General features: G+C 63.7%; 56 protein-coding genes and 1 pseudogene (2 of these 57 only partly in view). 46 read left to right on the plus strand and 11 right to left on the minus strand.

The features are described 5' to 3' along the window. Together ACX3M4_RS00850 and ACX3M4_RS00855 are read right to left on the minus strand one after the other, a co-directional pair. On the minus strand, positions 1 to 317 hold the 5' portion of the coding sequence (locus tag ACX3M4_RS00850; RefSeq protein WP_459356719.1) for a 4-(cytidine 5'-diphospho)-2-C-methyl-D-erythritol kinase. Its footprint begins 565 nt before the window's first position; only the first 317 of its 882 coding nucleotides appear in the window; the start codon lies at positions 315 to 317; its stop codon lies off the left edge, out of view. Positions 318 to 329: 12 nt separating this feature from the next. After that, positions 330 to 2114: a tetratricopeptide repeat protein gene (locus ACX3M4_RS00855; protein ID WP_459356720.1), complete on the minus strand. Its 1785-nt coding sequence runs from the start codon at positions 2112 to 2114 to the stop codon at positions 330 to 332. A 390-nt stretch (positions 2115 to 2504) separates the two neighbouring features. On the opposite strand from ACX3M4_RS00855, the gene ppdK reads away from it, so the two are divergent. Together ppdK and ACX3M4_RS00865 are read left to right on the plus strand one after the other, a co-directional pair. Further along, on the plus strand, positions 2505 to 5177 hold the full coding sequence (gene ppdK, locus ACX3M4_RS00860) for a pyruvate, phosphate dikinase (RefSeq protein ID WP_459356721.1): 2673 nt from the start codon (positions 2505 to 2507) through the stop codon (positions 5175 to 5177). Between the two features lie 17 nt (positions 5178 to 5194). Then, on the plus strand, positions 5195 to 6148 hold the full coding sequence (locus ACX3M4_RS00865; RefSeq protein WP_459356722.1) for an ArgK/MeaB family GTPase: 954 nt from the start codon (positions 5195 to 5197) through the stop codon (positions 6146 to 6148). Between the two features lie 383 nt (positions 6149 to 6531). Here ACX3M4_RS00865 and ACX3M4_RS00870 read toward each other — a convergent pair whose 3' ends face one another. The 3 genes and pseudogenes from ACX3M4_RS00870 to ACX3M4_RS00880 all read right to left on the minus strand — a co-directional run bounded on the left by ACX3M4_RS00870 (position 6532) and on the right by ACX3M4_RS00880 (position 9477). Then, entirely contained in the window at positions 6532 to 8751 is a 2220-nt protein-coding gene (locus ACX3M4_RS00870) for a bifunctional diguanylate cyclase/phosphodiesterase (protein ID WP_459356723.1), read from the minus strand. Between the two features lie 226 nt (positions 8752 to 8977). Then, positions 8978 to 9223: pseudogene (locus ACX3M4_RS00875) on the minus strand (JAB domain-containing protein); the annotation flags it as partial. A 23-nt stretch (positions 9224 to 9246) separates the two neighbouring features. Beyond that, positions 9247 to 9477, minus strand: coding sequence for a helix-turn-helix transcriptional regulator (locus ACX3M4_RS00880; RefSeq protein WP_459356724.1), 231 nt, complete (start codon positions 9475 to 9477; stop codon positions 9247 to 9249). 454 nt (positions 9478 to 9931) lie between these two features. Between ACX3M4_RS00880 and ACX3M4_RS00885 the strand changes: the two genes are divergently transcribed. The 37 genes from ACX3M4_RS00885 to ACX3M4_RS01065 all read left to right on the plus strand — a co-directional run bounded on the left by ACX3M4_RS00885 (position 9932) and on the right by ACX3M4_RS01065 (position 44392). Then, positions 9932 to 10894 (plus strand): ArdC family protein, encoded by a 963-nt coding sequence (locus ACX3M4_RS00885; RefSeq protein ID WP_459356725.1) that lies wholly within the window; start codon positions 9932 to 9934, stop codon positions 10892 to 10894. Beyond that, positions 10891 to 11268, plus strand: coding sequence for a DUF2958 domain-containing protein (locus ACX3M4_RS00890; RefSeq protein ID WP_459356726.1), 378 nt, complete (start codon positions 10891 to 10893; stop codon positions 11266 to 11268). Before ACX3M4_RS00885 ends, ACX3M4_RS00890 begins: the two co-directional genes overlap by 4 nt. Before the next feature lie 124 nt (positions 11269 to 11392). After that, complete coding sequence (locus tag ACX3M4_RS00895; protein ID WP_459356727.1) at positions 11393 to 13495, plus strand: ParB/RepB/Spo0J family partition protein; 2103 nt, start codon at positions 11393 to 11395, stop codon at positions 13493 to 13495. A gap of 84 nt (positions 13496 to 13579) precedes the next feature. Further along, a complete protein-coding gene (locus tag ACX3M4_RS00900) occupies positions 13580 to 13996 on the plus strand; it encodes a hypothetical protein (protein ID WP_459356728.1) in 417 nt (138 codons plus the stop codon). Further along, the gene (locus ACX3M4_RS00905; protein ID WP_459356729.1) at positions 13989 to 14633 is read left to right on the plus strand and encodes an antitoxin of toxin-antitoxin stability system; all 645 of its coding nucleotides are present in this window, start codon (positions 13989 to 13991) and stop codon (positions 14631 to 14633) included. Before ACX3M4_RS00900 ends, ACX3M4_RS00905 begins: the two co-directional genes overlap by 8 nt. Before the next feature lie 118 nt (positions 14634 to 14751). Beyond that, the gene (locus tag ACX3M4_RS00910; RefSeq protein ID WP_459356730.1) at positions 14752 to 19092 is read left to right on the plus strand and encodes a strawberry notch-like NTP hydrolase domain-containing protein; all 4341 of its coding nucleotides are present in this window, start codon (positions 14752 to 14754) and stop codon (positions 19090 to 19092) included. Next, the gene (locus ACX3M4_RS00915; protein WP_459356731.1) at positions 19092 to 20147 is read left to right on the plus strand and encodes a DUF7146 domain-containing protein; all 1056 of its coding nucleotides are present in this window, start codon (positions 19092 to 19094) and stop codon (positions 20145 to 20147) included. The genes ACX3M4_RS00910 and ACX3M4_RS00915 overlap by 1 nt, the downstream gene beginning before the upstream one ends. A gap of 319 nt (positions 20148 to 20466) precedes the next feature. Continuing rightward, on the plus strand, positions 20467 to 21402 hold the full coding sequence (locus ACX3M4_RS00920; protein ID WP_459356732.1) for a DUF2493 domain-containing protein: 936 nt from the start codon (positions 20467 to 20469) through the stop codon (positions 21400 to 21402). Between the two features lie 168 nt (positions 21403 to 21570). Continuing rightward, positions 21571 to 21987, plus strand: coding sequence for a hypothetical protein (locus tag ACX3M4_RS00925; protein WP_459356733.1), 417 nt, complete (start codon positions 21571 to 21573; stop codon positions 21985 to 21987). 689 nt (positions 21988 to 22676) lie between these two features. Continuing rightward, complete coding sequence (locus ACX3M4_RS00930; protein WP_459356734.1) at positions 22677 to 23078, plus strand: single-stranded DNA-binding protein; 402 nt, start codon at positions 22677 to 22679, stop codon at positions 23076 to 23078. A 516-nt stretch (positions 23079 to 23594) separates the two neighbouring features. Continuing rightward, positions 23595 to 23759: a hypothetical protein gene (locus tag ACX3M4_RS00935; RefSeq protein WP_198670758.1), complete on the plus strand. Its 165-nt coding sequence runs from the start codon at positions 23595 to 23597 to the stop codon at positions 23757 to 23759. Positions 23760 to 23923: 164 nt separating this feature from the next. Then, the gene (locus ACX3M4_RS00940; RefSeq protein WP_459356735.1) at positions 23924 to 24172 is read left to right on the plus strand and encodes a helix-turn-helix domain-containing protein; all 249 of its coding nucleotides are present in this window, start codon (positions 23924 to 23926) and stop codon (positions 24170 to 24172) included. A 126-nt stretch (positions 24173 to 24298) separates the two neighbouring features. Next, on the plus strand, positions 24299 to 24559 hold the full coding sequence (locus ACX3M4_RS00945) for a DNA -binding domain-containing protein (protein WP_459356736.1): 261 nt from the start codon (positions 24299 to 24301) through the stop codon (positions 24557 to 24559). A gap of 140 nt (positions 24560 to 24699) precedes the next feature. Further along, positions 24700 to 25044, plus strand: a complete 345-nt coding sequence (locus tag ACX3M4_RS00950; protein ID WP_459356737.1) for a transcriptional regulator domain-containing protein — start codon at positions 24700 to 24702, stop codon at positions 25042 to 25044. Further along, the gene (locus ACX3M4_RS00955; protein WP_459356738.1) at positions 24932 to 25462 is read left to right on the plus strand and encodes a DUF2285 domain-containing protein; all 531 of its coding nucleotides are present in this window, start codon (positions 24932 to 24934) and stop codon (positions 25460 to 25462) included. Before ACX3M4_RS00950 ends, ACX3M4_RS00955 begins: the two co-directional genes overlap by 113 nt. 137 nt (positions 25463 to 25599) lie before the next feature. Continuing rightward, on the plus strand, positions 25600 to 25881 hold the full coding sequence (locus ACX3M4_RS00960; RefSeq protein WP_459356739.1) for a helix-turn-helix transcriptional regulator: 282 nt from the start codon (positions 25600 to 25602) through the stop codon (positions 25879 to 25881). 17 nt (positions 25882 to 25898) lie between these two features. Then, positions 25899 to 27035, plus strand: coding sequence for a replication initiator protein A (locus ACX3M4_RS00965; RefSeq protein WP_459356740.1), 1137 nt, complete (start codon positions 25899 to 25901; stop codon positions 27033 to 27035). Beyond that, entirely contained in the window at positions 27032 to 27685 is a 654-nt protein-coding gene (parA, locus tag ACX3M4_RS00970) for a ParA family partition ATPase (protein ID WP_459356741.1), read from the plus strand. The genes ACX3M4_RS00965 and parA overlap by 4 nt, the downstream gene beginning before the upstream one ends. Beyond that, on the plus strand, positions 27682 to 27933 hold the full coding sequence (locus ACX3M4_RS00975) for a ribbon-helix-helix protein (protein ID WP_459356742.1): 252 nt from the start codon (positions 27682 to 27684) through the stop codon (positions 27931 to 27933). Before parA ends, ACX3M4_RS00975 begins: the two co-directional genes overlap by 4 nt. Beyond that, positions 27930 to 28451, plus strand: coding sequence for a DUF2840 domain-containing protein (locus tag ACX3M4_RS00980; protein ID WP_459356743.1), 522 nt, complete (start codon positions 27930 to 27932; stop codon positions 28449 to 28451). The genes ACX3M4_RS00975 and ACX3M4_RS00980 overlap by 4 nt, the downstream gene beginning before the upstream one ends. Further along, complete coding sequence (locus tag ACX3M4_RS00985) at positions 28448 to 28993, plus strand: S26 family signal peptidase (protein ID WP_459356744.1); 546 nt, start codon at positions 28448 to 28450, stop codon at positions 28991 to 28993. Before ACX3M4_RS00980 ends, ACX3M4_RS00985 begins: the two co-directional genes overlap by 4 nt. Positions 28994 to 29041: 48 nt before the next feature. Further along, on the plus strand, positions 29042 to 29377 hold the full coding sequence (locus tag ACX3M4_RS00990) for a DUF736 domain-containing protein (protein ID WP_459356745.1): 336 nt from the start codon (positions 29042 to 29044) through the stop codon (positions 29375 to 29377). Between the two features lie 3 nt (positions 29378 to 29380). Next, positions 29381 to 30148 carry a lytic transglycosylase domain-containing protein gene (locus ACX3M4_RS00995; protein ID WP_459356746.1) on the plus strand — a complete coding sequence of 256 codons (768 nt, stop codon included), beginning with the start codon at positions 29381 to 29383 and terminating at the stop codon, positions 30146 to 30148. Positions 30149 to 30391: 243 nt separating this feature from the next. Further along, the gene (locus tag ACX3M4_RS01000; protein WP_459356747.1) at positions 30392 to 32131 is read left to right on the plus strand and encodes a relaxase/mobilization nuclease domain-containing protein; all 1740 of its coding nucleotides are present in this window, start codon (positions 30392 to 30394) and stop codon (positions 32129 to 32131) included. Positions 32132 to 32158: 27 nt separating this feature from the next. Beyond that, a complete protein-coding gene (locus ACX3M4_RS01005; RefSeq protein ID WP_459356748.1) occupies positions 32159 to 34153 on the plus strand; it encodes a conjugal transfer protein TraG in 1995 nt (664 codons plus the stop codon). Positions 34154 to 34158: 5 nt separating this feature from the next. Continuing rightward, positions 34159 to 34602 (plus strand): CopG family transcriptional regulator, encoded by a 444-nt coding sequence (locus ACX3M4_RS01010; RefSeq protein ID WP_150061450.1) that lies wholly within the window; start codon positions 34159 to 34161, stop codon positions 34600 to 34602. A gap of 191 nt (positions 34603 to 34793) precedes the next feature. Then, positions 34794 to 35819, plus strand: a complete 1026-nt coding sequence (gene trbB, locus ACX3M4_RS01015) for a P-type conjugative transfer ATPase TrbB (RefSeq protein WP_459356749.1) — start codon at positions 34794 to 34796, stop codon at positions 35817 to 35819. Beyond that, positions 35800 to 36132: a TrbC/VirB2 family type IV secretion system protein gene (locus tag ACX3M4_RS01020; RefSeq protein WP_459356750.1), complete on the plus strand. Its 333-nt coding sequence runs from the start codon at positions 35800 to 35802 to the stop codon at positions 36130 to 36132. Before trbB ends, ACX3M4_RS01020 begins: the two co-directional genes overlap by 20 nt. Beyond that, entirely contained in the window at positions 36132 to 36413 is a 282-nt protein-coding gene (locus ACX3M4_RS01025) for a VirB3 family type IV secretion system protein (RefSeq protein ID WP_459356751.1), read from the plus strand. The genes ACX3M4_RS01020 and ACX3M4_RS01025 overlap by 1 nt, the downstream gene beginning before the upstream one ends. 15 nt (positions 36414 to 36428) lie before the next feature. Continuing rightward, complete coding sequence (gene trbE / locus ACX3M4_RS01030; RefSeq protein ID WP_459356752.1) at positions 36429 to 38894, plus strand: conjugal transfer protein TrbE; 2466 nt, start codon at positions 36429 to 36431, stop codon at positions 38892 to 38894. After that, positions 38881 to 39651, plus strand: coding sequence for a P-type conjugative transfer protein TrbJ (gene trbJ / locus ACX3M4_RS01035; protein ID WP_459356753.1), 771 nt, complete (start codon positions 38881 to 38883; stop codon positions 39649 to 39651). The genes trbE and trbJ overlap by 14 nt, the downstream gene beginning before the upstream one ends. A 28-nt stretch (positions 39652 to 39679) precedes the next feature. Beyond that, positions 39680 to 39961, plus strand: coding sequence for a putative entry exclusion protein TrbK-alt (gene trbK-alt, locus ACX3M4_RS01040; RefSeq protein ID WP_459359346.1), 282 nt, complete (start codon positions 39680 to 39682; stop codon positions 39959 to 39961). A gap of 6 nt (positions 39962 to 39967) precedes the next feature. Further along, positions 39968 to 41320 (plus strand): P-type conjugative transfer protein TrbL, encoded by a 1353-nt coding sequence (gene trbL, locus ACX3M4_RS01045; RefSeq protein ID WP_459356754.1) that lies wholly within the window; start codon positions 39968 to 39970, stop codon positions 41318 to 41320. After that, positions 41317 to 42006, plus strand: a complete 690-nt coding sequence (gene trbF / locus ACX3M4_RS01050) for a conjugal transfer protein TrbF (RefSeq protein ID WP_459356755.1) — start codon at positions 41317 to 41319, stop codon at positions 42004 to 42006. The genes trbL and trbF overlap by 4 nt, the downstream gene beginning before the upstream one ends. Next, complete coding sequence (trbG, locus tag ACX3M4_RS01055) at positions 42003 to 42980, plus strand: P-type conjugative transfer protein TrbG (protein ID WP_459356756.1); 978 nt, start codon at positions 42003 to 42005, stop codon at positions 42978 to 42980. Before trbF ends, trbG begins: the two co-directional genes overlap by 4 nt. Continuing rightward, positions 42977 to 44146, plus strand: a complete 1170-nt coding sequence (locus ACX3M4_RS01060) for a TraB/TrbI/VirB10 family type IV secretion system protein (RefSeq protein WP_459356757.1) — start codon at positions 42977 to 42979, stop codon at positions 44144 to 44146. The genes trbG and ACX3M4_RS01060 overlap by 4 nt, the downstream gene beginning before the upstream one ends. A 3-nt stretch (positions 44147 to 44149) precedes the next feature. Beyond that, positions 44150 to 44392: a DUF2274 domain-containing protein gene (locus tag ACX3M4_RS01065; RefSeq protein ID WP_459356758.1), complete on the plus strand. Its 243-nt coding sequence runs from the start codon at positions 44150 to 44152 to the stop codon at positions 44390 to 44392. Here ACX3M4_RS01065 and ACX3M4_RS01070 read toward each other — a convergent pair. The 3 genes from ACX3M4_RS01070 to ACX3M4_RS01080 all read right to left on the minus strand — a co-directional run bounded on the left by ACX3M4_RS01070 (position 44325) and on the right by ACX3M4_RS01080 (position 47515). Beyond that, positions 44325 to 45350 (minus strand): LysR family transcriptional regulator, encoded by a 1026-nt coding sequence (locus ACX3M4_RS01070; protein ID WP_459359347.1) that lies wholly within the window; start codon positions 45348 to 45350, stop codon positions 44325 to 44327. The genes ACX3M4_RS01065 and ACX3M4_RS01070 overlap by 68 nt on opposite strands. Beyond that, positions 45347 to 46315: an oxidoreductase gene (locus ACX3M4_RS01075; protein WP_459356759.1), complete on the minus strand. Its 969-nt coding sequence runs from the start codon at positions 46313 to 46315 to the stop codon at positions 45347 to 45349. Before ACX3M4_RS01075 ends, ACX3M4_RS01070 begins: the two co-directional genes overlap by 4 nt. A 273-nt stretch (positions 46316 to 46588) precedes the next feature. Further along, the gene (locus ACX3M4_RS01080) at positions 46589 to 47515 is read right to left on the minus strand and encodes an AraC family transcriptional regulator (RefSeq protein WP_459356760.1); all 927 of its coding nucleotides are present in this window, start codon (positions 47513 to 47515) and stop codon (positions 46589 to 46591) included. Positions 47516 to 47697: 182 nt separating this feature from the next. Between ACX3M4_RS01080 and ACX3M4_RS01085 the strand changes: the two genes are divergently transcribed. The 5 genes from ACX3M4_RS01085 (at position 47698) to ACX3M4_RS01105 (ending at position 52503) form a co-directional block, all read left to right on the plus strand. Continuing rightward, positions 47698 to 48693, plus strand: a complete 996-nt coding sequence (locus ACX3M4_RS01085) for an aldo/keto reductase (RefSeq protein ID WP_459359348.1) — start codon at positions 47698 to 47700, stop codon at positions 48691 to 48693. Between the two features lie 32 nt (positions 48694 to 48725). Further along, complete coding sequence (locus ACX3M4_RS01090; protein WP_459356761.1) at positions 48726 to 49340, plus strand: nuclear transport factor 2 family protein; 615 nt, start codon at positions 48726 to 48728, stop codon at positions 49338 to 49340. Positions 49341 to 49405: 65 nt separating this feature from the next. Continuing rightward, entirely contained in the window at positions 49406 to 49867 is a 462-nt protein-coding gene (locus ACX3M4_RS01095) for a (2Fe-2S)-binding protein (protein WP_459356762.1), read from the plus strand. Between the two features lie 9 nt (positions 49868 to 49876). Beyond that, on the plus strand, positions 49877 to 52060 hold the full coding sequence (locus tag ACX3M4_RS01100; RefSeq protein WP_459359349.1) for a xanthine dehydrogenase family protein molybdopterin-binding subunit: 2184 nt from the start codon (positions 49877 to 49879) through the stop codon (positions 52058 to 52060). Between the two features lie 110 nt (positions 52061 to 52170). Continuing rightward, a complete protein-coding gene (locus tag ACX3M4_RS01105) occupies positions 52171 to 52503 on the plus strand; it encodes a c-type cytochrome (RefSeq protein ID WP_459359350.1) in 333 nt (110 codons plus the stop codon). Positions 52504 to 52581: 78 nt separating this feature from the next. Here the strand turns inward: ACX3M4_RS01105 and ACX3M4_RS01110 are convergent, their stop codons facing one another. Continuing rightward, positions 52582 to 52962, minus strand: coding sequence for a MerR family transcriptional regulator (locus ACX3M4_RS01110; RefSeq protein ID WP_459356763.1), 381 nt, complete (start codon positions 52960 to 52962; stop codon positions 52582 to 52584). A 97-nt stretch (positions 52963 to 53059) separates the two neighbouring features. Between ACX3M4_RS01110 and ACX3M4_RS01115 the strand changes: the two genes are divergently transcribed. Both ACX3M4_RS01115 and ACX3M4_RS01120 read left to right on the plus strand, forming a co-directional pair. Then, entirely contained in the window at positions 53060 to 53884 is an 825-nt protein-coding gene (locus tag ACX3M4_RS01115; protein WP_459356764.1) for an oxidoreductase, read from the plus strand. 91 nt (positions 53885 to 53975) lie between these two features. Beyond that, positions 53976 to 54320 (plus strand): EthD domain-containing protein, encoded by a 345-nt coding sequence (locus tag ACX3M4_RS01120; protein WP_459356765.1) that lies wholly within the window; start codon positions 53976 to 53978, stop codon positions 54318 to 54320. Positions 54321 to 54453: 133 nt separating this feature from the next. On the opposite strand, the gene ACX3M4_RS01125 is transcribed toward ACX3M4_RS01120, so the two are convergent. Continuing rightward, a complete protein-coding gene (locus ACX3M4_RS01125) occupies positions 54454 to 55470 on the minus strand; it encodes an SDR family oxidoreductase (protein ID WP_459356766.1) in 1017 nt (338 codons plus the stop codon). Then, positions 55467 to 55772, minus strand: partial view of a TetR/AcrR family transcriptional regulator gene (locus ACX3M4_RS01130; RefSeq protein ID WP_459356767.1) — the 3' portion only. 237 nt of this gene lie beyond the right edge of the window; the window shows 306 of its 543 coding nt (coding positions 238–543); the start codon falls outside the window, past its right edge; the stop codon is at positions 55467 to 55469. The genes ACX3M4_RS01125 and ACX3M4_RS01130 overlap by 4 nt, the downstream gene beginning before the upstream one ends.

Here is a 55772-nt window from a genome sequence, read left to right on the forward strand (position 1 = left end):
GCCACCGGCAGACGCTTGGTCAGTGTCAGCCGCACTTTCGGCAGATCGATGCCGGATTTTTCCGAAAAACCGCGTACGGCCTTCAGTATGAGATTGTTGTCCGCCGGACCGTCGAGATCCCGCGCGAACGGGCCTTCCAGGCGCAGTTCGAGCGTTTCCGCGGCCTCCAGCGCAATACGGTCGCCGATCTGCGGAAAGACGGCGAGCGAGTCGAGAAGATGATAGCCGTCCGGACGCCGGCCGGTGATGTGCAGGGCCAAATTGACTTTTGCCCGGGCCAGTTCAACCCGGGGAGAAGACGCGGAGGCGATGGCCATGTCTGCTCCCGGTCAGCCGCCGTTCTTGCCGGTTTCCGCCTTGGCGGCGTCGGTCCCGGGAACCTCCTTGAGACCGTTGGTGATCTTGTCGAGGATTTTTGGCAGTTCCTTCTCGTCCGGACCGAGGTCGCGGGCGTGGTTCCACTGGAATTGAGCTTCATTCTTCCGGCCGACCATCCAGTAGGCATCGCCCAGGTGGTCGTTGATGACGGGATCTGCCGGACGCAGTTCGATCGCCCGCTCAAGCTCGCTGACAGCTTCCTCATAGCGGCCGAGGCGGAAATAGACCCAGCCGAGACTGTCGACGATATAGCCGTCGGTCGGGCGCAACTCGACGGCCTGCTTGATCATGTCGAGCGCTTCGTCGAGTTTCAGGCCCTGGTCGACCAGCGAATATCCGAGATAGTTCAGCACCAGCGGCTGGTTTTCGTTGAGTTCCAGCGCCTTGCGGAAATCGGCTTCGGCCAGCTCCCACTTGCCCAGTCTTTCCCGGGCTATGCCGCGGAAGTAGAGCAGCAGCCAATGCTGGTTCTGAAGTTCCGCGATCGTGTCGAAGCCCTTGGTATAGACCACGTCGGCGTCTTCGTAGTTCTCGTGGGCGCGCAGGATGTTGCCGAGCGCGATCACGGCTTCCAGATCGGAAGGGTCTTCATCGATCAGGGCTTGCAGATGGGTGCGGGCCTCATCCAGCCGGTCGAGGGAGTTGAAGTTCATGCCGACCTGAATTTCGGCTTCGCGCTTCAGGACGCTGTCCTCGGGCACCATCATCAGCGCCTTGATGGCCCGTTCGGGCTGTTCCATGCGTTCAAAGACACTGCCGAGCGCGATGGCGGCAAATTCGGCGCGCGGGTCCAGGTAAAGCGCGAGCTGCAGGTAGGAGGTCGACAGTTCCTCGCCGCCGTCGCGGCCGATCACCGCGCCAAGGCCGTAGAGGATTTCCGCCATCCCTTCGGAGGGATCGGTTACCATCGGCGGAATGACGGCGCCGCTGGCGATGGTCTCGCGCGTCTGGTCGAGCTTCGGATGGCCGCGGAACTGGATGTCATAGGCGGCGAGAATGTCGAGCGCTTCCTTCTGGCGTCCGTTGGCCGCAAGCACACGGGCGTAGGAGTCGACAACGCGCAGCGCACCCTGATCGATGGTGTAGGCGGCTTCGGCAGCTTCAAGCGCTTCCTTGTTGCGGCCGGCGGCAAAGAGAATATGGGTCTGATGGGTGGACTTGAAAACCTCGAACCAGTCCGGGCCCTGCAGGCTGTCGATCATAACCAGCGCTTCATCGACCTTGCCGGCGCCGTAAAGGGCCCAGGCCCTGGAAATACCGACGGAAAGCTGCGCGAGCGGTCCGTTGCGTCCCTTTTCAAGCACGACGTTTGCCGCGTCGTACTGGCCCTCGACCATCTTCTGGCTGCCCAGGGTCAGCTGGGCGAGGAAGTTTTCCAGCCCGGCGGTTTCCATTTCGCCGGCATAATGGATCGCCTCGTCGACGTCGCCGTTGGCGAGCTTCAAGAGGAACGTCCGCTCCAGCAGCATGGTGTTTGCCGGGTCAGCAGCCAGCGTTTCCTCAAAGAAGGCGGCTGCGTGGGCATAGTCTTTCTGGAAACCGGCGAGCCGGCCGGAAAGATAGCTGCCCGACAAGGTGAAGGGCAGATCAGCCGGAGTGCCGTAAGCCTCCGTGGCCGCGCTGGTTTCAGCTGCGGCAGCTGCGGGAAGGAGGGCGATGACACTCACCAGCGCCAGGAGTTTGCGTCTGAACGGCTTGCTGGTCGCAGTCAAAGCGGCGTCAGTCGTTTTTGTCATCATTTCTCGCACTTCACTCGCAGAATCTGGAGGGTTTGTTGCTTATTGCCTTTGACAATGGCCTCATTAAGGCTGACCGGCAAGGCGGCCGGAATAACTTTCTGCCGGTTTAAATCCATTTGAATTTGCACCGCGCCCGAAATGCTGGGACGAAGCGGCGCAGGAAACCGTTTTGAGCCAAAAAAGGCTTGAAGACAGCCACTTGCCGTAGCAGGAATGTGCAGTGCAAAAAAACCGGAGGCTCGTTCTCCGGCGAAGGAGAGGTTCTCCTCCGGTCAACCGGTCAGGATTGAGCGGAGGTAAGCCGGTTAAGAGCCGATGGAGCGAGCACGCAGCCTGTTGCGGAACGGTTGCTGCTTCGGGATCGCATCAGCGCGAGGAGAAGTATTGATGACCAAGTGGGTCTACGGTTTCGGCAACGGCGCTGCCGACGGGGCAGCGGACATGCGCAATCTCCTGGGGGGGAAGGGCGCCAATCTTGCCGAGATGAGCAGTCTCGGCCTGCCCGTGCCGCCCGGCTTCACCATCACCACCGATGTCTGCACCTGGTATTACGAAAACGGAAAGACCTATCCCGAAACGCTGGCAGCCCAGGTCGCCGAGGCGCTGGACAAGGTCGGCGCAGCCACAAACCGCAAGTTCGGCGACAAGGACCGGCCTTTGCTTGTTTCCGTGCGCTCCGGTGCCAGGGTGTCGATGCCGGGCATGATGGATACGGTGCTGAACCTCGGCCTCAACGACGAAACGGTGGAAGCCATTGCGCGCGAAGCCGGCGACCGGCGTTTTGCCTATGACAGCTACCGCCGCTTCATCCAGATGTATTCCGATGTCGTGCTCGGCCTCGATCATCACGAATTCGAGGAAATTCTCGAGGAATACAAGGAGCGGAACGAGCTGACGCTGGACACCGAGATCGATGCCGATGCCTGGGCCGGCATCATCGAAAAGTTCAAGGCGCTGGTGGAGGAAGAGCTCGAGCGGCCGTTCCCGCAGGATCCGCAGGAGCAGCTCTGGGGTGCCATCGGCGCGGTCTTCAGCTCCTGGATGGTTCCGCGCGCGGTCACCTACCGCCGCCTGCATGACCTGCCGGCCTCCTGGGGCACGGCGGTCAACGTGCAGGCCATGGTCTTCGGCAACATGGGCGAGAGCTCGGCCACCGGCGTTGCCTTCACCCGCAACCCGTCGACGGGCGAAAATGCCCTTTACGGCGAGTTTCTCGTCAATGCCCAGGGCGAGGACGTCGTTGCCGGTATCCGCACTCCGCAGGACATCACCGAAGCTGCACGTATCGCGGCCGGGTCCTCCAGCCCGTCGCTCGAAGCACTGATGCCGGCGGCCTTTGCCGAATTCCAGAGCTACTGCGCCAAACTGGAAGCCCACTACAAGGACATGCAGGACCTGGAGTTCACCATCGAGCAGGGCAAGCTGTGGATGCTTCAGACCCGCGCCGGCAAACGCACCGCCAAGGCGGCGCTGAAAATAGCCGTCGACATGGTCGCCGAGGGTCTTCTGTCCGAGGAAGCGGCGATCGGCCGGGTGGAACCCGCCGCGCTCGACCAGCTGCTGCACCCGACCATCGATCCGAAGGCCAAGCGCGACATCATCACGACCGGCCTGCCGGCATCGCCGGGCGCCGCCTCAGGCACCATCGTCTTTTCCTCCGACGAGGCGGAAAAGGCCAAGGCGGAAGGGCGCAAGGTCATACTGGTGCGCGTCGAAACGAGCCCGGAAGACATTCACGGCATGCACGCAGCCGAGGGCATCCTCACCAGCCGCGGCGGCATGACCAGCCACGCAGCCGTGGTCGCACGCGGCATGGGCAAGCCCTGCGTCGCCGGTGCCGGCATGCTCAGGATCGATTACCGCAACGGTGTCATCAACGCCGCCGGCCGGCAGCTGAAGGAAGGCGACACGATCACCATCGACGGGGCCACGGGCCAGGTGCTGATGGGTGAGGTGGAAATGCTGCAGCCTACGCTCTCGGGCGATTTCGGCGTGCTCATGGGCTGGGCCGACCGCGGCCGCCGCATGAAGGTGCGCACCAATGCCGAAACACCGCAGGATGCCAAAGTCGCGCGGGAATTCGGCGCGGAAGGCATCGGCCTTTGCCGCACCGAGCACATGTTCTTCGAAGGCGAGCGTATCGTGGCTGTGCGCGAGATGATCCTCGCCGACACGGAAGCGGGCCGCCGGGCCGCGTTGGCCAAGCTCCTGCCGATGCAGCGCCAGGACTTCACGGATATCTTCGAGATCATGCACGGTCTGCCGGTGACGATCCGCCTTCTGGATCCACCGCTGCACGAGTTCCTGCCGAAGTCGGACGAGGAGCTCAGCGAAGTGGCGAAAGCCATGGGCGCCGATCCGGAGTTGCTTCGCGACCGCGCGCTGGCGCTGGAGGAATTCAACCCGATGCTTGGCCATCGTGGCTGCCGTCTGCTGGTGTCCTATCCGGAAATCGCGGAAATGCAGGCACGGGCCATCTTCGAGGCGGCGGTTGCCGCTGCCAAGGTGACCGGTGCTCCGGTCGTGCCGGAAATCATGGTTCCCCTGGTCGGTCTCAAGGGCGAACTCGACCTGGTTCGCCAGAGCATCGACGCCATGGCGAAGGCCGTCAGGGAAGAAACCGGTGCCGAGCTGACCTACCAGACCGGCACCATGGTGGAATTGCCCCGGGCCGCGCTGAAGGCAGCGGAGATCGCCCAGTCGGCCGAGTTCTTCTCCTTCGGCACCAACGACCTCACCCAGACCACTTTCGGCATCTCGCGCGATGATGCGGCCTCCTTCCTTGGCACCTACCAGGCCAAGGGATTGATGGAGCAGGATCCTTTCGTCTCGCTCGACCAGGAAGGTGTCGGCGAGCTGATCAAGATCGCAGTGGAGCGGGGACGCTCGACGCGGCCGGACATCAAGCTCGGTATCTGCGGTGAACATGGCGGCGATCCGTCGTCGATTTCCTTCTGCGAAAGCGTTGGCCTCGACTATGTGTCCTGTTCGCCCTTCCGCGTGCCGATTGCCCGCCTGGCGGCGGCGCAGTCTGCGCTGAAGCACAAGTCCGGCGCCTGAATGGCGGGGGCTGTGACATGAGCGACGGCTTTCCGGCGCTTGAGGATCTGCGTACCGGTGGAAAGCGTCTGCTCGCACGTGTCCTCACGCGTCTGGAGACGAATGCGGACGATCCGCAGACAGCGGCGTTTCTCGATCTTGTCGCCGGCGAACCGCTGGCGCAGGTGCTCGGCCTGACCGGCCCGCCCGGCGTCGGCAAGTCCAGTCTGACGGACGCCCTGATCAAGGCCTGCCGGGCAGAAAACAAGAGCGTTGCCGTTCTCGCCATCGATCCGTCCTCAGCCGTCACCGGCGGGGCACTGCTGGGCGACCGGACACGGCTCAAGACCGATCCGGACGACGACGGCATCTTTGTTCGGTCCATGGCCGCACGCGACCGGCTCGGCGGCCTGTCCGACCATGCTGTCGCCGCGATCGCCGTGCTGCGTGCCGTTTGCGACCGGGTCATTGTCGAAACCGTCGGCATCGGCCAGTCGGAAGGCGATCTGAAACAGGCGGTCGATACAGTCGTGCTATGTATCCAGCCGGGATCCGGCGACAGCCTGCAGTTCATGAAGGCAGGCATCATGGAGCTGCCCGACATCGTGGCGGTGACCAAGTCCGACATGGGAATACTTGCGCGCAGGGCAGCCTCAGACGTTGCCGGTGCACTGTCGCTCAGCCGGGGAGGTGGTGACTGGCAGGTGCCGGTTTGCGAGGTTTCGGCACAGACGTCCTCAGGTGTACCGGAGCTGGTCGCCCATTGGGAGCGCCATCATGATTTCCTGCAGGCGACGGGTGGGCTGAAGCGCCAACGCCAGGCGCAGCATGCAGCCTGGTTCCTCGACATGGTGCGGACAGAATTCGGCCATGCGGGCCTGCGTCGCGTGGCGGCAGCACGGCAACAGGATTGGGCGAAGCAGGCCGAAACAGCGCCTTTTGTGTGCTTCAGGGCGTTTGCCTCGGAATTCAGGACCCTCCTTGAAGGGTAACATGGCGGGCTGGGCATTTAGAGCACGTCGCGAAAAAGTGGGTTCCGGTTTTTCATAAAAAGACGTGCGTCAAAATAGATAGAGCGTGTCAGTTGAATTCAAGTGAACACGACACGCATTAGCGCCGTTAAATCGCGCAAGCTCGAACGAACGCCAATCCTCATCCTGAGGAAGCGCGAAGCGCTGTCTCTAAGGATGGGTCACTTGCTTCAGAATATGCAGCCCATCCTTCGAGACGGACCTGTCGGTCCTCCTCAGGATGAGGAGGAACAAGCGGGTTGCCGATGGAAATTCTTGAATTTGCTGGATCAGCGGACGTTTAACCGGGATCGGTTGAACGTCCAAAAGCTGCTCTACATTCTCGGCAAAACGCTGGCGACGCCTCAGCGTTGGGCGCGGGCCTGATAGCTCAGGTCGGTGCCGAAGCTCGGCGGGCCGTCGCGGTGAAAATCGTCCAGGAACTGGGTGAGGGCGGTATCGGTCAGAGGCCTGGAGATGAAGTAGCCCTGCATCCGGTGGCAGTCATGCGCCTGCAGGAAGCGGATCTGCTCGATGGTTTCGATGCCTTCGGCAACGATGGTCATGCCGAGTGCCTTGCCGAGTTGGATGATCGATACAAGGATCGCTTCCGCTTCCGGATTGCCGTTCATGTCGGATACGAAATCCCGGTCGATCTTGAGCGTGTCGAACGGGAAGCGGCGTAGATAGGAGAGGCTGGAATAGCCGGAGCCGAAATCGTCGAGCGCAACCTTCACGCCAAGGTTCTTCAAGCGGCGCAAGGCCTTCAGCACCGAGTCGTTGCGGCCCGCGAAGACGCTTTCCGTCACTTCGATTTCCAGCCGCTGGGGCGGCAGGTTGTTGGCTGCCAGGATTGCCATGACCTTTTCCACGAAGCGCGGATGCTTGAACTGGTTCGGCGAGACGTTGACCGAGACGACGATGCCCGGCCAGTCATGCGCCTTGGCGCAGGCCTTGTTCAGCACCCAGATGCCCAGGTCGTTGATGAGGCCGGTCTCCTCGGCGACCGGGATGAATTGCGACGGCGGGATCACCGTGCCGTCTTCCATGGTCCAGCGGGCGAGGGCTTCCACGCTGACGATCCGCTTGGCACTGGTGTCGGACTGGGGCTGGTAGGCGAGATCCAGTTCGTCGTTCTTGAGAGCCAGGCGCAGTTCGCGCGACAGCCGGTCCTTTGACTGGACATGTTGTTCCATGTTCGGCTCGAAGAAGGAACGGCGGCCGCGGCCGTTGGCCTTGGCGTCGTAAAGCGCGATATCGGCCTTGCGCAGCAAGTCGTCCGGGTCATTGCCGTCGCGCGGGGCGACGGCGGCCCCCATGGAAAGGCTTGCAAACAATTCACGCCGGCCGATCATGATCGGACGGCCGATCTCGTCCTGGACCTGGTCGAGGATGTATTCCAGCCAGACGTCGTCTTCGCAATTCTTGATGACCATGGCGAATTCGTCGCCGCTGATGCGGGCGACGATGCCGGTCTCCGGGATGACGCGCCGCAGGCGCTGTGCGACGGCGACGATGACCTTGTCGCCGGCCGAATGGCCGAGCGTGTCGTTGATGTCCTTGAAATGGTCGAGGTCGATATAGACCACCGCGGTATTGGTTCCCCGGGCGACGCCTTCCTCCAGGATGTCCGTCAGAAGCGCGTGGAACCGGGCACGGTTCGGCAGGCCGGACAGGGCATCGTGGCGGGCGGCGTGCACGGCCTTGGCCTCGCTGTGCCCGAGCCGCCGGGTCATCTGCCGCGTGAAAACCGTCACCGCAAACACCACGGCGGCAATCATGAAGGCCGCAAGGGCCAGGAACGGATTGATGCGGCGTATCATCTGTGTGCCCGGCTGGGTGGTCTGCCAGGCGATGAGGCCGACATCCTTGCCGAGCGGCGATCTCAGCTCGTATCGGCCTACACCTTCGCGGCTTGCCTGCTCGTTTGTGAGTACGAAGCCGTCCAGACGGGACATTTCCGAGATATCATCCAGCTTCTCGCCGCGCAGCGGTATCAGGCTGACCAGGACGGGCGGCGGAAAGCGTGATCTGGTAATCGACTGGATCTGCGGGATTACCGCGGCGGCACTGAAGAGATAAGGCTCACCTGTCAACGAGACGACGCCGGTCTCGGCGATGGACCGGCGGGCGTCGCTGCTCTGTGGCACGAAGCTGTAGAGGCCGGACGGCGTTCGTTTGAAGGAGGTTATGTATCGGGCGCGTACTTTTGCGATCGCCGGCTTCAGCTCGTCAAAAAGCTGAGGTGTCATCCATTTGCTGGTGTGGTTCTGCGCGTAAATCGTCAGAACCTCGAAATCGCGGTTAATCAGGATGGACTTGGTGAAGCCGTGGTTGGCGAACAACCAGTGCATCATGTTGTTGAAGATCCAGCCCTCGTCCGGGTTGAGCTGGTTGACCTGGCGATAGGCCTCGTCCCAAATCACGACTCCGTTCTGCTGCTTGATCATGTAGTTCTGGGTCAGCTGCAGGGCACCGTCGATGAGCTTGTGCTGGGAGTCTTCCGCGGTTTCGTCCGACAGGTTTGCAGACCAGTGCAGCAATCCGAAAATTCCGAAAACGGAAATCATAACAATCACGATCATCGGTATTACGATCGCGTTTGCTATGCGTCCGCCGGAGTTCTTTGACGAATTGTACATACACCTGCCCAGTTGCTTTAGGCAGAGTATTGTCCAATCGGGTTAAGGAATGACCCAAAATCGTAGTAAAATAAGGGTAAATCCGATTGAGGGTCGGGTCCGATTGTCAAAGCGGAAGAAGGGGGTTCAGCTTCTTCCATACGAAAGGACAAGGTGGTGTGGTGGCTGGCTACAGCAACTGAAGGCTGCGGAAGCTTGTGTTGGAACGCCGGCCGACAATGATGTGATCATGCACTGCAATGCCGAGCGGCCCGGCGATATCGACGATCTTCTTCGTCATCTGAATGTCGGCGCGGGACGGGGTCGGATCGCCCGAAGGGTGGTTGTGCACCAGTATAGCCACCTTTATAAGGCGATGAAATATAAGTATTTTTTTCGGAATTTTCTGTCTACTGGTGCCGGAGACTGGGGTATGTCCACAATGCTTGCACGTGACTTTCACGGCTGATCACCGGCATGCTCGTCCGATTGCTTTGAAGCACGGCACTGCACTCTATTCCTTTCATCCCATGTTTCAAGCTCCTCCATCGGATAGAGCACGGCCTTACCTACCTTGATAAACGATGGCCCAATTTTCTGGGTACGCCAGTTTCGAAGTGTCCCCAACGACACGCCGCCGCGATAGCGCTCGGTGACTTCTTCAGGCGTGAGAAATTTAGTCTCTGACATACTGCCTCCTGGGTTCGGCCGCGCTTTTGGGTAGCGTAACCGATATTGGTAGATGGATGAGCGCGAGGTTCTTTCCTTCGAGTGATCGTCACTCTGGGGCACCGCTGAACTTGCCGTTGTCCAGTTGGTCACGCTGATGCACAGAGATCGTTGCAACACCTGAGTCCGTGAAGGAAGGCCTACTTCACAGGAGTAGGGAGTACGGATATCTCGGGATAAATATTGGCGGATGTGCTGGTCACGCAGCGGGTTCGGTTCACGTGCTGTAAGCACGCAAGCAGCTTGCTGAGGTGGGGCTGAACTTCGTCGGTTGCCGGTCGGTCGCAGAGGATACACGGGCGAGTGAGCGAAACACATTTTCACCGATCCCAATAGAGTGAGAGTGCGGACGGGTTTTCCGTGACGGGTTGAGGGCTGGAGGAGAGGCCTCCGGCGCCCGTCGCGGAGAACCGCGATGTCCAGACGGAACCGCAAAACCGGCGCCCAGCGCGACCGGACCAATCTCTATGCCGAAATCACCGACAAGATCATCACCGAGCTGGAGGCCGGCCGGGTGCCATGGGTCCAGCCCTGGGGTACGGCCGCCGCGAAGGCGTCGCTGTCCATGCCCCAGAACGTCTCGACCGGCCGGACCTATTCCGGGATCAACGTCCTGCTGCTCTGGGGTGCCGTGATCGAACGCGGCTTCTCCGGCCAGAGCTGGCTGACCTTCCGCCAGGCGCTGTCGCTCGGAGGCAATGTCCGCAAGGGCGAGCGCGGCACCACCGTCGTCTATGCCGACCACTTCGTGCCGGAGGACGAAAAGCGCCGGGCGCGCGAGACCGGCGAGGACGCCCAGGCAATCCCGTTCCTCAAGCGCTACACCGTCTTCAACACCGATCAGTGCGAGAACCTGCCTGAGGATGTGGCGACCGCCGCGCCGCCGGTGCCGACCGGCCTGATCGAACCGCGCGTCGAGGCGCTGATCGCAGCGACGGGCATCGATTTCCGCATAGGCGGCAACCGGGCCTTCTACGTGCCGGCCCATGACTATGTGCAGGTGCCGCCGCCGCAGGCCTATTTCGAGCCAATCAATTGGCACCGCACCGCACTGCACGAGCTTGGCCACGCCAGCGGCGCTCCCCATCGTCTTAACCGCGATTTCTCTGGCTCGTTCGGGTCGAAGAAATACGCCTTTGAGGAACTCATCGCCGAGATCAATGCCGCCTTCTGCTGCGCCTCGCTCGGCATCGAGCCGACCGTCCGGCATGCCGACTATATCGGCTCCTGGCTGAAGGTTCTGCGCGAGGACAATCGCGCCATCGTCCGCGCAGCCAGCCAGGCGAGCAAGGCCGCCGACTGGCTACTGGCCTTCGCCCCGGACGATGCCGATCAGACGGCCCCGGTCGAGCCTGCTCGCAACAGGAGGGTGGCATGATCCTCTTGACCGACGAGCTGCGCGACCGGCTGCTGGCCAATGGACGGCAACGCGATGTCGACCATGTGCCGGTGGTGAAATTCTTCAATCCCGTCGGCGCGGGCACCTGGCTTATCGCCGAGATGGAGCCGGACGGGGACACGCTGTTCGGACTTGCGGACCTTGGCTTCGGCTGTCCGGAGCTGGGTTCGTGCAGCCTCAGCGAGTTCACGTCGATCTCGCTGCCCTTCGGTCTCGGCATCGAGCGGGACATCCTCTTCGAGGGCCTATTTCCGCTGTCGACCTATGCCGAAGCGGCCCGGTTAGCGGGCAGCATCGTTGAGAGCGAGCGATTGCTCAGGGCCGCCGCGGCGTCGCTGCGAAACAGGCGGTGATTTTCCCACCCCATCGGTGCAGGCTCTCACTCCAGCTCAGGAGAGTGAGAGGGCTGCGCCTTTTTCCGTGACGGGTTTGAGGTCGAGAGAGAGGCTCTCGGCGCCCGTCGCGGAGTAAATCACAATGGCACCTGCCGTTCAGAAAATCACCCTCAGCGCCTCGCGCGACATCCCCTTCAACAAGCTCGTTCTCTCCCAGTCCAACGTCCGGCGCCTGAAGGCCGGCGTCTCGATCGAAGAGCTGGCCGAGGACATCGCCCGCCGCGGTCTCCTGCAGAGCCTCAACGTCCGACCGGTTCTCGATGCCGATGGCACGGAGACCGGCGTGTTCGAGATCCCCGCTGGCGGCCGCCGCTACCGGGCGCTCGAACTTCTCGTGAAGGCCAAGCGCCTCAACAAGACGGCGCCGGTGCCCTGCGTGGTCCGCGAAACCGGGACCGAAATCTCGGCTGAAGAAGACTCGCTCGCCGAGAATGCCCATCGCGCGGCGCTTCACCCCCTTGACCAGTTCCGGGCTTTCAGGACGCTGCGCGATCAGGGTCTCACCGAGGAGGAGATTGCCGCGCGCTTCTTCGTCTCGACCGCCATCGTCAAGCAGCGGCTCAAGCTCGTCACCGTCTCGGAGACTCTGCTCGATGCCTATGCCGAGGACGAGATGACCCTCGATCAGCTCATGGCCTTCACCGTCTCCTCCGACCACGCGCGCCAGAAGCAGGTCTGGGAGTCGATCCAGCATAGCTGGTCGAAGGAGCCCTATCAGATCCGCCGGATGCTGACGGAGAATACCGTCCGCGCCTCGGATCGCCGCGTCCGCTTCGTCACCATCGAGGTCTATGAGGAGGCCGGCGGCATCGTCCTGCGCGATCTGTTCCAGGACGACGACGGGGGCTGGATCGAGGATGTCCCGTTGCTGGAGCAGCTCGTCGCCGACAAGCTGAAGGCCGAAGCGGAGGCCATCGCCGGCGAAGGCTGGAAGTGGATCGAGGTCGCGGCCGACTTCCCCTATGGCCACACCCATGGCCTTCGGTCGATCACCGGGACGCCGGTCGATCTGACCGAAGACGAGCGCGCCCAGCGTGAGGCGCTGCGCAACGAGCTCGACGACCTCGAAGCCGAATATGCCGAGGCCGACGAACTGCCCGACGAGGTCGATGCACGGCTCGGCGAGATCGAGGAAGCTCTCGAAGCCTTCGAAAACCGTTCCGTCCACTACGATCCGGTTGAAGTCCCCCGTGCGGGCGCCTTCGTCAGCATCCGCCACGATGGCCAGCTCTCGGTCGATCGCGGCTATGTCCGGCCCGAGGATGAAGCCGCCGACGGCGATACCGAAGGGAGCACCGCTGGCGGCGAGGAAGGTGCCGGTGATCCGACCGGCGCCGTGCAGCGCACCGTCATCACTATCGGCGGTGAGCCGTCGAATCAGGACGATGACGAGGATGTCGTCAAGCCGCTGCCCGAGCGTCTGGTGACCGAGTTGACGGCACACCGGACGCTGGCGCTGCGGGACGCGTTCGCGAGCAACCCGCATGTCGCGATGACCGCGCTGCTCCACAAGCTCGTTCGCGATACCTTCCAGCACGTCTCGTCGACGGGGTGCCTCGAAGCCTCGGTCCGGCACATCTTCTTCTCCATCCAGGCCGAGGATCTGAAGGACAGCGCGTCGGCCAAGGCGATCGATGAGCGGCAGGAGGCCTGGCAAGCCGATCTGCCCACCGATGACGATGCGCTCTGGGCGAAGATCGACGGTCTCGACGATGCAAGCCGCATGGCGCTCCTCGCCCATTGCGTCTCCTTCGGCGTCAACGCGCTCTACGAGAAGGCCAATCCCTACGGCGCAGGCCCGACCACGCATGGCGTGCAGCAGCGCATCCACGAGGCGGACCGTCTTGCCCGTGCCCTCGGTCTCGACATGGTGGAGGTGGGCTGGCGGCCGACCGTCGGCAACTATCTCGGCCGGGTCACCAAGCCGCGTATCCTCGAAGCGGTGCGCGAGGCGAAGAACGAGGCGACCGCGCAGCTCATCGACCATCTGAAGAAGGGCGACATGGCGAAAGAGGCCGAACGCCTCCTCGCCGACACCTGCTGGCTTCCCGAGCCGCTGCGCCTGGCGCCGCTCGACGCGGATACCGCCGAGCAGCCCGACGACGAGACCGACGCGCTGCCCGCGTTCCTCACCGAGGACGACGAAGCCGAAGACGAGGAGCCGCAGCCGGTCGCGGCGGAATAACCCGCAGCCGGCGCTCTTCCTGCACACCAAAACCCAACTTGCGCCCGGCCTTCGTGCCGGGCGTTTTCGTTTCTGGAGTCCATCATGGCTGACTATTTCACCCATTTCTCCTGCGTGCTCGACGTCGGCACACCCGACAACGCCGCCCACGCGCTCGATCTCTACAATCGCCTGTCAGAGGAAAACGCATCGGAAGATCCACCCTCAGAAGGGTTCGATCTCTCCATCGTTCCCGAGCACGGCGGCACCAGCCTCTGGATACGCGATGATGTCACGGGCGATCCGGAGCATGTCATCCAGTTCGTCAAGCGCTGCGCCGCCGCGTTCGGCCTCACCGGACTGTGGGGTTTCCAATACGCCAACACCTGCTCGCGTCCGCGTCTCGATGCGTTCGGCGGCGGCGCTCACGTTGTCGACCTCGCGACTGGCGAGACGGTAGCGTGGACTTATACCGGAGGCTGGCTCGCCGAGGTGCTCGACGGAGGCGATCCCGATGCCTGAGATTATCGAAACCACCGTCTATCGGCTCGATGAGCTCTCGGACGCCGCCAAAGACGAGGCCCGCACCTGGTATCGGCAGACTGGCTTCGACCATGACTGGCTCGAGTTCGTCTTCGACGACTTCGAGCGCATCTGCGCCATCCTCGGCGTCGAACTGCGCACCGTGCCGGCCCGCCTCTACGGCGGTGGCACAAGGCAAAGACCCTGCATCTTCTTTTCCGGATTCTGGAGCCAGGGCGACGGGGCCTGCTTCGAGGGGCGCTACCGATACGCGAGGGCCGCGCCCCGCCATATCCGCGATCACGCGCCGAAGGACCGTGAACTGCACCGGATCGCCGATGCGCTGCAGGCGATCCAGCGGCGCAACTTCTACCAGCTCCACGCCAGCATCGTTCACCGCGACCGATACTACTATGAATATTGCATGGCGATCGCGGTCGAACGCGATAGCCCAACCTGGCAGGACATGACGGCTGATGCGGAAGATGCCGTGATCGAGGCGCTTCGTGACCTCGCGCGTTGGCTCTATCGCCACCTCGAACGCGAATACGAATATCTGACCTCGGACGCGGCCGTCGACGAAGCCATTGCCGCGAACGAATACACCTTCACCGAGAATGGACGTCGGTTCGGATAGTCGATGAGTTCGATCTCCCCTGAGAGGGAGAGGGAGGCCGTGACGGGTTTGAGCCCGTCCGGTGGAGAGAGAGCGCCGGACCGGCTCGTCCGTCTCCCGCTCTCCCGAGGTTCTCACCATGACCAATGCTTCCGCTCGCGCTGCCGCTCCTGTCGCGCCGATCCCGCTCACCTCCGATGCCCGACCCGCTTCGACCATCCTTGCCGCCGCAGAACAGCTTCTCCTAAATCTCGAAAAGGGCCGGCCGATCGATGCCGCAACCTTGCGCGCGGCGATGGAGGCAGCCTTCGGCGCCTCCGATGCCACCGGCGCCTGGGACTGGAAAACCGCCTACGACGCCTGCGAGGCGGCGACTATCCTGTTTCTGCGCAAATACGGAAAGGCGCTTTTCCGCAAAGCCGGTTCTCCGGCTCCGCGGCTTTCCGCCGTGTCGAAGATTGCCGCGCTCCTTCCGACCCACACCCGCCGGTCCGAGGAAGCCCAGAACTTCCAGCAATTCTCGACGCCGATCCCGCTCGGCCTCGTTGCGACACACGCCGCCGCCATCACAACGGCGGATCGCGTCCTCGAACCATCGGCCGGGACCGGGCTCCTCGCCATTCTGGCCGAGATCGCCGGTGGCGCGCTGGTCCTAAACGAACTGGCCGAAACCCGCGCCGACCTGCTCACCTCCCTCTTTCCGGCAGCGGATATCACCCGCTTCGACGCCGCGCAGATCCACGACCATCTCGATCCGGCGCTGATCCCGAGCGTCGTGCTCATGAACCCGCCATTCTCGGTCATGGCCAATGTCGAGGGCCGCGTCGCCGATGCCGCCTTCCGCCACATCGCCTCGGCGCTGGCGCGCCTTGCGCCCGGTGGCCGGCTGGTGACGATCACCGGCGCGAGCTTCGCGCCCGACAATCCGGCTTGGGCACCGTCTTTCACCCGGCTGCAGGAACGCGGCCGTGTCGTCTTCTCCGCCGCGATCGACGGCTCGGTTTACGCCAAGCACGGCACGACGATCTCCACCCGGCTGACCGTCATCGACAAGGTTCCCGCCGATGATCCGACGGCATTTCCCGCATCGCCAGGTGTCGCACCGGACACCGTGGCATTGCTGGCCTGGGTCGACGCGCATCTGCCGGAGCGGCTTCCCGTCGATCCTTTTGTGGCTGTGCCTGCAGCTGCGACCCCGACCCCCCGCGGCGTGCGCGGCTATCTCAACCGCGCCGCCAAAGCCACGTCGCCCGCGCCGACGGCCGATCCCGAGGCGCAGCCGCTCGCCTATGACACGATCGACTGGCAGGTCGCCGACACCGCCCGGCTCTCCGACGCGATCTACGAGGAATACGGTCTTCAGGCCATCCGCATTCCTGGCGCGCAGCCCCATCCGACCAGGCTGGTGCAGTCGGCGGCGATGGCGTCCGTCGCCCCACCCAAGCCGAACTATCGGCCGCGTCTGCCGGTCAATATCGGCGAGTTGCTGTCCGGGGCACAGCTTGAAACCGTCATCTATGCCGGCGAGGCCCATTCCGACCATCTCGCCGGAACCTGGACGGTCGACGCCACCTTCGATGTCGTGTCCGCTGCGCCGGAGGACGCAAAGAACGCGATCCGCTTCCGCCGTGGCTTCATGATCGGCGACGGCACCGGCGTCGGCAAGGGCCGCCAGTCGGCCGCGATCATCCTCGACAACTGGCTTCAGGGCCGTCGCAAGGCGGTCTGGATCTCGAAATCCGACAAGCTGCTCGAGGACGCGCAGCGCGACTGGTCGGCGCTCGGGATGGAGCGACTGCTGGTCACGCCTTTGTCGCGTTTCCCGCAGGGCAAGCCGGTCACGCTGGCGGAAGGCGTCCTATTTACAACCTACGCCACGCTACGGTCCGACGACCGCGGCGAAAAGGTTTCGCGCGTCAAGCAGATCGTCGAATGGTTGGGCTCCGACTTCGATGGAGTGATCATTTTCGACGAGGCGCACGCGATGCAGAATGCCGGTGGCGGTAAAGGAGAACGCGGCGATGTCGCCGCCAGCCAGCAAGGCCGCGCGGGCCTGCGCCTGCAGCACGCGCTGCCGGATGCGCGCATCGTCTATGTCTCCGCGACGGGGGCCACCACGGTCCACAATCTCGCCTATGCGCAGCGGCTCGGCCTCTGGGGAGGAGAGGAGTTTCCTTTCGCCACGCGCACCGAATTCGTCGAAGCGATCGAGGCTGGCGGTGTCGCCGCGATGGAGGTGCTTGCCCGCGACCTCAGAGCGCTCGGTCTCTACACCGCCCGCTCGCTCAGCTTCGACGGCGTCGAATACGAACTGGTCGAGCACGAACTGACCCCCGAGCAGACTCGCATCTATGACGCCTATGCCGGCGCCTTCGCCATCATCCACAACAACCTCGATGCGGCGATGGAGGCGGCCAACATCACCGGATCGACCGGCACGCTGAACCGGCAGGCCAAGTCTGCCGCCCGTTCGGCTTTTGAGTCCGCCAAGCAGCGATTTTTCGGCCACCTGCTCACCAGCATGAAGACCCCGACGTTGCTCCGCTCGATCGCCGCCGATCTGGAGGCGGGCCATTCGGCCGTCGTCCAGATCGTCTCGACCGGCGAGGCGCTGATGGAACGTCGCCTGGCGGAATTGCCGACGGAGGAATGGAACGACGTCCGCGTGGACATCACGCCGAGGGAATATGTCCTGGACTATCTTGCCCATTCCTTCCCGGTGCAGCTCTACGAGCCGTTCACCGACAGCGAGGGCAACCTGTCGTCACGCCCGGTCTATCGCGATGGGCAGCCGGTCGAGAGCCGCGAGGCCGTCGCCCGCCGCGATGATCTGATCGCCCGGCTCGCCAGCCTGCCGCCCGTGCCCGGCCCGCTCGACCAACTCGTCCAGCATTTCGGCACCGATATGGTCGCGGAGGTCACGGGGCGCTCGCGCCGTATCGTCAGCAGGCGCAATTCCGGCGGCATGGATCGTCTCGTCGTAGAGACCCGCGCCGCCGCCGCCAATCTGGCGGAGACCCAGGCCTTCATGGATGACGGCAAGCGCGTCCTGATCTTCTCCGATGCCGGCGGAACCGGCCGCAGCTACCACGCCGACCTTTCGGCGCGGAACACCCGGCTGCGTGTCCATTATCTGCTCGAACCGGGATGGAAGGCCGATGCCGCGATCCAGGGGCTCGGCCGCACGCACCGCACCAACCAGGCGCAGCCGCCGCTCTTCCGTCCGGTCGCGACCAACGTCAAGGCGGAGAAGCGATTTCTCAGCACCATCGCCCGCCGGCTCGACACGCTGGGCGCGATCACCCGCGGTCAGCGCCAGACCGGTGGTCAGGGCCTGTTCCGGCCCGAGGACAATCTGGAAAGCGCCTATGCCCGCGACGCGCTGCGCCAGCTCTATCTCCTGATCGTGCGCGGCAAGGTCGAGGGTTGCTCGCTCGATCGGTTCGAGACCGCCACGGGCCTGAAGCTGATGGACGCCAATGGCATCAAGGACGACCTGCCGCCGATCACCACCTTCCTCAACCGGCTGCTGGCGCTCACCATCGAGCTGCAGTGCATCCTGTTCACCGCCTTCGAGCATTTGCTCAATGCCAAGATCGAGGGCGCCATCGCCAGCGGCACCTATGATGTCGGACTGGAGACGCTGACGGCCGAGCGTTTTACCGTCACCGGAAGAGAGATCATCTATGTCCACCCGAGCACCGGCGCGGAAACCCGGCTGCTCACGATCACCCAGCGCGACCGCAACCGTCCGCTCACGCTGGACGAGGCCTTCGATCATCTCGACGATCCGCGTGCGCGGCTCCTGATCAACGAGCGTTCGGGGCGGGCCGCCGTCCAGATCCCCACGACCAGCGTCATGCTCGACGATGGCGAGGTGGAACGCCGCGTCCGTCTCATCCGTCCGATGGAAGCGCACAACCTCCCCGTCAAGATGATGGGCGAGACCCGCTGGGTGGAGACTGACCGCGAAGCGTTCGCTGCCGCCTGGGATGGTGAGATCGCCGAGGTGCCGGCGTTCTCCGAGAGCACGATCCACATCGTGACTGGCCTGTTGCTGCCGATCTGGAAACGCCTGCCCAACGACTCCACCCGTGTCTACCGGCTCCAGACCGATGACGGCGAGCGCGTCATCGGCCGCAAGGTCTCGCCTGCCTGGGCGGCCACCGCCATAGCAACGGGCACCACGACCATTTCCGCGGATGACGCCTTCACCGCGTTGATGGACGGACGCACGATCCTCGACCTTGCCGAAGGGCTCCAGCTTCGCCGCAGCCGTGTCATGGGCGCCAACCGCATCGAGCTGTCGGGCTTCACCGACACGATGCGCGAGCGGCTCACTGCCTACGGTCTCTTCCACGAGATCATCTCATGGAAGCTCAGGATGTTCGTGCCGGTCGACACCACTGGACCGACCGTGCTTGGCCGCGTGCTCGATCGCTTTCCGATCGAGCGCATCGGCGAGCGGGAGGCGGCCTGATGTCGCGTCACGACGCCTCCCAACTGGCAACCCGCCTTGGCCGGCAGGCCGAGGCGGTCTGCCGCGAATATCTGCCCAGCGGCAGGCGCGAGGGTCGCTACTGGATGGTGGGCGATGTTCGCAACACGCCGGGGCGCTCGATGTTCGTGCGCCTGACCGGCCCCGAATCCGGCAAGGGTGCGGCGGGCAAATGGACCGATGCGGCAACGTCCGAACATGGCGATCTTCTCGATGTCATCCGCGAGAGCTGCGGCCTGATCGAGTTCAAGGATGTCGCCGACGAGGCGCGGCGGTTTCTCAGTCTGCCGCATCCAGAACCGGAGCCCGCGGGCCACAACGCTCGGCAGGCGCCCGCACCAATGGGTTCGCCACTCGCGGCGAAGCGGCTGTTTTCGATGGCGCAGCCGATCGCGGGCACACTCGCGGAAACGTATTTGCGCAATCGCGGCATTACGGTTTTGCACGGAACCGGATCGCTGCGCTTCCATCCGCGCTGCTACTACCGACCCGACGAACATGCGCCGACCGAAGCCTGGCCGGCCCTGATCGCCTCGGTGACCGATCTCGACGGCCACCAGACCGGCGCGCATCGCACCTGGCTCGACCCGAACGGCTTCAGCGAGGCGATGCTCGGCAAGGCGCCGATCGACACGCCGCGGAGGGCGATGGGCGATCTGCTCGGCCATGCGGTCCGCTTCGGTATGGGCGGTGAGGTGTTGGCGGCAGGCGAGGGCATCGAAACCGTGCTGTCGCCCCGCATGGTGCTGCCTCATATGTCGATGCTGGCGGCGCTCTCGGCGGCTCATCTCGCAGCCATTGCGTTTCCGGCGGACCTGCGGCGGCTTTACGTCCTGCGCGATCGCGACCCGGCCGGTGACAATGCGCGGCAAAGCCTGATCGCCAGAGCGACAGGCGAGGGGATCGAGGCAATCGGGCTCACGCCCCTGCGCGACGACTTCAACGAGGACCTGCGAGAGTTGGGCGCCGATGCCATGCGCGCGGCCTTCAGGGAGCAGCTTCGTCCGCAGGATGTCGCCAGGTTCATGGAGGGCTGAGATCATCGGCCGGGGCGGCGTGACCGGGGGCATCCTGTCCTGTCTTCCGTGATCGTGATGTGCCCGCTGTCGGGAAAGCCGCACCCACGGCCTTTTTCGAGAGGGCGATCGGCCCACAAACGGGCCGGGCCGGCAATGGCGGCGCTCCGGCTATTTTCCGCCGTCGGGGCAAGCCCCGCCTTTGCAGCGCGAAACAAAATAGCCGGGCTTTGCCATCAAGGCCCTCACGTCGTTCGGGCTGCCAACCCGTCGCGCCCGTGGGCTTTCGACGCCTGCGAAGGCCGCGATGGGCGCGGTCTCCAGACCTGGGAGCCACCCGATGACTCACGAAGACGACGATACAGGCTTTGAACCCGTTCACACCTCATCCCCGACCGATCCCGTTCTTACCGAACTCCAGCTCTATGGCTGGCGCCCCTTCCAGGACGAAGCCGATCCAAGGCCGCTTCCCGAAGGCGATGCCGTCGCCGGCGCGGTCGCAGACATCTTCGATGCACTGATCGCGACGCTGGGAGAAACCCGCCTCGAACCCGATCTCGACGATCTGCTCTGGTCGACCGTCAATCTCTTCCACCGCGCTACCGACCGTGTCGAGCGCGATCTCGACGACAATGAAGTGGCGCAGCGCCGCCTCCAGCGCGAGCAGGATGGCAGCGAGGTGAAGTCCGTCGAGCTCGAACGCCTGACGGCCGAGGGGCAGACGCTGATCGAGCGGCGCAACAGCATGGAGATCTTCCGCGATGTCGCCGCCGAACAGTTCGAGCGTCACACCGGCGGCCACTGGCGCCCGCGCTCGGGCTCGATGGTCAACCACCGAAACCTGACATCGGCGATGATCGACAGCCGGGACTTCCTCGCGGCCCGGCGCCGGGCGGAAAGCGAGGTGATGCTACCCGCCGGCACCAAGGTGGCGCTCACGGGCGGGCTCGACTTCAACGATCACCAACTCATCTGGGCGCGGCTCGACCAGGTTCACGCCAAGCACCCCGACATGGTGCTGCTACATGGCGGCTCACCCAGAGGGACCGAACTGATCGCCGCCAAATGGGCGGACAACCGCAAGGTCGCGCAGATCGCCTTCAAGCCCGACTGGACCAAGCACGGCAAGTCCGCACCGTTCAAGCGCAACGACGCCATGCTGGACGCACTGCCGGTCGGCGTCCTCGTTTTCCCCGGCACCGGTATCCAGGAAAACCTCGCGGACAAGGCCCGCAAGCTCGGTATCCCGGTCATGAAATTCGACGGCGGCGCATAACGCGCCGCCGCATTTCCAGGCGGTGTGACCGCCTTTTCCTTGACGGAGCACGACAAAATACCCTTGAATATGCGGGAGATGAAGAACCGGTATTGAAGCCCAGTCGCAGGCGGAGCGTATTTTCTGGCAGCCTGACGTGATCCCTCGCGAGATCCTACGGAGGTTTCCATGACGCTTATTCTGCTTGCCATCTCCCTGCTGACCGCACTGTGCTTCCTCGCGTTCCGGTTTGCGGTCTATGCCTTGCCGGTCATGGTCGGGCTGACCTCCTTCCGCTTTGTCCATGCCACCGACGCCGGCTTCCTCCTGTCCGCGCTGGCCGCCATCGGGGCGGGACTGCTCTCGGTCGGGATCGTGATCTTCGTGCTCGGTTTCGCCAAGAACCCAGCCCTGCGATTTCTGGCGCTTGCCGTCTTTGCTGTCCCGGCAATGGTCGCCGGCTATGCGCTCGTGCATGGCGTCACCCACGACGCGATCCATTCGGTCCTTGCGCTCAACCTCGTTTGCGGTGCTGGTGGCCTTGTCGTCGGTCTTGCCGCGATGGCTAATCTCAATGCGCTCGGTACGCGCGTTCTAACTGCCTGAACGCGCCGTCTTTGCCGCCCGGTTCGCCCGGTCAACCTGGGGCCGCAGTCTCCGGGTTTCACGCCCGTCTGGCACAAATAAAGCGTTTCGAGGGCATCGGCATTTCTTTAGCGGTTGCCTTGTCGCCTCCCGACATCTCCCTTGTCGACAGACTCTCACAACATAGCTGCCACTCCGTGAAGGGACTGTACCGCTTGTGGCGGATAGGCCGGGGAGCACTTCCTGCTCCGATCGCAAATCCTCGCTGGACCGGACCATCAGGTCTCCGAACCAGCCGCTGCGGCGCCATTCGGTTGCCCGGAAGCCGTTTCTGGTTTCGCGATGGCCCTGCCCGGATGCAGCGGCGGGTGGCGCTGAGAGACGGGCTGCGCATGTGCACCGCCGGGGCGGAGCCGGATCCTGCCTGATCTGTCGATCCCCGCGAGAACGCTGTTTCTGGTCCCTGTCTTCCGTTCCGCTTCTGTGAAGGACCAAATCCCTTCCGACTGACTGATCCCCTAAGCCCGTTCGCTTTCCGCCAGCAACCCCCGCGGCGCCGGACCGAGTTGGCGCGTTCCGCGCCTGCCCGCACCACTCCGGCCCTTGGGGGTCGAGCTTCCGCCAAGGCGTCAGTGCAGGCGTCTCCCGACGGTCTTTTCCGGGTCTCGTCGGAGGGACGGTCCCTCCGGCTGAAGCAACGGAGACTTGAAATGCAGAACATCGTTGTTCTCGCCGGCAACATCGGTCAGGATCCGGAAACCCGCACCACCCAGGGCGGCACCTCCATCACCCACTTCACGCTCGCCACCTCGCGGCCGCGCTACGCCGAGGGCAAGGTCCTTCGCGACGAGAACGGCTACCGTGTCCAGGACACCGAATGGCACCGCATCACCTGCTTCAACGGCCTCGGCAAGACGGTCCAGCAGTATTGCGAAAAGGGCATGAAGGTTCTGGTCCGTGGCCGCATCCACTACACCAAGTGGACGGACGCCGCCGGTGTGGAGCGCTACGGTTGTGAGATCATCGCCGAGACGGTCGATTTCCTCAGCCGGGCGAAGCAAACCGAAAACGACGACGGCAAGTTCATCGACGATGATGACATCCCGTTCTGAGCGGAACGCCCGGGACCCGGCGGCTTCGGCCGCCGGGCTTTTTCGTGCTTCAACGTCCGGCAGCTTTCGAGACGTTGGGCCTCCTCGCTGCGGCAGGACAGGCCGGAAGGGGCAAACTGCAAGTTCAGGGCGGAGTTCTGGTGCACCCGTTCGCAGATCGCCGGAATCTCTGTTCTGTCTGCTCGTCATATCGGCTCGAGCCGGGCATCGGACGCACGACCTGGGCCTCCGTGGGAATGGCTCTCAATGCCAGCCCGGGGCATCCGGCAAGGCTTCGACAGGCATATGCAAGACTGCACTGACAGCGGCTCCGGAAATGTAGGCGCGGATCACCCCGCTCTTTAGGCACGACCTTGGTTCCATCACGGACTTCCACGATCAACCCATAAAGGGTCGGACTATGCAAAGCATGCCGCCGTCCGGGGCTTCGCCCCGGAGGTGATCGCGTCCATTCCCGAACACTTCGGGCGCCTGTCGAGCGGGGATGGTCCCTGCCCACAAGACAGGAGCCGAAGAATGTCCTTCGCAGATGCCCATGCCTTCGCATTCAGCCTCGCCACCACCCTGATGGCCACGATCGTGATCTTCCGAGCCGGTGACGGGACGATGAGTGTGATGCCCGCCGCCGAATATGACGGCGACGACGACACCATCGTCGAGGAGATCGACCCTTTCGCCTGACGGGAGGGGGCACGCCCCCTTTCTTCCGCGCGACCGAATCGGTTGCTGTTTGATCGCGCAACCTCATTCGATTGCATAGCTTTTTTCTGGAAGTCGAGGCACAAAGCGACTAAAATAGCCGTAGTTCTGGCGTGCGTATTCGTGAATGTAGGAGGTGATCATGCATGATCACCGCCCGACAATCGCGGGCCGCGCGCGCGTTGCTTGGTTGGACGCAGGAGACGCTCGCTGACAAGGCCCGAATATCACTGACCGCACTGAAACGCCTCGAATCCGAAAGCGGACTACGGGTGTACGAGTCGACTTGCGATGAGGTCAGAAGGGCACTTGAAGCAGGCGGTATCGTTTTCCTGTCGACCGACCGCGGACAGGGAGTGCTGCTTGTCGATGATCGTGGAGACTTGGAAGGTTAGATCCTCTTCCTGCAGCAATATCGTCATCGCGTCAGCCGATGACTGTTGCGATGCATCCAAAATGGTTAAAAGTTTGCTAGGGTGCTTGCTCTGCGCGCCAGCAGGCGCGGACTGCGGGGGCAGCTCATGACCGATCTTTTCAATGACACCGCGCCATCGTGCGAGAGTCTTACCGATTATGACACGGCGCATATCAAGCTTTACATGCGTTTGTTGGACGCCTCAGACGATGGGGCGGACTGGCGCGAGGCCGTGGAAGTTCTTTTCGGGATCGACCCGGAAACCGAGCCGGATCGTGCGCGCCTTGTCCATGACAGTCATCTGGCACGGGCGCGCTGGATGACCCGCACCGGCTACAAGCATCTCCTCCAATTGCCGCGCCACTGAGCCGGATCTACCTGACTGACGTGATGCCCTTACGGCATCGCGCAGCGCCAAGCGATGCCGCGCCACTGACTTCCGCCATCCGGCTCGAACCGGAATCCTACTCAGCTCGACTTGCGCGTATTCAACGAGGAGTTGAGGGGATGAAACCTGACACATCGCGCTGGCGGGATCGCCGCAGTTACGACTTCTTCGACCGGTTGAACATCGAAGGACTTGCCTGGGAATGCCTTCGTAGGGACGAACCTTACCAGGATCTCTACGACAGGCTTGTTCTGCGCAAAGCGGAGATGCAGCCACTCTCACAAGAAGCCGAACGTCGATGGGGGTTGCGATTTCGCGGCCAGACCCGACCTGCCGGCGACGGTTCAACCGGTGTTCTGGTCGCCCGCCGTCGATCCTTCGGTCCTGCTCTTCGCCCGCCGTCCAGATCTCCTGCCATCCACGGCATTGCAACCGCGCGGAGATATTGCTGCCGGGCGCGATAGCCCGGATGGACGCCATGCAATCGAAAGCGCCATCGAGGCGCAGCTTCTGCTGCCGCATGATGTCGCCTTCAATGACCCGCTTGCAGCGCTCATCCCTTTCGATGACGACACGCTTGATCGGCTAGATGCAACGTCGCGTCTGTGGCGGGCTTGGCGTGGTCGCGTCGTGCCTCGCGACACTCGCATGACGGATGATCAACGCCGCCGCCTGCGCCTGAAGCTGCAGGCGGCCGACGGGCGTATGAACGGTGCGAGCTATCGCGAGATCGCTTACGCGATCTTCGGACGGACACGCGTTGCCGCCGAGGTCTGGAAGACCTCCTCGCTGCGCGACGCCGTCATCGAACTGGTCGAAAGCGGCCGAGATCTGATCGCGGGCGGCTATCTGCAACTGCTTCGCCACCGTCGCCGGCGCTAACCGCCCCGGTAGCAAAGGGGTGGGACTTTTAGACCCCCCTTAGTTTCCCATCCCCCCCAGAAGGCTTCCCTCCGCCACCGTGGTCGTTGTCCGCCGCTGAACCGCAGCGGCCACCGCAACACCCCGGAGGCCCGACCATGCAACCTGATGTCACCACCTTGCCGCCGCGATTCCTGCGCACCAAGGAAGCGGCCGAGTTCCTCTCGCTTTCCGCCCGCACGCTGGAAAAGCACCGGACCTACGGAACGGGTCCTGCCTATCGCAAGCTCGGCGGCCGCGTCGTCTATGCCATCGACGATCTCGAAGCCTGGGCTGCACGCGGCGCCGTCACCTCGACCTCCGATCCTCGCGGGTCCGTGCTGCCGGCGAAACGCCAGTCGTCGCCGGCGGTGCCTCAGCCTGGCCGCTTCGCACGCTGAACGCGGACGGTTCCCGAATGACGGCGCGGCATCGCTCTCCATCGGAGCGCGGACAGCTCGATCTGTTCCGGGCGCTCCCCGGCGACTTCGCGCCACGAGATGCGCAGGACCTCATGGCCTATCCCTTCTTCTCCCTCTCCAAATCCCATCGCATCGCGCCGATCGACTTTGCCGCCGGCAATATTTCGATCCGCGTCGAGGCGGTCCCTGATCACGGCATGGCGACCATCTGGGACGCCGATATCCTGATCTGGGCGGCGAGCCAGATCGTCGAGGCCCGCGATGCCGGCCTTCGCACCTCGCGCCTTCTTGCCGCGACACCCTATGAAATCCTCAAGTTCATAGAACGCGGCACGTCGCTGCGCGACTACCAGCGCCTCAAGGCAGCACTCGACCGCCTTCAGTCCACCACCGTCTCCACCACGATCCGCCAACCGATCGGGGGGCGCCGCCATCGCTTCTCCTGGATCAACGAATGGAAAGAACGCACGGATGGGCGCGGGAGACCCGACGGCCTCGAAATGATCGTGCCGGACTGGTTCTACCAGGCGGTGCTCGACGACGCGCTCGTGCTGACCATCGACCGGGCCTATTTCGACCTCACCGGCGGGCTCGATCGCTGGCTTTACAGGATCGTGCGCAAGCATGGCGGACGGCAGCGCAATGGCTGGCGCTTCGATTTTCGCCACCTCTATCAGAAATCGGGCGCGCGGTCCCCGTTCAAGCGCTTCGCCTTCGAACTGCGCGACATCATCCGGCGCCAGCCGCTGCCCGGCTACACGCTGTATCTCGAAGTCGAAACCGGCGGGCGGAGCTTGCTCGCGTTCGAGCCTGTCCCGGCCTGTGGACAGGCTGTGGATTGCGTCGTGCCATCAGGAACCCCAGGGCACGTGCTATCGGGAACCACCCCCTCGTGCCATCAGGAACCCAAACAGGGGTTAACGCATGGGAAGAAAACAAGAAATCGTGCCCTTAACTTAGAGTCTAACAAAGAATCTAACATTGAAGAGCGCGCGCGCGATGTGGAAAACCTCGTCCGCAAGGCCGCGAAGAGCCTCAGCGTCGCCGGAAAATCGCGCCCAAGCCACGCAGAACCATCGCCCGCTGAGACGTCACGATCACCCTCGAACGCGCGCGGGGCAGGCAAGCCATGATCGTCGCGCTGCTCAACCAGAAGGGTGGCGTCGGCAAGACCACGCTTGCGTTGAATCTCGCCGGAGAATGGGCGCGGAAGGGGAAGCGCGTCACGCTGATCGACGCCGACCCGCAAGGCTCGGCCCTCGACTGGTCAGAGCAGCGCAGCCACGAAGCACTGCCACGTCTCTTCGGTGTTATCGGCTTGGCACGCGATACCCTGCATCGCGAGGCGCCGGAGATCGTCCGCAACACCGACATGGTGGTGATCGACGGTCCACCGCGGGTTGCCGCGCTCATGCGCTCGGCCTTGCTCGCGGCCGACCTGGCGCTGATCCCGGTGCAGCCGTCGCCGCTCGACGGCTGGGCCTCGGCGGAAATGCTGGCACTCGTCACCGAGGCGCGCATCTACCGGCCCGAGTTGGTCGCCCGCTTTGTTCTCAACCGCTGTGGCGCACGCACCGTTCTCGCGCGCGAAACCGCCGAGACCCTGGTCGATCATGATCCACCCGCACTTGCCGCCACCATCGGCCAGCGTGTCGCCTTCGCGACAGCCGCGCAGTCGGGCCGACTGGTTTGCGAACTGGACGAGGACACGCCCGCCGCGCGCGAGATCGCGACGCTGGCGGATGCGATCGAACGCCTCGGCATCGGGAGGGTCACGCCATGAGCGAGCGTCCCGCCCGTCGCGGTTTCGCCTCCCGGCCCGGAGATCCCGAACATTGGATCAAGGCCGCGGATGCTCCCTCGCGCGACGGCGATCCCGCCCGTTTCACCGCACGCCTGACCATCGACATCACGCCGGACCTGCGCGGCCGCATCAAGATCGCCGCGTTTCAGCGCGGCGTCACTGTCGCCGACATGCTGCGCGACCTGCTCGCCCGCGAATTCCCGACAGACGAAGGAGACTCCAAATGACCGGCACCGCAGCGTCCCGCGTTGGCGACGGCCAGATGCCGTTAGCCCATAACACCGATGCGCACACCCATGTCGAACTGACCTGGATCGAGGGCAGGATCGAATACTGGATCCGCTTCGGCCGCGAGGTCGGCGAGCGCATCGTGGATCGCCGCCGGCGCATCGTATCCTTCCGCCCCGGCGCCGTCTTTGCATTCGTGCGATGGGCGACCAACGACTACGGCACCGTCATCTCGCGCATCGACATCGTGCGCGCCGTCGAACCCGGTGCCGCCTACCAGACGCTGCCCTTTGTGCGACCCGGCGGCGAAATACTGCTCAGGATCGAAGGCTGGCCCAAGGTCGAACAGGTGCTCCAGCACATCGATGCGGTGGAGGCTGCGAACGTCGACCCCTGCGACGCCGCCCCCGATCACTGGCGCCATGTGGCGCACCGGATGAGCGTCGGCCACGAGCCACGTCCCTACACGCAAGAGCGCCACCAGCCCTGGCTCAAGCGACAGGAGATCGAACGATGACCCGCTTCGGCTATGTCATGCTGACATACTTCACAGCCATGGGGGTCGCAGCGGCCGCCATCGTTCCGACCTCGCTCAAGCTCGTCTGGAACGTGTCGGCCAGCGCACCGATCGGGCTCTACCGGATCGAGCCCGCCGAGCACCTCGATGTCCCCGAGCTGGTTGCGGTCATGCCACCCGAGCCGCTCGAGGATTTCATGGTCGAGCGCGGCTATATCGGTCGCGACGTGCCAATCCTGAAGCATGTCCTCGGCCTGCCGGGACAGCGCATATGCCGGGTCGGCCGCACCGTTACGGTCGATGGAATCGCGATGGGCGAAGCGCGCGACCGTGATCGCCTCGACCGCCCGCTGCCGGTCTGGAACGGCTGCCGCACCGTCGCGGACAACGAACTCTTCCTGATGAACTGGCAGGTCCCAGACAGCCTCGACGGGCGGTATTTCGGTCCGCTTCCGGCGACGACCGTCATCGGCCGGGCCGTCCCTCTCTACACCGACGAAGATGGCGATGGCCGTTTCGTCTGGCGCGCGCCGACGCGGTGACGACGTACGCCTTCCTGCAATCCCACCGCATCCGAACAGGAGATCATCATGCCCCAGATTGGTCAGTTCATCCGCACACCGGACGGATACAGCGGACGTATGCGATCGCTGTCCTTCGACTGCGAGCTCACATTCGTTACGGCGGAGAACGCCGACAGCGAGAACGCGCCGGCCTACCGCGTTCATCTCGGCGACGAGACTGGCCCCGAAGTCGGCGCAGGCTGGAAACATACCGGCGACCGCGCCGGCACGTTCATCTCCGTCGTCCTCGATGACCCGGCATTCGCGTTTCCGGTTCGTGCCCGGCTGTTCCAGTCGGACGAGGATGGACGCGACTGGGGCCTGCACTGGACCCGCCCGAAGAAGCGCGACGAGCAGGACTGATCGATGCCGCTCATCGGTCCATCAGCAACATTGCAGCGGTGCGGTCCCTGCGGCCGCATCGTCCTCCTTCTCCTTTCCGGCTTAGTCATCGCCGCGCTCGATACCGGCGGCGCATCTGCACAGCCGGCGCCCGCCGGACGACAGGGAGTCCGCGAACCCATTGCCGCGCATATTGCCGAGGCGGCGCAGCGGTTCGGAATTCCCGAACGCTGGATCGTCGCCGTCATGCGTGCCGAAAGTGCCGGCAATACGCGCGCGATCTCAAGCGCAGGAGCACAGGGATTGATGCAGGTCATGCCGGCGACCTGGGATGATTTGCGGGTTCGACATCGACTCGGCGCCGATCCCTTCGACCCGCGCGACAACATCCTCGCGGGCGCGGCCTATCTGCGCGAGATGTACGACCGCTATGGCACGATCCCGGCGATGCTCGCGGCCTACAATGCCGGGCCGGATCGCTATGACGACTACCTCGCAACGGGCCGTCCGCTGCCGGCCGAAACGCGCGCCTATGTCGATCTGCTCGCGCCGGCGCTGGGCGCAACGGTGCCATCGCGCGGCGCTCCGGCTGTGCCATCACCGCCACCGGACTGGCGCGAGGCGCCGCTGTTCATCCCGCGCTCAGTTGACCGCCAGACAGTCGCGGACCGCGCCACCGACAAGCACCCGAACGGCAACTCGCCTTCCGTGCCGGTGCAGCCCGATTCCGAGGATCAGTCGCATCCGAAAGCGATCTTCGTTGTTCAGGATGACACGGGAGGTGAACCATGACGCATTGCAGCTCTCATCGCATGATTTCGGGTTCCGGCGTGTCATGGAGTGCGCGAAGGGTGGCGGCGGGAACCACAACCGACCGATGGCAGGATAAAAGGGCGCACATTGCGCGCCGGTCGGTCGGTTGTTTTGTTTGGATTTTCTGGCGCGTTCCGCACATTGTCCCTCTCCATCGCAATGTGCGGATCGCACTCAACTTCCGGGATTTCCTGCCTTTTTCGCACATTGCAGGGCGATGCCATGGCCGATGACCGCGAGTTCCGCATTCGGCCTGGCCGTATCCGTTCGACCCGTGCGCAGGCGGCGCGTCCCTTCATCGCACAGGCGCTGGCGGCGGCGAAGAAGGCGGGCGGCGGCGTGTCACGCTCCGGCCGCGTCACATCCGGCAACCGCTCGCGCTTCGGCCATGGGCAGCGCGCCAGCATACAGGCCAATCGCTTCATCACCGCGCGCTCGCGCGGCGCCGTCATCAAGGCGCGCGTGGTTCGCCATTCGGGCCGGACGCCGCCGCTGGGCACCCATCTCGACTATCTGCGCCGCGACGGCGTCACCCGGGACGGGGAGAAGGCGCGGCTGTTCGGGCCGGGAGAGGAGGAAGCGGACGGCCGGGCCTTCACCGAGCGCTGCGAGGACGACCGGCATCATTTCCGGTTCATCGTCTCACCCGACGACGCGCTGGAGATGTCCGACCTGCGATCCTTCACCAGCGACCTTGTCGGGCAGATGGAGAAGGATCTCGGCACCGAGCTGGACTGGGTGGCCGTCGATCACTGGAACACCGAACACCCGCATGTCCATCTGATCGTGCGCGGCGTGCGCCAGGAAGGTGAAGACCTCGTCATCTCCCGCGACTACATCAAGGAAGGCATGCGCGACCGGGCGCGCGATCTCATCACCCAGGAGCTTGGCCCGCGCACCGATCTCGATATCCGCCGCACCCTCGAAAGCCAGATCGAGACCGAGCGCTGGACGCAACTCGACCGTCAGCTTGCCCGCGACAGCCGGCGCACCGGAGTGATCGGCCTCGCTCCGCCGCCGGGCGAGCGGCCTGACGAGTTCCACGCGCTGAAGGTCGGGCGCCTGCGCAAGTTGGAAACACTCAGCCTCGCAGAGCAGATTGGCCCCGGTCAATGGATGATCGGCGACAAGGCCGAGGCGACGCTGCGTGAACTCGGGGAGCGCGGCGACATCATCAGGCGCATGCACCGCGCGTTGACCGAGCGCGGCATCGAGCGTGGATCGGCGGACTACGTGTTGGCAGCCGAAAGCCTCGACGCGCCCATCGTCGGGCGTCTGGTCGAGCGCGGGCTCGACGACGAGCTCAAGGGCACGGCCTACGCCGTGGTCGACGGCGTTGACGGGCGGAGCCATCACGTCAAGCTCGCCGATCTCAACGCCGCCGGCGACAGCGCTCCGGGCTCGATCGTCGAACTGCGCGCCTATGACGATTCCCGCGGGAACCGCCGCGTCGCGCTCGCGGTGCGCTCCGATCTCGACATCGAGCGACAGGTGACCGCCTCCGGGGCGACCTGGCTCGACCGGCAGAACATCGCACGGGAGCCCGCCGCGCTCTCCGAGGGCGGATTCGGAGCGGAGGTGCGCAATGCCCTCGACAGGCGGGCCGACCGTCTGATCGGGGAAGGCTTCGCCGAGCAGCAGGGTCGGCGCATAGTCTTCAGCCGCAATCTTGTCGACACGCTCCGCCGGCGCGAGTTGGACGAAGTCGGCGAGAAACTGGCGGCGAAGACCGGGCAGCCGTTCCAGCGCGTCGGCAGCGGCGAGTACGTCGCCGGCGCCTATCGCCAGCGCCTCACGCTCGCCTCCGGCCGCTTCGCAATGATCGACGACGGTCTCGGATTCCAGCTCGTACCGTGGACGCCTTCGATGGAGAAGCATCTCGGCCGCCACATCTCGGGCGTTGCGCGTGGCGATGGTGGCGTCGACTGGAGCTTTGGCCGCAAGCGCGGCCTCGGTCTCTGATCCAACAAACAAGAAAGGCCAACACCCATGTCCGGCACCAAGATCCTCTGGGGGCAGATCCTCACTGTCTTCCTGATCGTTCTTCTCACCACCTGGGGCGCGACCGAATATGTTGCCTGGAGGCTCGGGTTCCAAGCGCAGCTTGGATCGCCCTGGTTCATTCTGCTGGGCTGGCCGATCTATCTGCCGCCGTCCTTCTTCTGGTGGTGGTACGCCTATGACGCCTACGCCCCCGACATCTTCGTCCGTGGCGCCTTCATTGCCGCCTCGGGCGGGTTCATTGCGATCGCCGTCGCGGTCGGCATGTCTGTCTGGCGCGCACGCGAAGCCAAGAAGGCGGAAACCTATGGCTCGGCGCGGTGGGCAGAGCCGCAGGAGGTGAAGTCGGCGGGGCTGCTGCATCCCAACGGCGTCGTGCTCGGCCATTATGATCGTGACTATCTGCGCCACGACGGGCCGGAGCATGTGTTGTGTTTCGCCCCGACCCGATCGGGCAAGGGCGTGGGCCTCGTCGTGCCTTCGCTGCTGACCTGGCCCGGATCGGCGATCGTCCACGACATCAAGGGCGAGAACTGGCAGCTCACGGCCGGGTTCAGATCGCGCCACGGCCGCGTGCTCCTGTTCGACCCGACCAACGCCAAATCCGCCGCCTACAATCCGCTGCTCGAAGTCCGGCGCGGCGAATGGGAAGTGCGCGACGTCCAGAATATCGCCGACATCCTGGTCGACCCCGAAGGCAGCCTCGAGAAGCGGAATCACTGGGAAAAGACCTCCCATGCCCTCCTGGTCGGCGCGATCCTCCACGTCCTTTATGCGGAGGTGGACAAGACGCTGGCCGGCGTCGCAGCTTTTCTCTCTGATCCGAAGCGGCCGATCGAGTCGACGCTGGCCGCCATGATGAAAACCGCGCATCTAGGGGAGGCGGGACCGCATCCCGTAATTGCCAGCGCCGCGCGCGAGCTGCTCAACAAGTCCGATAACGAGCGCTCAGGCGTGCTTTCCACGGCGATGTCGTTCCTCGGCCTCTATCGCGATCCCGTGGTGGCCGAAGTCACACGGCGCTGCGACTGGCGCATCGGCGACATGGTGGGTGCGAAACACCCAACCACGCTCTACCTCGTCGTCCCGCCGTCCGACATCAACCGCACCAAGCCGTTGATCCGCCTGATCCTCAATCAGGTGGGCCGTCGACTAACAGAAGATCTGCAGGCGAAAGCGGGCCGCCACCGGCTGCTGCTGATGCTCGACGAGTTTCCGGCACTCGGCCGACTCGACTTCTTCGAGAGCGCATTGGCCTTCATGGCCGGATATGGGCTGAAAAGCTTCCTGATCGCGCAATCGCTGAACCAGATCGAGAAGGCCTACGGCGCCAACAACTCGATCCTCGACAATTGCCATGTTCGCGTCAGCTTCGCGACCAACGACGAACGTACCGCCAAACGCGTTTCCGATGCACTCGGCACGGCCACCGAGATGAAGGCGATGAAGAACTATGCCGGGCATAGGCTGAGCCCCTGGCTGGGACATCTCATGGTCTCACGCTCGGAGACCGCGCGGCCGCTGCTGACCCCCGGCGAGATCATGCAGCTCCCGCCAAGCGACGAGATCGTCATGGTCGCGGGCACGCCGCCGATCCGGGCGAAGAAGGCCCGCTACTACGAGGACGCCCGCTTCAATGAACGCATCCTGCCACCACCGGCACACACCGCGCCGAAGGAGGGCCGCCCCGACGACTGGACCACACTGCCATTGCCGGTGCATCCGGCAGTGGTCGAACCGAAGGATGCGGCAGCGATCCAGGACAACGAGGACCCAACCGATTCCGAGCGCCGCCATCAACCCGAACTCAGCCGGGTGAAGCCCGTCGAAAAGAAGGTGCCCATCGAGAATCCCTTCGAACTGGATACTGACCGGGACGAAGATGTGGATGACGCGGCAACGCGCAATCGACGCATGACCGGGATTATGCAGGGGGTGGCGCGGCAGGTCTCGCTTGATCCGAATGACGGCATGGAGCTGTGATTGCGATGATCGCACGCAAGAAAAAGGCGCAAATCTCCGTCTATCTCGATCCCGCAATCATGGAGATGCTGGCGGATTACGCCGCACGTCGCGATCAACCGCAGTCGATGATCGCTGAAGCCGCCATCGCCTCGTTCCTGTCGCCAGATGCCGCTGAGCGGCGCGAAGCGGTCATCGTCAAACGTCTCGATCAGATCGACCGACGCATGACTCGGCTCGAACGTGATATGGGAATCGCCATCGAGAGCTTGGCCGTGTTCATCAAATACTGGGTCGCAACCACGCCGGCGTTGCCGGAACCTGCCGCTCAGGCAGCTCGCGCCAAAGCCGGGGAGCGCTACGATCAATTCGTCACGGCGCTCGGCCGCCGTCTCGCGAAGGGCCCGAAACTTCGACAGGAAATATCTGAAGACGTTGGGCAGACGCAGGAATCGGGCAGCGGAACCTGATCAGTTGCTGATTTAAAAGCTCGCTTCGCGCTGGCACGTGCAAGCTCACGCTTCGACCGCCGCCGTTTTCCTGTATTTGCACGCCACGCTACTACGACGCTAAATACTTGTTGAATCAGCTATAAATCAGGATCTTTTACTCATCCCCGCATGGGGATCGCCTTTTTGTCCCCGTTGGAATCGGGGATCGGATGGCAGCCTCACATCACAATTCGGAAGGGATCGCTCGAGGCGCGCGGATGCTGCGCACCGCGCTCGGTCCGGCCATCGCGGCCTTCCTTGAGGACCGCGGCGTCGTCGAGGTGATGCTGAACCCGGACGGGCGCCTCTGGATCGACCGCCTCTCCGAAGGTCTGTCGGATACGGGCGAGCGCCTGGCACCGGAGGACGGTGAACGCATCATCCGGCTGGTCGCTCACCATGTGGGTGCCGAGGTCCATACCGGAAGCCCGCGCGTCTCGGCGGAACTGCCCGGAACGGGGGAGCGGTTCGAGGGGCTTCTGCCGCCGGTCGTGGCGGCGCCGGCTTTCGCGATCCGCAAGCCCGCCGTGGCCGTGTTCTCCCTCGATGACTATGTCGCCGCCAGCATCATGACGGCCGAGCAGGCATCGGCCTTGCGGGCCGGGGTCGCGGCGCGCGCAAACATCCTCGTCGCCGGCGGCACATCGACGGGGAAGACCACACTCACCAATGCGCTGCTGGCCGAGGTCGCGAAGACCGCCGACCGCGTCGTCATCATCGAGGATACGCGCGAGTTGCAATGCGCCGCGCCGAACCTAGTCGCCATGCGAACGAAGGACAGCGTCGCCTCACTCTCCGATCTCGTCCGCTCTTCTTTGCGCCTGCGGCCCGACCGCATTCCCATCGGCGAGGTTCGCGGCAGCGAGGCGCTCGATCTCCTCAAGGCCTGGGGAACCGGCCATCCGGGCGGCGTCGGCACGATCCACGCAGGCACGGCGCTCGGTGCGCTGCGCCGTCTTGAGCAGCTCGTCCAGGAAGCCGTCGTCACCGTCCCGCGCGCGCTGATCGCGGAAACCATCGATCTCGTGGCCGTGCTGTCCGGACGCGGCTCCGCACGCCGTCTCTCGGAACTCGCCCGCGTCGAGGGACTCGACCCCGCAGGCGACTATCGCGTCGTCAGAGCGATGGAGGCTCCGGACACACCTCCTCCCACAGCAACCGCAAAGGAAAGCTCCCATGAACCAGATTCTGCATAAAACCCGCCAGAGACTGGTGACCGCCGCGTCGATCGTGGTCATTGCCATGATGACGGCGCCCGCCGCGCACGCCTCCGGCTCCTCTATGCCCTGGGAGGCGCCGCTCCAGTCGATCCTCGAATCCATCGAGGGGCCGGTCGCCAAGATCATCGCCGTTATCATCATTATCATCACCGGCCTGACACTCGCTTTCGGTGACACGTCCGGCGGCTTCCGGCGCCTGATTCAGATCGTCTTCGGCCTGTCGATCGCCTTCGCGGCGAGTTCCTTCTTCCTGTCGTTCTTCTCCTTCGGCGGCGGGGCACTGGTCTGATGGCTGGCGCTTCCGATCAGGGCGGAGAACTGCTCGGCTTTTCCGTGCCGGTTCACCGCGCGCTCACTGAGCCGATCCTGCTGGGCGGTGCGCCGCGCGCCATCGCCATCATGAACGGCACGCTCGCCGGGGCGGTGGGTCTTGGCCTGAGGCTCTGGCTGGTCGGCATTGCAATCTGGGCGATCGGACACATCGCGGCGGTCTGGGCCGCCAAGCGCGACCCGCTCTTCGTCGAGGTCGGCCGCCGCCATCTGCGCATTCCCGCGCATCTGACGATCTGAAGGGGAGGCGCAGTAATGATGAACCTCGCCGAATACCGTAATCGCAACACCCGGCTCGCCGACTATCTGCCCTGGGTGGCGCTGGTCGAGAAGGGCACCGTCCTCAACAAGGACGGCAGCTTCCAGCGCACGGCGCGCTTCCGGGGGCCGGACCTCGATTCCGCGGTTCCCGCGGAGCTCATCGCTGTTGCCGGCAGGCTGAACAATGCTTTCCGCCGTCTCGGTTTGGGCTGGGCGATCTTCGTCGAGGCTCAGCGCCATCCCTCGAATCTTTATCCCGACAGCCGCTTTCTCGACGCCGCATCCGCTTTGGTCGATGCCGAACGCAAAGCGAGCTTCGAGGAAGCAGGGACGCATTTCGAGTCGAGCTATTTCCTCACCTTCGCCTATCTGCCACCGGCCGAGGACGCCGCGCGCGCCGAAAGCTGGCTCTATGAAGGCCGCGAGACCAAGGGCGTCGATCCGCACGAAGTTCTCACCAGCTTCGCCGATCGCACCGACCGTGTGCTCCGCCTGATCGACGCCTTCATGCCCGAATGCCGCTGGCTCGATGACGCCGAGACGCTGACCTACCTCCATGGTTGCGTCTCCACCAAACGTCACCGTGTCCGCGTCCCCGAGACGCCGATGTATTTGGACGCGTTGCTCGCGGACCAGCCGCTCGCCGGCGGGCTGGAGCTACGGCTCGGCGACGAGCATCTGCGCGTGCTGACGATAACCGGATTCCCGACGGCGACCACGCCCGGCCTGCTCGACGAGCTCAACCGTCTCGCCTTTCCCTATCGCTGGTCGACCCGCGCCATCCTGATGGACAAGACGGATGCGACGAAGCTCCTGACCCGCATACGGCGCCAGTGGTTCGCCAAGCGCAAGTCGATTGCCGCGATCCTCAAGGAGGTGATGACCAACGAGGCTTCCGTGCTCGTCGACACCGACGCCTCCAACAAGGCGGCCGATGCCGATCTGGCCCTGCAGGAGCTCGGCGCGGATTATGCCGGGATCGCCTATGTCACCGCGACGGTAACGGTGTGGGACGCCGACCGGCGCGTCGCCGACGAGAAGCTGCGTCTGGTCGAGAAGGTCATCCAGGGACGTGACTTCACCGCGATGCCCGAGACCATCAACGCCGTCGATGCGTGGCTCGGATCGCTGCCCGGACATGTTTACGCCAATGTCCGCCAGCCGCCGATCTCCACCCTCAACCTTGCCCACATGATCCCCCTCAGCGCCGTGTGGGCGGGGCCGGAACGGGACGAGCACTTCGCAGCGCCCCCGCTGCTGTTCGGCAAGACCGAGGGCTCGACCCCGTTCCGGTTTTCCCTTCATGTCGGCGATGTCGGGCATACGCTCGTCGTCGGCCCGACCGGCGCGGGCAAGTCGGTGCTGCTGGCACTGATGGCGCTGCAGTTCCGCCGCTACGCCGGCGCCCAGGTCTTCGCCTTCGATTTTGGCGGGTCGATCCGCGCCGCCGCGCTCGCCATGGGCGGCGACTGGCACGACCTCGGCGGCGGACTGACCGAAGGCGATGATCAGAGCGTCTCGCTGCAGCCGCTCTCGCGCCTCGAAGAGACTGCCGAGCGGGCTTGGGCCGCCGACTGGGTCGTGGCGATCCTGATGCGGGAGGGCGTCGAGATCACGCCGGAGGTCAAGGAGCATCTCTGGACGGCGCTTACCTCGCTCGCCTCGGCGCCAATCGCGGAACGCACGATCACCGGCCTTGCGGTGCTGCTCCAATCCAACGACCTCAAACAGGCGCTGCGGCCCTATTGCGTCGGCGGCGCCTATGGCCACTTGCTCGACGCGGAGGTCGAGCATCTGGGCGAGGCTACTGTGCAGGCCTTCGAGACCGAGGGCCTGATCGGCACCGGCGCGGCGCCCGCGGTCCTAGCTTATCTCTTTCATCGCATCGAGGACCGGCTCGACGGATCGCCGACTCTCATCATCATCGACGAGGGCTGGCTGGCGCTGGATGACGAAGGCTTTGCAGGCCAGCTTCGCGAATGGCTGAAGACGCTGAGGAAGAAGAACGCGTCCGTCGTGTTCGCGACACAAAGCCTGAGCGACATCGACGGATCAGTGATCGCGCCGGCCATCATCGAGAGCTGCCAGACGCGCTTGCTGCTCCCCAACGAGCGCGCGATCGAGCCGCAGATCACGGCGATCTATCGACGCTTCGGCCTCAACGACCGCCAGATCGAGATCCTCGCGCGGGCCACGCCCAAGCGCGACTATTACTGCCAATCGCGGCGCGGCAACCGGCTCTTCGAACTGGGGCTGAGCGAAGTGGCGCTGGCGCTCTGCGCCACCTCCGCCAAGACCGATCAGGCCGCCATCGCGCGCATCCTTGCCGAACATGGCCGCACGGATTTCCTCGCGGCCTGGCTGCGGGAGCGCGGCGTCGACTGGGCGGCCGATCTCATTCCCGATCTCAGCAATCTCATCCCCCAGCCCAAAAAGGAGACTGATCATGGAGACACGTAAATCCCGTTCGCGTGCGGCCCGCTTTGCCGCCGCGCTCATCGCCGCGCCGGTCGCGGTGCTGCCGTTGGTGCTGGCGCCCCCGGCCTCGGCGGCGTGGATCGTTTACGATCCCACCAACTATGCGCAGAACGTGCTGCAGGCGGCACGCGCGCTAGAGCAGATCAACAATCAGATCACGCAGCTTCAGAACGAAGCGCAGATGCTCATCAACCAGGCGCGCAACCTGACAAGCCTGCCTTACTCGTCGCTCCAGCAGCTTCAACAGGCCGTCGGCCGCACGCAATCCCTTCTACAGCAGGCACAGAATATCGCCTTCGACGTCCAGCAAATCGACCAGGCTTTCCAGCAGAAATACGCCAACATCGACATGAGCGCCTCGGAGCAGCAGCTCGTCGCCGATGCGCGCTCGCGCTGGGAGAACACCGTCGGCGGTCTGCAGGACGCTATGCGCGTCCAGGCCGGTGTCGTCGGTAATATCGAGACCAACCGCGCCCAGATGTCGGCATTGGTTGGCCAGAGCCAGGGCGCGACCGGCGCGCTGCAGGCGACACAGGCCGGCAACCAGCTCCTCGCATTGCAGGCCCAGCAACTCGCCGATCTCACGGCCGTCATCGCCGCCAATGGCCGCGCCCGGGCGCTGACCGACGCCGAGCGGGCGGCCGCGGCCGAACAGGGACGCGTCCAGCGCGAACGCTTCCTGACGCCGGGCTCCGGCTATCAGCCCGGCAATGCGCAGATGTTCAACAGCAACAACTGACGCGCCGGACGGCCGGAAGGGGGAAGAAATGGAGGGCAAGACCCTGGCGCGGATTGGAGCGATCGTCTTCGTCGCCTTCGCCATCACGGCGACGGTAATCGAGTTGACGCGCGAGGACGAACCCGCGCGACCGGCTCCCGCGCCAGCGCTTGCGCCCTCCGTCGATCCGCTGCGCGCAGAACAGCGCCGCTGCCAGCAACTCGGCGAAGCTGCGGTCCGCGACGCCGAGTGTCTCGCGATCTGGGCCGAGACCCGCGACCGCTTCCTCGGCCGCGCACCGTCCGACACCGCATCCCCAGACGAGGAATAGCGATCCATGGGCGGCACCGGCGTCATCGACAATTTCCTTGGGGTCTTCACCAGCTATATCGATAGCGGCTTCGGTCTGCTCGGCGGCGAGGTCGCCTTCATCGCCACCACGTTGATCGTCATCGACGTGACGCTCGCTGCCCTCTTCTGGTCGTGGGGCGCCGACGACGACATCATCGCGCGGCTCGTCAAAAAGACCCTCTTCGTCGGCGTCTTCGCCTATATCATCGGCAACTGGAACAATCTCGCCCGCATCGTCTTCGAAAGCTTCGCCGGCCTCGGCCTGATGGCGTCGGGCACCAGCTTCACAGCAGCCGATCTGATGCGGCCGGGCCGCGTGGCCCAGACCGGGCTCGATGCGGCGCGGCCACTGCTCGAATCCATTTCCGACCTGATGGGCTGGGTCGCCTTCTTCGAGAACTTCATCCAGATCGCCTGCCTGCTCTTCGCCTGGGCGCTGGTCCTGCTCGCCTTCTTCATCCTGTCCATCCAGCTTTTCATCACCCTGATCGAGTTCAAGCTGACGACGCTCGCCGGCTTCGTCCTCATTCCCTTCGGTCTATTCGGCAAGACCGCCTTCATGGCCGAACGGGTGCTCGGCAACGTCATCTCGTCGGGCATAAAGGTGCTGGTCCTCGCCGTCATCATCGGCATCGGCTCGACCCTGTTCTCGCAGTTCACTGCCGGCTTCGGCGGCGTCACGCCGACGATCGACGAGGCTATGGCCGTGGTCCTCGCGGCGCTGTCGCTGCTCGGCCTCGGCATATTCGGACCGGGCATCGCCAACGGCATCGTCTCGGGCGGCCCGCAACTCGGCGCGGGTGCAGCCGTCGGAACCGGACTTGCCGTGGGCGGCGCTGCCTTGGCTGGCGCGGGTGCTGCGGGTCTCGCCGCCAGAGGCGGTGGCATGGCGCTCTCCGGCACAGCGGCCGCCGCGCGCGGCGGCGCCGCTGCCGCGGGCGGAGCCACAACCGCCTATAGCCTCGGATCGGCCGGACAATCCGGCGCTGCCAGCGTTGCTTCCGGTCTTGGCGCGGTCGCGAGCACCGGCGCACGCGCGGCGACGTCTCCGCTACGCCGTGCCAGCACGAGAGTTGCCGAAAGCGCACGCGAGAGTTTCCAGTCGGGTGCTCGATCAGCCTTCGAGACGACTGGCGGAACACTGGGCAGCGGGGCCAGCACGGCAGGTTCCGCCACAGCTCCATCCACACCAACGGACGGTCCGCCTGATTGGGCGAAGCGCATGAAGCGTTCGCAGCGTCTCTCCCACGGCGTCCAGGCCGCCGCGCATGCGGTGCGCTCCGGCGACAGCCATGGCGGCGCCAGTTCTGTCAATCTTTCCGAGGGGAATCGCTCATGAGCTTCTTCAAACGATCCACCACCCACTACGGTAAATCCGCTGGGCCTGAGACCCCGTATCAGCGCGCGGCCCAGGTATGGGACGACCGGATTGGCTCAGCCCGGGTGCAGGCCCGCAACTGGCGTTTGATGGCATTCGGTTGCCTGATCCTGTCCGGCGGCTTCGCAAGCGCCCTGGTCTGGCAATCCACGACCGGCAACGTCGTGCCCTGGGTCGTCGAAGTCGACAATCTCGGCGAGGCCCATGCGATCGGTCCGGCGGACGCCAGCTTCGAGCCGAGCGATCCCCAAATCGCTTTCCATTTGGCGCGCTTCATCGAGCAGGTACGCGCGATCCCCGCCGACCCGATCATCGTGCGACAGAACTGGCTGCGCGCTTACGAGTTCACCACCGATCGCGGCGCGCTGGCGCTCAACGACTATGCCCGCGCCAACGACCCGTTCACTCGGGTCGGGCGTCAGCAGATCGCCGTCGAAGTCTCCAGCGTCATTCGCGCCTCGCCGAATTCCTTCCGCGTGGCCTGGACGGAGCGGCACTACGAGAACGGCCAGCTCTCCGCGACCGAGCGATGGACGGCGATCCTGACCATCGTCATCCAGCCGCCACGCGACGCCGAGCGACTGCGCGCCAACCCGCTCGGCATCTACGTCAACGCCATCAACTGGTCGCGGGAGATGGGCCAATGAGTACGATTGTTCGCACACCCGCGTTCCTGGTTTTCCGTAAAGCCGCATTGCCGTTTGTGCTGATTTCCGCATCGGCGCTCGCTGGATGCGCCACCTATCGTCCGCCGGAGATCAGCTATGATGACAGCGTGCCGCCGCTGCCAACGGTCGAGCGACCGACGACCGACCAGCGACCGCGGCCGATCCACACGCCACCGGCCTGGACGGTTGCACGGGGCGGCTCCGCTGCCGCGACGCCGACCGGCCGGGTGGAGAACGCCAACGCGGCCGCCCGGATCGAGCCCCGCCGGGAAGGCTATTACAACGCCATCCAGATCTACCCCTGGAGCGAGGGCGCTCTCTATCAGGTCTATGCCGCCCCCGGCCAGATCACCAACATCGCGCTTGAACCGGGCGAAGCGCTGACCGGGGCGGGACCGATCGCGGCCGGCGACACCGCCCGCTGGATCATCGGCGATACCGAGAGCGGCTCGGGAACATCGCGCCGCGTCCATATCCTCGTCAAGCCGACGCGGCCGGACATCGTCACCAACCTCGTTATCACCACCGACCGGCGCACCTACATGATCGAGCTGCGATCCCGCGACGATCCCTACATGCCTGCCGTCGCCTGGGCCTATCCGCAGCCGCCCGCCACACAGCGCGCGACGCCGACAACACCGAGGATTCCGGCCGCGTCGGCCCGCCACTACCGCTATGGACTGCAGGGCGACAGTCCGCCCTGGCGGCCGGTCTCGGTCTTCGACGACGGGCGGCGGGTCTATATCGTCTTTCCCGCCGGAATCGTGCAGGGCGAGATGCCGCCGCTCTTCGTCCTTGGCTCGGATGGCGAGCCGGAGATCGTCAACAGCCGCATCTATCGAAACATCCTGATCGTCGACCGCATCTTTGCGGCCGCCGAGCTGCGCCTCGGCAGCGGTGACCGCCAGCGGGCCGTCAGGATCGTGCGTACCGACGGGAGGCCCGGATCATGAGCGACATCGACAACACCAGAGAGGACGATGTGCCGCTTGATGCGCCAGCCCACGACACCGCCGAACCGATGCGGCTCCGGGGAACCCCGCCGCGTGTCACGCGGCTCTCGCGCCGGGTGCTCGCCGGCCTCGGGCTGGTCGCGGCTCTCGGGATCGGAGGTGCGCTGATCTACGCGCTCCAGACGCCCGACAATGGAGTTGGCAGCGACGAACTTTATTCGACCGAGAACCGCAACACCGCTGACGGACTCAATGAATTACCGCGCGACTACACCGGTCCGGTGCTCGGTCCACCACTTCCCGGCGATCTCGGCCGTCCGATCCTCGATGCACAAGAGCGCGGCCAACCTGTCCCGCCGCCAGCGATCAATGCATCGGCCGTCGATCCGGAGGAACAACGACGGCTCGCCGAAGAGGAAGCGGCGCGCACCAGCCGGGTATTCTTCCAGACCGCACCAGGCGCCACGCGGGAAGCCCCAGCACCAAACCTTGCTGGGCTCAATCTCGGCAACCAGCCGGGCGCCGCACAGAACAACGATCTCGCCTTCCTCAACGCCCCGGTTGACCGGCGCACCGTAGCGGTTGATCGTATCACGCCACCGGCGTCGCCTTTCGTGTTGCAGGCTGGGTCCGTCATTCCGGCGGCGCTGATTACCGGCATCCGCTCGGATCTTCCCGGTCAAATCACGGCGCAGGTGACCCAGCACATCTATGACAGTCCGACCGGCAACATGGTGCTGATCCCCCAAGGCACGCGCATCATCGGCGAATACAGCAATGACGTGGGCTTCGGCGATCGCCGCGTGCTCCTCGTCTGGAACCGCCTGATCTTCCCCAATGGCCGCTCCATCGTCCTCGAACGCCAGCCCGGTGCTGACACGCAGGGCTATGCCGGGCTCGAGGACGGGGTCGACTATCATTGGTGGGATCTGGCGAAGGCCGCCGGGCTCTCCACGTTGCTCTCGGTCGGGGCGGAACTGACCATGGATGACGACGATCGCCTGATTCAGGCGATCCGCAACGGCGCTCAGGACACGATCAATGATGCCGGCCAGCAGATCGTCCAGCGCCAGTTGCAAGTCGCACCGACGTTGACGATCCGACCGGGATTCCCAGTGCGCGTCATCGTCACCCGCGATCTCGTCCTCGAACCCTATGGAGGCTGAACCATGACCGCCAAGTTGAAGCTCTCATCCGTTCCAGATGACAAACCCGTCAAACTGTCGGTGGAACTCCCCCCGGGAGTCCACCGCGACCTGCTCGACTATGCCGCCGTGATGGCTCGCGAGACCGGACAGGCGCCGCCCGAACCGGGAAAGTTGATCGCGCCCATGCTGCAGCGGTTCATGGCGACGGATCGCGGCTTTGCGAAGGCGCGTCGGACATTGGCAAGCGAATCTCCGACGAGCTAGGATCGCTCGCTTGGCGCATTTTTGCCATCTGACGTGCCATGCTGATCAGACGGCGACTGGCGGGATTGTCATTGTTCGGCGACCAGACTGCGCTGAAAGGCAGCACCTCACCTTGGATCGGCCGATAGACGACGCCTGGGAACTGCGCGGCCGTCGTCGCTTCGCTAGTCAAGGTCAAGCCACGACCAATCGCGACCAGCGTCATGAGGTCATCCCGGCCTACACCTTGCGCCTCGATCTCTGGGTACCGACCAAACTCCGCGAGCCGCTGCACCAGAAAATCGTGAATCTCCGGACCTGGAGCGGAATCGCTAATGATGAAGCGCTCATCTGCCACATCCGCCCATTCGACCTCGTCGATTTGCGCCAGCGAATGTTGGAGCGGAAGAACCAGAAAGACGCGCTCGTTCCAGAGGTGCATGGAATCGCAACCGCTCCATGCCGCCGTCCCGGTTATGAACGCGACGTCGAGCTGAAGCTGACGCACCGCGGCAACATGTTCAGCCGGACTGCCGTTGATCAATTCGATCGACACACCGGCATGTGCCCGGTCATAGGAATTGAGCAACTCGTGAAGAAAGCCGGACGCCAGCGAGGAGAATATGCCAACCTTGATCCGACCTTCTTCCAACCGCCCGAGTGCTGCGACGTCCTTCGCCCCATTCTGGACGCTTTCTAGGGCTGTTCGCGCACGGCGCAAGAAACGCTGCCCTGCTAGCGTCAGGGTGACACCTGTGCTTCTACGTTGAAACAGAGAGGCACCGAGTTGGTCTTCGAGATCACGGATCCGCCGACTGATTGCAGATTCCTGAATCCCCAGCGCAATGCCAGCTTTGCGAAAACTTCCGAGTTCCGCTGCTGTCACGAAATAGCGCAGATGTCGAAGTTCCGTTATCGCCTTGCGGCGATGTCGGACAGGTTCGGTATCGCTCCATTCGGTGTCCTCCGCCCCTGTCAGAACGTGACACCCGTCATTTCCTCACTCACTTTCCACAAATGCTCAGCAAGCGAAGGATCGATTGCCCACGGCCGTACACCGAGAAGCTCGGTGCAATCTGCCGGTACGGCTTGTGCGATATTGCAGTCCTCACAGTAGACGCCACCCATGCCATCGAGCAGTGGGCTCGTGGCGCACCACACTTGCGTTGCAGCTCCCTGTTCCGGCGTCTTCTTATTGTTCTCGGGGTCTATGATCGCCTTGCCATCGGCATCGCGATAGCCGGAGGCGATACTGGCCTCGATCGGCATATCTCGGGTAAACCCAGACTCGACAATACCGCCTGGATGCAGCGCGAAGGCCCGCACTCCATGAGGCTGGCCCAGTCGATCCAGCCAAACCGAAAACAGTGCGTTGGCGCTCTTGGACTGACCGTAGGCGACCATTGGATCGTAGCCGCGTGTTTCGAAATTGATGTCATCGAAATCGATGGCGCCGGCGGCATGACCACACGAGGATACCGTGACCACACGGGCATGCCCGTTGACCAGAGCCGACCAGAGCCGGGCAGTAAGCTGGAAATGACCGAGATGATTGGTGGCGAACTGCGCTTCGTAGCCGCGCGCATCATGCTCTAGCGTCAAACCGATATAGCCGGCATTGTTGACGAGCAGGTGGATTGCGTGATGGACGGCGAGAACCTGCTCGGCAAATGTGTCGATCGAGGTGGGATCAATGAGATCGAGCGCCGCAATCTCGACACCACCAATCCCCTTCAGGGCTTTCTCCGCCTTTTCAACGTTGCGCGCTGGTACAATCACGGTTGCCCCCGCGTTCGCGAAAGCCTTTGTGGTCTCGAGACCGATTCCGGAATACCCACCGGTGACGATGGCGACTTTCCCTGAAAGGTCGATTCCCTCGATGACATCCCGTGCCGTGCTGGCTGCCCCGAAAGGTGACCGGATCGGGGATTGAAGAGTGTTCATAGTGCATCCTTTTTATGTCGCAGCGTATTGTTGGCGACTTAGTAGATAGGAGCACAAATAGGATTTTTAATATTTGAAAGTCCTGAAAATTTGCGAGATAGTCCTGAATTTGGACTCGGCTCAAGTCAGCGCATATTTCCATAATTCACAACGAGACGCTCGTCATACAGGTCGGGTATCAGGGCTGCCCGGCCGGAGGCGCATGGCTACTTCCGCCAGCATTGCTTGCAGACAGCTTTGACGAATTCTGGTCGTTGAATCTGGTGCATCCTTTCAGCCATCGACATTGCCCGAAGAGAACTGGAAGCGCTTCGGCGCGGTACCTGTCACGCGTTTGAACGCGTTGCTGAATGCGCTGACCGAAGTGTAGCCAAGCATCGTTGCGATCTGCGACACCGGCATGGTTCCTTCCTCAAGCGCCCGCACGGCCAGCCGCATGCGCCACTCGGTCAGATACGTCAGCGGCGGTACGCCACAAACCGCCTTGAAACGTGCGGCGAGCACAGAGCGGGACATGCCGGTGGTTTTCGCGAGTTCATCAAGGTGCCAGTTCCTAGACGGCTCGGAATGCATCAACGCGATCACCAGCGCAATTCGCGGGTCGCCAAGCCCGCGCAGCCAGCCGACGTTCGCTTGCCCTCCAGCCTCCAGATGGGCGCGAAGCACGCGGACAAACAACAACTGCGCCAGAGAGGCGGCCGAAAGACCCGCGCCGACCTTCTTCGTCTGCACCTCGCTCACCACTTCGCGTGCGAGCCATTGCAGCCCTGCTGCCTGTTCGGTGTCGCTGGCGACGTGAATGACTGGCGGCAATTCATCGAGCAGCAGATTGCGTCGAGTTTCGTCGAGCTCGACATGGCCGCCCAGGTAAAGAACGTCTGCTCCGTCACCCAGGGAAGCCATGTTGTTCGGTGCTTCGCGGAAGACCTTCCTGGCGTCCAGCGGAGCGACATCGAGGTCGCTTAACACGTCGAAGGCACGGTCGCCCTTAACGAAGAAGACGTCACCCGCCTGCAACTGCTGCGACGTGCCAAGACCATCGACTCGCATCCAGCATGCGCCGTTTACGACAACGCCAAACTTGATTGCATCGGGACGCGGAAAACGAATGCCCCAGCGACCGCCGGCCGTAAATCCGCCTGCCACCTCGCAGCGCGCGCCAACAAAAGCGAGGATTTCGGAAAGCGGGTCATCAAGCATATTCAGGACTATCGCGCAAATTATCGAGATTCACAAGCATTCACCGTCTTTCCTTGGGAGTCTATCCTCTTATCTCGACCCGATGAAACCAGCGCTGGCTGGGGCCGTAGTCCATGAAATCCCGGGCCGCGGACAGTTCACCGCAACGAGTGGTCAATGCGACCCACCATGAAAGAACAGGCATGTTGATACGAAAATTGGGGGCGTCCGGGCTTGAGGTTTCTGAGATCGGCTTCGGCTGCATGGGGCTCAACGCGGTCTATGGCGGCGCTGGGGATCGGGAGGAGATGATCGCTCTCTTGCGCGAGGCGGTGGATATAGGCGTCACCCTGTTTGACACCGCGCAGGTCTATGGGCCGAAGATCAACGAGGAACTTGTCGGCGAGGCGCTACAGCCCGTGCGCGAACGCGTTGTCATCGCCACCAAGTTCGGATTCGAACTCGACCCATCCGGTGGTCCGGCGCCCATCGGCCTTAACAGCAGACCGGAGGCAATCAAGGCGACTGCCGAGGACTCCCTGCGGCGGCTGAGAACGGACCACATCGACCTCTACTATCAGCACCGGGTCGATCCGCAGGTGCCGATCGAAGATGTCGCCGGTGCCGTGGCCGAACTGATTGCCGAGGGCAAGGTTCGTTATTTCGGACTGTCCGAAGCCGGCGCCGCAACGATCAGCAAGGCCCACGCGGTCTGCCCCGTCACGGCACTTCAATCGGAATATTCTCTTTGGGCGCGAGAGCCCGAGGCCGAGATATTCCCGCTGCTCGACGAACTCGGTATCGGCTTTGTCGCCTACAGCCCGCTTGGCCGCGGATTCTTGACTGGCAACATAACTACCGACACGTCCTTTGATGACGGTGATTTCCGCAGCTTCCTGCCGCGCTTTCAGAAGGATGCAATGGCCAGAAACATGGCTGTGGTCGAACGCGTAAAAGCGCTGTCAGCCGCCAAGGGCATCACTCCGGCACAACTCGCCATCGCCTGGGTGTTGGCGCAAAGGCCCTGGATCGTGCCGATTCCCGGCACCACGAAGCGAACGCGCCTTGAAGTGAACATCGACGCGGCAGCGGTGGAGCTCTCTGAGACGGAACTAGCCGCCATCGATGATGCGCTGGCTTCCGTCGAAATCGACGGCACCCGCTATGCCGAAAGCGAAATGGCAAACCTGAACCGCTGAAACGGCGTCGAACACCTCTGGAGGGAAATCAAATGACAATCACCAGACGACAACTTGTCGCCAACGCTTCTGCCATCGGCGGCGGGGTGGCAGTTGGATTGGCCTCGGTCCCCGGTCAATCGCTTGCGCAATCGGAAACGCCTGCCGTCGACCTCTCCCTCGATAGCCTCTTTTCCACATCGATAGCGAATACCGCCCTGACCGGCGAAGCCGCCGACCGCGTCACGATCCGCAAGCTGATCGACGCCTGGGGTCATTTCGCCGACCGGCGGATGACGGATGCGCAGGCTGCCCTGATGGAGGAAGACGGAACCATCCTGATCTACGACCGGGAGCCCGACGGACAGGATCCGGTCGACGCCCGCCGCGGGCGCGAGGAGGTGCGGGCGTCACTCGGACCCTTTCTCGCCCGGTTCGCCCATACCACGCATTTCAACGGGCAATCGGCGATATCGGTCTCTGGCGATGAGGCGTTCGCCGAGACCTATTGCATGGCCCATCATGTCTATGAGGAGAACGGCCAGAGGATGCTTCAGGTGCTTTCGATCCGCTACTACGACAGCTTCCGGCGCACCGGTGGCGCCTGGCTGTTCTCCCAGCGCCAACTGATCATCGACTGGAGCGAGACCCGCCGGTCGCAGGCCTAAGCCGCTGCACGCGGAGCGCCCAATCGAACCCCGCCCGTCAAGAAACCAGCAAGGAGATCCCCGAGATGTCAGTCTCCCTTACGATCAACGGAAGGCCGCGCACGCTCGAAGCAGACCCGGAAAGCCCATTGCTCTGGGCGCTACGCGATGAGCTCGGAATGACCGGAACGAAGTTCGGCTGTGGCATCGCGGCCTGCGGCGCCTGCACCGTCCATTGGGACGGGGTCCCGATCCGCTCCTGCCAGACCATGGTTGGCGATCTGGAAGGCGTCGAGATCACCACCATCGAAGGCGTTGGAGGTAGGGCCGCCGATGCTGTCAAGGCGGCATGGACCTCTCTCGAGGTTCCGCAGTGTGGTTACTGCCAGTCGGGCCAGATCATGTCGGCGGTGGCGCTGCTGTCCGAAACGCCAAGGCCGACCGACGAGGACATCGACGCGGCGATGGACGGCAATGTCTGTCGCTGCGCCACCTACGTCCGCATCCGCAAGGCGATCCACACCGCTGCCGACATGATGGAGGGCTGAGCCATGCAAATGCTGTCGAGAATACCGGGCGAACTGACGAGATCGAACCGCCGCACATTCCTGAAACTATCGGCCGGAGCCGCGGGCGGATTGCTGCTGGCGACGAGGCTGACGCCTGCAGCCTATGCGCAGGGCACGGAAACCGAGTTCGAGCAGCCCTTCCTCCACATCCGGCCGGACAACAGCGTCACGATCCTGTCCAAGCATCTCGACAAGGGCCAGGGCACTGCGACAGGGCTGACGACGCTTATTGCCGACGAGCTGGATGCCGCCCACGACCAGATGCGCGTCGAATTCGCGCCGTCGAATCCGGACCTCTACAAGAACCTGATCTACGGGATTCAGGGAACCGGCGGTTCGTCGGCGATGGCGAATTCCTTCCTGCAGTACCGGCAGGCTGGCGCCGCGGCAAAGGCCATGCTCGTTGCCGCAGCGGCCAGGCAATGGGACGTTCCGGCAAGCGAGATTGCGGTCTCTCAGGGTGTCGTCAGCCATGCGTCCGGCCATACCGCCAGGTTTGGCGAACTTGCAGGCTTCGCCGCACAGGAAGATGTGCCGACAGAGCCGGTTCTCAAGACGCCGGAGCAATGGGTCTATATCGGCAAGGCATTCCCGCGCCTCGACGTGGCGAACAAATCCTCCGGCTCGCCCGATACCTTCACCATGGACTTTCAGCCCGAAGGCCTGCTGGTCGCCGTGGTCGCCCGTCCGCCGCGCTTCGGCGGAATGGTTGCGTCCTTCGACGCCACCGCAGCCAGGAACGTTCCCGGCGTGGTCGATGTACTTCAGATCCCGAGCGGCGTGGCAGTGCTTGCCCGGTCGACATGGCCAGCGATCAAAGGGCGCGAAGCCCTTGTGGTCGAATGGGATGATAGTGCGGCAGAGGTCCGCTCCAGCGATGCGATGATCGCTGAGCTGCGGGACATGACCGCAGAGCCCGGCGTGATGGTTCACGAAGTCGGCGATACCGGTGCTGCTATGGAGCAGGCGGAAAAAATCGTCGAGCTCGATTTCGAATTCCCGTTCCTGGCTCACGGTCCGATGGAGCCCCTGGACATTGTCCTGCTCTTTGACGGTGAAACCGCAGAGTTCTGGTACGGCTGTCAGAGCCAGACCGGAGACCATGCCGGCGCCGCGGATACGCTCGGGATCGGTTTCGACAAGGTCAGCATCAACACGATATGGGCCGGCGGTTCCTTCGGGCGGCGTTCACCCCCGGATCGGCATCCGGTGATCGAGACCTGCGAGGTGGCAAAGGCGATGCTTGCCGTCGGCATGGCTCCCGCGCCGGTTAAGGTGGTTTGGACGCGCGAGGACGATATCACCGGCGGCTACTACCGTCCGATGTCAGCTCACAAGGTCAGAGTCGGGCTCGACGGCGAGGGCAATGTGATCGCCTTCAATTACGCCATCGCGGCGAAGTCGATCATCAAGGGCAGCGCCTTCGAGGCAGTCATGATGCCGAACGGTGTCGATCCCAGCATGACAGAAGGCGCGCATGACACGAGCTATGCCTTTCCGGCGATGCGCGTGGATCAGGCCTTTCAGGAAACGCAGGTTCCGGTGCTGTGGTGGCGCTCGGTCGGGCACACGCCCACCGCCTATGTCATGGAGGTCACGATGGACCGCATCGCCCGTGATCTCGGCAAGGACCCGGTCGCTTTCCGCCTGGAGATGATCAAGGACGATCCTCGCAAGGCGAACGTGCTACGGCTGGCAGCCGAGAAAGCCGGGTGGGATACTCCACTGCCGGAGGGCCGGTATCGCGGTGTCGCTGTGCACAAATCCTTCGGCTCCTATGTCGCCGAGGTCGCCGAAATTTCCCTGCGCGATGACGGGACGATCAAGGTCGAGAAGGTCACCGCTGCGGTCGATTGCGGCGTTCCGATCAACCCGGACAATATCGTCGCCCAGGTCGAGGGCGGTATCGGCTATGGCCTTGGTGCGATCCTGCGCAATCAGGTGACCCTGGCCGAGGGTGTCGTAGAAGAGACAAACTTCGACACCTACGAGCCACTGCGCATCTCCGACATGCCGGAAATCGAGGTGCATATCGTCCCTTCGAACGAAGCGCCGACCGGCATGGGGGAGCCCGGAACGCCTCCGATTGGGCCGGCTATTGCAAACGCGGTCGCAGCGGCAACCGGTAGATGGATCACGAGTCTGCCCATGGCGAAGGCCGGGTTGGTCTAGGCGTTTCGGCCACATCCGATTACGCACATCGTTGATCGACAAATAATCTCAAAGGGCTGCGGATGACGAAAACGACAAGGCGAGTGCAACAGGTTGCCGGAGCATTGATCATGGTTTGCTCCTTTACGACCATCTCCGCCCGCGCTCAGCAGTCATCGGGTGAACAGCAATTCCAACGTCGCTGCGCGAGTTGCCACAGCATGGAATCGGACCAGAACCGGGCGGGACCACATCTGTCCGGAATAATGGGCCGCAGGGCCGGCGCTGTGGAGGTCGCCAACTATTCGGATCCGCTCCGGGAATCGGGAATTATCTGGGATGAGGAGTCGCTCAACTCTTTTCTGTTGAACCCACGCGATATGGTCCCTGGCACGCGCATGACCGCAAGAGTTCCGAATGCCGATGATCGGCAGCTCATTGTCGAGTACCTTTTGGAGAAGTAGTCGGACTCTTTCACAATCTAAACTCTGGTTCCGACTTCAGGTGAAACGGGCTCGGGTGGCGCTTGACCTTCCACGGCTTCATCCAGACGAGGCGATAGAACTCTCAACAAGGGCGCGATGATGCGAGAGTTTCACTTCGATAAATCTTTCCATACGCCGCAGCTCTGCGATTCGGCCTTGTACGACCGCAAGCCGTTCTTCCAGGAAAGTGATGGTCTCCGCCTCTGTCACTTCGCGGCTTTCGTGGACGTCGAGCAACGGTCCGATTTCTTTCAGCGACAGGCCGAGTTGCTGCGCGTGGCGCGCCTTCTCGATCCGGTCGAGATTGGCCGGGTCGTACTCGCGGTAGATCCGGCTGCCGGCCTCGCGCGGTACTGAGTGAACAATGCCCATTTCTTCGTAGTGACGGATGCCGTCCTTGGACAGGCCCGAGAGCCGCGCCAGATCGCCGATCAGCATTTTCAAATTTCCTTGTTGCCGCCTCTTGACTGTGGGGTTTCCCGACAGCCTACATCACGCGTCATCGCAATTCCATAAGCCTGAAAGGCAGATGACAATGAGCAAGCAAAAACACAAACGCGTGGCGCTGATCACCGGCGCATCGTCCGGTATGGGCAAGGATTTCGCCCTGCGGCTCCTTGAAGAAGGATATGTGGTGTATGGCGCGGCAAGGCGAACAGAGCGAATGCAGGACATCGCCAACAAGGGCGGGGTTGCCCTTGCCATGGATATGACGGACGAAGCCGCGATGCGGGCCGGTGTCGACAGGATCATTTCGGAGCATGGCCGCATCGATGTGCTGATCAATTGTGCTGGATACGGCCAATACGGCACATTGGAAGAGGTGCCGATGGAATTGGCGCGACGGCAATTCGAGGTCAACCTCTTCGGTCTTGCCCGTCTTACTCAACTCTGCCTGCCGCACATGCGCGCGCAAGGGGACGGGCGGATTGTCAATATCTCCTCCATCGGCGGTAAGATGTCCACGCCGCTAGGGGGCTGGTATCATGCGTCCAAATTCGCGCTCGAAGCCTATAGCGACGTGCTGCGTAACGAGACCCGACAGTTCGGCATCAAGGTGGTGGTGATCGAGCCGGGCGGGATCGCCTCCGAATGGAGCGGGATCGCTGCGGAGGAGGCCGCCCGCCATTCCGGTAGAGGGGTCTATGCGGGGTTAGTGGCGGCCTTTGCCAAGGCTCAGGCTGCTCTTGGCAAGCAGCCCGGGCCGAAAGTCATCACCGACCTGCTGATGCGCGCACTTTCATCCCGGCGCCCGAAGCCGCGCTATGTCGGCGGACAGATGGCCATGCCGATCCTGTTCCTGCGCCGCTGGTTGTCGGATCGGATGTTCGACCGGGTGGTCATGGCCTCGTTCAAATAGGAACCAGCCGAATATGGAAACGCGGACATGCCGCTACCCTAAAAGACAAACGCCTTGTCCGACGGCCGAACGATCTAGAAAGGAAACGCCTGTGATCACCTCTATCGCCCTTCTCAAGGCCCGTGACGGCCTCAGCCGCGCAGAATTCATCGACTATTACGAAAAGCATCACGTCCCGCTCATTCTCAGTCTCGCGCCGGCTCCGGTTTATTATGCACGGAACTATCTGCCGGACGCGGAGGATAGGGCTTTTGATGCGGATTTCGATGTCGTGACGCACATGAAATTCGCCAGTCAAGAAGACCGCAAAGCCTGGTTGTCGCTGGTGCTAGCGGAAGGCAGCGGCGTTGCGGAGGACGAGGCGCGCTTTCTCGACCGGACCAAAACAAGGGCATGGGTGGTGGAGGAATATACGCAGGATGGTGTGCTATCGTAGCGTGCCTAAGCACAATGCTTCACACAAACGACATATACGCTTTTCGGAGGGAAGAGGTCTGGGTGGCAACCGCCCTCTGACGGAGGGGCAGAGCGAGCTATTCACGATACGGCGTGCCGCCACGGGCATCTGTCTATTTCGACAACTCGATCAGGCTCTTGGCAGTTGCCAATACGGCTTCCTCAGCAGTACGCGGAGACCAGCCCAGCGTTCGTCTCGCCTTTGCGTTTGATGCTCGTCGGTAGATGCCCAGTTGTGGCACGACCTCCCGTAGTTTCGGCACGAAGCGCGCCATTAAGCGGACCAGAAAATCGGGCAGTTGCAGGCGCGGGGCTTTCGCGGCGGCGGCACCCAAGCCACGGCGCAGGACCGCAGCAACCGAATACATCGAGACGGGTTCACCCGATACGGCGATGAAGCGTTCGCCGGCGGCCTCCGGTGCGGTCATGGCCGAGATGTGCAGCGCCGCCACGTCGCGCACGTCGACCACGCCGAAATAGACACGCGGGGCAAACGGCATCCGCCCATCCAGCATCGCCTTGATGATGCCGATCGAGCTGGAATAGTCCGGCCCGAGGACCGGTCCGAAAATGCCGGTCGGGTTGATCACCGACAGTTCCAATGCCCCGCCTTCGCGCTCAACGAAATCCCACGCGGCCCGCTCGGCGAAAATCTTGGACTTGATATAGGGCTGCACGTCCGGCGCATCGGGCCGCGACCAGTCGGTTTCCTCGAAGGGCTCCTTGCGCGGCGGGTGGCCGTAGCCGATCGCGGCAAAGGACGATGTCATCACGACCCGCTTCACGCCGGCCTCGCGCGCGGCCCGCAGAACGCGAAGCGCTCCGTCCCGCGCGGGACGGATGACCGCCTCCTCATCGGCGGGATTGCTAGCGGGAAAGGGTGAGGCGACATGCAGAACAAAGTCGCAGCCTTGTGCGGCCTCGATCCAGCCGGTGTCCTTCTCAAGGTCGGCTTCGACGATGGTCAACCTGGTTGGGTCTGCGCCGCCTGTGCGGATCATGGCGAACAGATCGTCCTTCCGCTTCAGGCTGCGCAATGTCGTGCGGACGTCGTGCCCTGCGTCCAGCAATTGCACGATGATGTGGGCCCCCAGAAAGCCTGTGCCCCCCGTGACAAGAACTTTGCTCATTCGGTCTTCTCTTCAATTTCTAGCGGTTTGGCTCCACAACAAACGCGGACGCAGGTTTCCATGACGGATCGGAATGTCTCTGGTGTCGTTCCTGGTTGCTTCCAACTCAGCCCACAAAGAAACAGGACGTGCGCCCGGTCCGACGCTGCGCTTTCGGCAAACCCATTTTCGATCAGAGCGTTCGCGATGGCGTGTCTGAGCGCGCGTTTGACACCCTCGACCTTGTCTGCAGACAGTCGATCGCCAGCCTCGATCACGTCGAATGAGTGGGGCGTGAAGGTCGAGAGATGTCGCCCGAACCA

The sequence above is a fragment of the Roseibium sp. M-1 genome (assembly GCF_054515675.1).

Excerpts from the sequence above, each read along its gene's own strand:
- ACX3M4_RS00855 (WP_459356720.1), bottom strand. The coding sequence starts at position 2,114 with ATGACAAAAACGACTGACGCCGCTTTGACTGCGACCAGCAAGCCGTTC.
- ppdK (WP_459356721.1), top strand. The coding sequence starts at position 2,505 with ATGACCAAGTGGGTCTACGGTTTCGGCAACGGCGCTGCCGACGGGGCA.
- ACX3M4_RS00865 (WP_459356722.1), top strand. The coding sequence starts at position 5,195 with ATGAGCGACGGCTTTCCGGCGCTTGAGGATCTGCGTACCGGTGGAAAG.
- ACX3M4_RS00870 (WP_459356723.1), bottom strand. The coding sequence starts at position 8,751 with ATGATCGTGATTGTTATGATTTCCGTTTTCGGAATTTTCGGATTGCTG.
- ACX3M4_RS00880 (WP_459356724.1), bottom strand. The coding sequence starts at position 9,477 with ATGTCAGAGACTAAATTTCTCACGCCTGAAGAAGTCACCGAGCGCTAT.
- ACX3M4_RS00885 (WP_459356725.1), top strand. The coding sequence starts at position 9,932 with ATGTCCAGACGGAACCGCAAAACCGGCGCCCAGCGCGACCGGACCAAT.
- ACX3M4_RS00890 (WP_459356726.1), top strand. The coding sequence starts at position 10,891 with ATGATCCTCTTGACCGACGAGCTGCGCGACCGGCTGCTGGCCAATGGA.
- ACX3M4_RS00895 (WP_459356727.1), top strand. The coding sequence starts at position 11,393 with ATGGCACCTGCCGTTCAGAAAATCACCCTCAGCGCCTCGCGCGACATC.
- ACX3M4_RS00900 (WP_459356728.1), top strand. The coding sequence starts at position 13,580 with ATGGCTGACTATTTCACCCATTTCTCCTGCGTGCTCGACGTCGGCACA.
- ACX3M4_RS00905 (WP_459356729.1), top strand. The coding sequence starts at position 13,989 with ATGCCTGAGATTATCGAAACCACCGTCTATCGGCTCGATGAGCTCTCG.
- ACX3M4_RS00910 (WP_459356730.1), top strand. The coding sequence starts at position 14,752 with ATGACCAATGCTTCCGCTCGCGCTGCCGCTCCTGTCGCGCCGATCCCG.
- ACX3M4_RS00915 (WP_459356731.1), top strand. The coding sequence starts at position 19,092 with ATGTCGCGTCACGACGCCTCCCAACTGGCAACCCGCCTTGGCCGGCAG.
- ACX3M4_RS00920 (WP_459356732.1), top strand. The coding sequence starts at position 20,467 with ATGACTCACGAAGACGACGATACAGGCTTTGAACCCGTTCACACCTCA.
- ACX3M4_RS00925 (WP_459356733.1), top strand. The coding sequence starts at position 21,571 with ATGACGCTTATTCTGCTTGCCATCTCCCTGCTGACCGCACTGTGCTTC.
- ACX3M4_RS00930 (WP_459356734.1), top strand. The coding sequence starts at position 22,677 with ATGCAGAACATCGTTGTTCTCGCCGGCAACATCGGTCAGGATCCGGAA.
- ACX3M4_RS00935 (WP_198670758.1), top strand. The coding sequence starts at position 23,595 with ATGTCCTTCGCAGATGCCCATGCCTTCGCATTCAGCCTCGCCACCACC.
- ACX3M4_RS00940 (WP_459356735.1), top strand. The coding sequence starts at position 23,924 with ATGATCACCGCCCGACAATCGCGGGCCGCGCGCGCGTTGCTTGGTTGG.
- ACX3M4_RS00945 (WP_459356736.1), top strand. The coding sequence starts at position 24,299 with ATGACCGATCTTTTCAATGACACCGCGCCATCGTGCGAGAGTCTTACC.
- ACX3M4_RS00950 (WP_459356737.1), top strand. The coding sequence starts at position 24,700 with ATGAAACCTGACACATCGCGCTGGCGGGATCGCCGCAGTTACGACTTC.
- ACX3M4_RS00960 (WP_459356739.1), top strand. The coding sequence starts at position 25,600 with ATGCAACCTGATGTCACCACCTTGCCGCCGCGATTCCTGCGCACCAAG.
- ACX3M4_RS00965 (WP_459356740.1), top strand. The coding sequence starts at position 25,899 with ATGACGGCGCGGCATCGCTCTCCATCGGAGCGCGGACAGCTCGATCTG.
- parA (WP_459356741.1), top strand. The coding sequence starts at position 27,032 with ATGATCGTCGCGCTGCTCAACCAGAAGGGTGGCGTCGGCAAGACCACG.
- ACX3M4_RS00975 (WP_459356742.1), top strand. The coding sequence starts at position 27,682 with ATGAGCGAGCGTCCCGCCCGTCGCGGTTTCGCCTCCCGGCCCGGAGAT.
- ACX3M4_RS00980 (WP_459356743.1), top strand. The coding sequence starts at position 27,930 with ATGACCGGCACCGCAGCGTCCCGCGTTGGCGACGGCCAGATGCCGTTA.
- ACX3M4_RS00985 (WP_459356744.1), top strand. The coding sequence starts at position 28,448 with ATGACCCGCTTCGGCTATGTCATGCTGACATACTTCACAGCCATGGGG.
- ACX3M4_RS00990 (WP_459356745.1), top strand. The coding sequence starts at position 29,042 with ATGCCCCAGATTGGTCAGTTCATCCGCACACCGGACGGATACAGCGGA.
- ACX3M4_RS00995 (WP_459356746.1), top strand. The coding sequence starts at position 29,381 with ATGCCGCTCATCGGTCCATCAGCAACATTGCAGCGGTGCGGTCCCTGC.
- ACX3M4_RS01000 (WP_459356747.1), top strand. The coding sequence starts at position 30,392 with ATGGCCGATGACCGCGAGTTCCGCATTCGGCCTGGCCGTATCCGTTCG.
- ACX3M4_RS01005 (WP_459356748.1), top strand. The coding sequence starts at position 32,159 with ATGTCCGGCACCAAGATCCTCTGGGGGCAGATCCTCACTGTCTTCCTG.
- ACX3M4_RS01010 (WP_150061450.1), top strand. The coding sequence starts at position 34,159 with ATGATCGCACGCAAGAAAAAGGCGCAAATCTCCGTCTATCTCGATCCC.
- trbB (WP_459356749.1), top strand. The coding sequence starts at position 34,794 with ATGGCAGCCTCACATCACAATTCGGAAGGGATCGCTCGAGGCGCGCGG.
- ACX3M4_RS01020 (WP_459356750.1), top strand. The coding sequence starts at position 35,800 with ATGAACCAGATTCTGCATAAAACCCGCCAGAGACTGGTGACCGCCGCG.
- ACX3M4_RS01025 (WP_459356751.1), top strand. The coding sequence starts at position 36,132 with ATGGCTGGCGCTTCCGATCAGGGCGGAGAACTGCTCGGCTTTTCCGTG.
- trbE (WP_459356752.1), top strand. The coding sequence starts at position 36,429 with ATGATGAACCTCGCCGAATACCGTAATCGCAACACCCGGCTCGCCGAC.
- trbJ (WP_459356753.1), top strand. The coding sequence starts at position 38,881 with ATGGAGACACGTAAATCCCGTTCGCGTGCGGCCCGCTTTGCCGCCGCG.
- trbK-alt (WP_459359346.1), top strand. The coding sequence starts at position 39,680 with ATGGAGGGCAAGACCCTGGCGCGGATTGGAGCGATCGTCTTCGTCGCC.
- trbL (WP_459356754.1), top strand. The coding sequence starts at position 39,968 with ATGGGCGGCACCGGCGTCATCGACAATTTCCTTGGGGTCTTCACCAGC.
- trbF (WP_459356755.1), top strand. The coding sequence starts at position 41,317 with ATGAGCTTCTTCAAACGATCCACCACCCACTACGGTAAATCCGCTGGG.
- trbG (WP_459356756.1), top strand. The coding sequence starts at position 42,003 with ATGAGTACGATTGTTCGCACACCCGCGTTCCTGGTTTTCCGTAAAGCC.
- ACX3M4_RS01060 (WP_459356757.1), top strand. The coding sequence starts at position 42,977 with ATGAGCGACATCGACAACACCAGAGAGGACGATGTGCCGCTTGATGCG.
- ACX3M4_RS01065 (WP_459356758.1), top strand. The coding sequence starts at position 44,150 with ATGACCGCCAAGTTGAAGCTCTCATCCGTTCCAGATGACAAACCCGTC.
- ACX3M4_RS01075 (WP_459356759.1), bottom strand. The coding sequence starts at position 46,315 with ATGAACACTCTTCAATCCCCGATCCGGTCACCTTTCGGGGCAGCCAGC.
- ACX3M4_RS01080 (WP_459356760.1), bottom strand. The coding sequence starts at position 47,515 with ATGCTTGATGACCCGCTTTCCGAAATCCTCGCTTTTGTTGGCGCGCGC.
- ACX3M4_RS01085 (WP_459359348.1), top strand. The coding sequence starts at position 47,698 with ATGTTGATACGAAAATTGGGGGCGTCCGGGCTTGAGGTTTCTGAGATC.
- ACX3M4_RS01090 (WP_459356761.1), top strand. The coding sequence starts at position 48,726 with ATGACAATCACCAGACGACAACTTGTCGCCAACGCTTCTGCCATCGGC.
- ACX3M4_RS01095 (WP_459356762.1), top strand. The coding sequence starts at position 49,406 with ATGTCAGTCTCCCTTACGATCAACGGAAGGCCGCGCACGCTCGAAGCA.
- ACX3M4_RS01100 (WP_459359349.1), top strand. The coding sequence starts at position 49,877 with ATGCTGTCGAGAATACCGGGCGAACTGACGAGATCGAACCGCCGCACA.
- ACX3M4_RS01105 (WP_459359350.1), top strand. The coding sequence starts at position 52,171 with ATGGTTTGCTCCTTTACGACCATCTCCGCCCGCGCTCAGCAGTCATCG.
- ACX3M4_RS01110 (WP_459356763.1), bottom strand. The coding sequence starts at position 52,962 with ATGCTGATCGGCGATCTGGCGCGGCTCTCGGGCCTGTCCAAGGACGGC.
- ACX3M4_RS01115 (WP_459356764.1), top strand. The coding sequence starts at position 53,060 with ATGAGCAAGCAAAAACACAAACGCGTGGCGCTGATCACCGGCGCATCG.
- ACX3M4_RS01125 (WP_459356766.1), bottom strand. The coding sequence starts at position 55,470 with ATGAGCAAAGTTCTTGTCACGGGGGGCACAGGCTTTCTGGGGGCCCAC.